54 protein-coding genes, 2 tRNA genes and 1 other RNA gene (1 of these 57 running past the window's edge) are annotated in these 57,671 nt (G+C 60.6%); 16 read left to right on the top strand and 41 right to left on the bottom strand.

The annotated features are described in order from the left end of the window. Window positions 1-709 carry the 3' portion of a hypothetical protein gene (locus tag P8K07_00925; protein MDG1957082.1) on the top strand. It extends 146 nt beyond the left edge of the window, so the window shows 709 of its 855 coding nt (coding positions 147-855); the start codon falls outside the window, past its left edge; the stop codon is at window positions 707-709. Here the strand turns inward: P8K07_00925 and mtaB are convergent. From mtaB to P8K07_00845, 16 genes are all read right to left on the bottom strand, one after another. Continuing rightward, complete coding sequence (gene mtaB / locus P8K07_00920) at window positions 697-2,067, bottom strand: tRNA (N(6)-L-threonylcarbamoyladenosine(37)-C(2))-methylthiotransferase MtaB (GenBank protein MDG1957081.1); 1,371 nt, start codon at window positions 2,065-2,067, stop codon at window positions 697-699. The genes P8K07_00925 and mtaB overlap by 13 nt on opposite strands. Further along, window positions 2,033-2,359, bottom strand: a complete 327-nt coding sequence (gene hspQ, locus P8K07_00915) for a heat shock protein HspQ (protein MDG1957080.1) — start codon at window positions 2,357-2,359, stop codon at window positions 2,033-2,035. The genes mtaB and hspQ overlap by 35 nt, the downstream gene beginning before the upstream one ends. 57 nt (window positions 2,360-2,416) lie before the next feature. Beyond that, on the bottom strand, window positions 2,417-3,262 hold the full coding sequence (rsmI, locus tag P8K07_00910; protein MDG1957079.1) for a 16S rRNA (cytidine(1402)-2'-O)-methyltransferase: 846 nt from the start codon (window positions 3,260-3,262) through the stop codon (window positions 2,417-2,419). Then, window positions 3,262-4,110, bottom strand: a complete 849-nt coding sequence (locus P8K07_00905; GenBank protein MDG1957078.1) for an NAD+ synthase — start codon at window positions 4,108-4,110, stop codon at window positions 3,262-3,264. Before P8K07_00905 ends, rsmI begins: the two co-directional genes overlap by 1 nt. Then, window positions 4,107-4,964, bottom strand: coding sequence for a nitrilase-related carbon-nitrogen hydrolase (locus P8K07_00900; protein ID MDG1957077.1), 858 nt, complete (start codon window positions 4,962-4,964; stop codon window positions 4,107-4,109). The genes P8K07_00905 and P8K07_00900 overlap by 4 nt, the downstream gene beginning before the upstream one ends. Before the next feature lie 73 nt (window positions 4,965-5,037). Continuing rightward, a complete protein-coding gene (locus P8K07_00895; GenBank protein MDG1957076.1) occupies window positions 5,038-6,528 on the bottom strand; it encodes an NADH-quinone oxidoreductase subunit N in 1,491 nt (496 codons plus the stop codon). A gap of 30 nt (window positions 6,529-6,558) precedes the next feature. Next, window positions 6,559-8,082: an NADH-quinone oxidoreductase subunit M gene (locus P8K07_00890; protein MDG1957075.1), complete on the bottom strand. Its 1,524-nt coding sequence runs from the start codon at window positions 8,080-8,082 to the stop codon at window positions 6,559-6,561. 15 nt (window positions 8,083-8,097) lie between these two features. Beyond that, window positions 8,098-10,278 (bottom strand): NADH-quinone oxidoreductase subunit L, encoded by a 2,181-nt coding sequence (gene nuoL / locus P8K07_00885; protein ID MDG1957074.1) that lies wholly within the window; start codon window positions 10,276-10,278, stop codon window positions 8,098-8,100. A gap of 14 nt (window positions 10,279-10,292) precedes the next feature. Beyond that, on the bottom strand, window positions 10,293-10,622 hold the full coding sequence (gene nuoK, locus P8K07_00880) for an NADH-quinone oxidoreductase subunit NuoK (GenBank protein MDG1957073.1): 330 nt from the start codon (window positions 10,620-10,622) through the stop codon (window positions 10,293-10,295). Further along, complete coding sequence (locus P8K07_00875; protein ID MDG1957072.1) at window positions 10,622-11,119, bottom strand: NADH-quinone oxidoreductase subunit J; 498 nt, start codon at window positions 11,117-11,119, stop codon at window positions 10,622-10,624. The genes nuoK and P8K07_00875 overlap by 1 nt, the downstream gene beginning before the upstream one ends. A gap of 59 nt (window positions 11,120-11,178) precedes the next feature. Beyond that, entirely contained in the window at window positions 11,179-11,712 is a 534-nt protein-coding gene (locus P8K07_00870) for an NADH-quinone oxidoreductase subunit I (protein ID MDG1957071.1), read from the bottom strand. Window positions 11,713-11,721: 9 nt separating this feature from the next. Further along, window positions 11,722-12,906, bottom strand: coding sequence for an NADH-quinone oxidoreductase subunit NuoH (gene nuoH / locus P8K07_00865; protein ID MDG1957070.1), 1,185 nt, complete (start codon window positions 12,904-12,906; stop codon window positions 11,722-11,724). 32 nt (window positions 12,907-12,938) lie between these two features. Next, window positions 12,939-14,099: an NADH-quinone oxidoreductase subunit D gene (locus tag P8K07_00860; GenBank protein MDG1957069.1), complete on the bottom strand. Its 1,161-nt coding sequence runs from the start codon at window positions 14,097-14,099 to the stop codon at window positions 12,939-12,941. Continuing rightward, window positions 14,096-14,593, bottom strand: coding sequence for an NADH-quinone oxidoreductase subunit C (locus P8K07_00855; protein ID MDG1957068.1), 498 nt, complete (start codon window positions 14,591-14,593; stop codon window positions 14,096-14,098). Before P8K07_00855 ends, P8K07_00860 begins: the two co-directional genes overlap by 4 nt. A 1-nt stretch (window position 14,594) precedes the next feature. Continuing rightward, a complete protein-coding gene (gene nuoB, locus P8K07_00850; GenBank protein ID MDG1957067.1) occupies window positions 14,595-15,098 on the bottom strand; it encodes an NADH-quinone oxidoreductase subunit NuoB in 504 nt (167 codons plus the stop codon). 11 nt (window positions 15,099-15,109) lie between these two features. After that, the gene (locus tag P8K07_00845) at window positions 15,110-15,487 is read right to left on the bottom strand and encodes an NADH-quinone oxidoreductase subunit A (protein ID MDG1957066.1); all 378 of its coding nucleotides are present in this window, start codon (window positions 15,485-15,487) and stop codon (window positions 15,110-15,112) included. Between the two features lie 342 nt (window positions 15,488-15,829). Here P8K07_00845 and P8K07_00840 point away from each other — a divergent pair, with 342 nt between their 5' ends. Genes P8K07_00840 through P8K07_00830 form a run of 3 tightly spaced genes read left to right on the top strand, consistent with a single transcriptional unit; the run spans window position 15,830 to window position 19,240 of the window. Beyond that, window positions 15,830-17,116, top strand: a complete 1,287-nt coding sequence (locus P8K07_00840; GenBank protein ID MDG1957065.1) for an outer membrane beta-barrel protein — start codon at window positions 15,830-15,832, stop codon at window positions 17,114-17,116. A gap of 50 nt (window positions 17,117-17,166) precedes the next feature. After that, window positions 17,167-18,084: an ArsA-related P-loop ATPase gene (locus P8K07_00835; protein ID MDG1957064.1), complete on the top strand. Its 918-nt coding sequence runs from the start codon at window positions 17,167-17,169 to the stop codon at window positions 18,082-18,084. Then, the gene (locus P8K07_00830) at window positions 18,077-19,240 is read left to right on the top strand and encodes an ArsA-related P-loop ATPase (protein MDG1957063.1); all 1,164 of its coding nucleotides are present in this window, start codon (window positions 18,077-18,079) and stop codon (window positions 19,238-19,240) included. Before P8K07_00835 ends, P8K07_00830 begins: the two co-directional genes overlap by 8 nt. Here P8K07_00830 and P8K07_00825 read toward each other — a convergent pair. Then, window positions 19,237-19,614: a hypothetical protein gene (locus P8K07_00825; protein ID MDG1957062.1), complete on the bottom strand. Its 378-nt coding sequence runs from the start codon at window positions 19,612-19,614 to the stop codon at window positions 19,237-19,239. The genes P8K07_00830 and P8K07_00825 overlap by 4 nt on opposite strands. 94 nt (window positions 19,615-19,708) lie before the next feature. Between P8K07_00825 and P8K07_00820 the strand changes: the two genes are divergently transcribed. After that, window positions 19,709-19,927: a hypothetical protein gene (locus P8K07_00820; protein MDG1957061.1), complete on the top strand. Its 219-nt coding sequence runs from the start codon at window positions 19,709-19,711 to the stop codon at window positions 19,925-19,927. Window positions 19,928-19,936: 9 nt separating this feature from the next. Here the strand turns inward: P8K07_00820 and acpS are convergent, their stop codons facing one another. The 21 genes from acpS to rpsU form a co-directional block, all read right to left on the bottom strand. Next, window positions 19,937-20,335, bottom strand: a complete 399-nt coding sequence (acpS, locus tag P8K07_00815; protein MDG1957060.1) for a holo-ACP synthase — start codon at window positions 20,333-20,335, stop codon at window positions 19,937-19,939. A gap of 4 nt (window positions 20,336-20,339) precedes the next feature. Further along, complete coding sequence (locus tag P8K07_00810; protein ID MDG1957059.1) at window positions 20,340-22,025, bottom strand: radical SAM protein; 1,686 nt, start codon at window positions 22,023-22,025, stop codon at window positions 20,340-20,342. A 115-nt stretch (window positions 22,026-22,140) separates the two neighbouring features. After that, on the bottom strand, window positions 22,141-23,400 hold the full coding sequence (ftsZ, locus tag P8K07_00805) for a cell division protein FtsZ (GenBank protein ID MDG1957058.1): 1,260 nt from the start codon (window positions 23,398-23,400) through the stop codon (window positions 22,141-22,143). A gap of 58 nt (window positions 23,401-23,458) precedes the next feature. Further along, window positions 23,459-24,688 (bottom strand): cell division protein FtsA, encoded by a 1,230-nt coding sequence (gene ftsA, locus P8K07_00800; GenBank protein ID MDG1957057.1) that lies wholly within the window; start codon window positions 24,686-24,688, stop codon window positions 23,459-23,461. Window position 24,689: 1 nt separating this feature from the next. Continuing rightward, window positions 24,690-25,571 (bottom strand): FtsQ-type POTRA domain-containing protein, encoded by an 882-nt coding sequence (locus tag P8K07_00795; protein MDG1957056.1) that lies wholly within the window; start codon window positions 25,569-25,571, stop codon window positions 24,690-24,692. Then, window positions 25,568-26,509, bottom strand: a complete 942-nt coding sequence (locus P8K07_00790) for a D-alanine--D-alanine ligase (protein MDG1957055.1) — start codon at window positions 26,507-26,509, stop codon at window positions 25,568-25,570. The genes P8K07_00795 and P8K07_00790 overlap by 4 nt, the downstream gene beginning before the upstream one ends. Then, window positions 26,509-27,903 carry a UDP-N-acetylmuramate--L-alanine ligase gene (murC, locus tag P8K07_00785; GenBank protein MDG1957054.1) on the bottom strand — a complete coding sequence of 465 codons (1,395 nt, stop codon included), beginning with the start codon at window positions 27,901-27,903 and terminating at the stop codon, window positions 26,509-26,511. The genes P8K07_00790 and murC overlap by 1 nt, the downstream gene beginning before the upstream one ends. A gap of 9 nt (window positions 27,904-27,912) precedes the next feature. Then, window positions 27,913-29,007, bottom strand: coding sequence for an undecaprenyldiphospho-muramoylpentapeptide beta-N-acetylglucosaminyltransferase (gene murG, locus P8K07_00780; protein ID MDG1957053.1), 1,095 nt, complete (start codon window positions 29,005-29,007; stop codon window positions 27,913-27,915). Beyond that, a complete protein-coding gene (ftsW, locus tag P8K07_00775; GenBank protein ID MDG1957052.1) occupies window positions 28,994-30,124 on the bottom strand; it encodes a putative lipid II flippase FtsW in 1,131 nt (376 codons plus the stop codon). The genes murG and ftsW overlap by 14 nt, the downstream gene beginning before the upstream one ends. Before the next feature lie 17 nt (window positions 30,125-30,141). Then, entirely contained in the window at window positions 30,142-31,485 is a 1,344-nt protein-coding gene (gene murD / locus P8K07_00770; GenBank protein ID MDG1957051.1) for a UDP-N-acetylmuramoyl-L-alanine--D-glutamate ligase, read from the bottom strand. Beyond that, a complete protein-coding gene (mraY, locus tag P8K07_00765) occupies window positions 31,482-32,558 on the bottom strand; it encodes a phospho-N-acetylmuramoyl-pentapeptide-transferase (protein ID MDG1957050.1) in 1,077 nt (358 codons plus the stop codon). The genes murD and mraY overlap by 4 nt, the downstream gene beginning before the upstream one ends. A 414-nt stretch (window positions 32,559-32,972) precedes the next feature. Continuing rightward, a complete protein-coding gene (locus P8K07_00760; GenBank protein MDG1957049.1) occupies window positions 32,973-34,520 on the bottom strand; it encodes a UDP-N-acetylmuramoyl-L-alanyl-D-glutamate--2,6-diaminopimelate ligase in 1,548 nt (515 codons plus the stop codon). Continuing rightward, window positions 34,517-36,490: a penicillin-binding protein gene (locus P8K07_00755; protein MDG1957048.1), complete on the bottom strand. Its 1,974-nt coding sequence runs from the start codon at window positions 36,488-36,490 to the stop codon at window positions 34,517-34,519. The genes P8K07_00760 and P8K07_00755 overlap by 4 nt, the downstream gene beginning before the upstream one ends. Next, window positions 36,487-36,927, bottom strand: coding sequence for a hypothetical protein (locus P8K07_00750; GenBank protein ID MDG1957047.1), 441 nt, complete (start codon window positions 36,925-36,927; stop codon window positions 36,487-36,489). The genes P8K07_00755 and P8K07_00750 overlap by 4 nt, the downstream gene beginning before the upstream one ends. Further along, complete coding sequence (gene rsmH, locus P8K07_00745; protein MDG1957046.1) at window positions 36,914-37,942, bottom strand: 16S rRNA (cytosine(1402)-N(4))-methyltransferase RsmH; 1,029 nt, start codon at window positions 37,940-37,942, stop codon at window positions 36,914-36,916. The genes P8K07_00750 and rsmH overlap by 14 nt, the downstream gene beginning before the upstream one ends. Continuing rightward, a complete protein-coding gene (locus P8K07_00740) occupies window positions 37,926-38,381 on the bottom strand; it encodes a division/cell wall cluster transcriptional repressor MraZ (protein ID MDG1957045.1) in 456 nt (151 codons plus the stop codon). The genes rsmH and P8K07_00740 overlap by 17 nt, the downstream gene beginning before the upstream one ends. A 301-nt stretch (window positions 38,382-38,682) precedes the next feature. After that, window positions 38,683-39,034: RNase P RNA component class A (gene rnpB, locus P8K07_00735), an RNA gene on the bottom strand. A gap of 56 nt (window positions 39,035-39,090) precedes the next feature. Then, window positions 39,091-39,840 carry a C4-type zinc ribbon domain-containing protein gene (locus P8K07_00730; protein MDG1957044.1) on the bottom strand — a complete coding sequence of 250 codons (750 nt, stop codon included), beginning with the start codon at window positions 39,838-39,840 and terminating at the stop codon, window positions 39,091-39,093. A 131-nt stretch (window positions 39,841-39,971) separates the two neighbouring features. Next, window positions 39,972-40,045, bottom strand: a tRNA-Ile gene (locus P8K07_00725). Between the two features lie 11 nt (window positions 40,046-40,056). After that, window positions 40,057-41,865 (bottom strand): DNA primase, encoded by a 1,809-nt coding sequence (gene dnaG, locus P8K07_00720; protein ID MDG1957043.1) that lies wholly within the window; start codon window positions 41,863-41,865, stop codon window positions 40,057-40,059. A 117-nt stretch (window positions 41,866-41,982) separates the two neighbouring features. Further along, window positions 41,983-42,180, bottom strand: a complete 198-nt coding sequence (gene rpsU / locus P8K07_00715) for a 30S ribosomal protein S21 (protein MDG1957042.1) — start codon at window positions 42,178-42,180, stop codon at window positions 41,983-41,985. Window positions 42,181-42,335: 155 nt separating this feature from the next. On the opposite strand from rpsU, the gene P8K07_00710 reads away from it, so the two are divergent. Beyond that, window positions 42,336-43,064 (top strand): hypothetical protein, encoded by a 729-nt coding sequence (locus tag P8K07_00710; GenBank protein ID MDG1957041.1) that lies wholly within the window; start codon window positions 42,336-42,338, stop codon window positions 43,062-43,064. A gap of 1 nt (window position 43,065) precedes the next feature. On the opposite strand, the gene P8K07_00705 is transcribed toward P8K07_00710, so the two are convergent. Then, complete coding sequence (locus P8K07_00705; protein MDG1957040.1) at window positions 43,066-43,707, bottom strand: hypothetical protein; 642 nt, start codon at window positions 43,705-43,707, stop codon at window positions 43,066-43,068. Between the two features lie 197 nt (window positions 43,708-43,904). After that, entirely contained in the window at window positions 43,905-44,675 is a 771-nt protein-coding gene (locus P8K07_00700; GenBank protein MDG1957039.1) for a glycerophosphodiester phosphodiesterase family protein, read from the bottom strand. Window positions 44,676-44,773: 98 nt separating this feature from the next. On the opposite strand from P8K07_00700, the gene P8K07_00695 reads away from it, so the two are divergent. The 9 genes from P8K07_00695 to P8K07_00655 all read left to right on the top strand — a co-directional run bounded on the left by P8K07_00695 (window position 44,774) and on the right by P8K07_00655 (window position 54,934). Continuing rightward, on the top strand, window positions 44,774-45,721 hold the full coding sequence (locus P8K07_00695) for a 50S ribosomal protein L11 methyltransferase (protein MDG1957038.1): 948 nt from the start codon (window positions 44,774-44,776) through the stop codon (window positions 45,719-45,721). Beyond that, window positions 45,718-46,413: an RsmE family RNA methyltransferase gene (locus P8K07_00690; protein MDG1957037.1), complete on the top strand. Its 696-nt coding sequence runs from the start codon at window positions 45,718-45,720 to the stop codon at window positions 46,411-46,413. The genes P8K07_00695 and P8K07_00690 overlap by 4 nt, the downstream gene beginning before the upstream one ends. 90 nt (window positions 46,414-46,503) lie before the next feature. Then, entirely contained in the window at window positions 46,504-47,880 is a 1,377-nt protein-coding gene (locus P8K07_00685; GenBank protein MDG1957036.1) for a carotenoid oxygenase family protein, read from the top strand. A 230-nt stretch (window positions 47,881-48,110) separates the two neighbouring features. Next, entirely contained in the window at window positions 48,111-49,064 is a 954-nt protein-coding gene (gene gshB, locus P8K07_00680) for a glutathione synthase (protein MDG1957035.1), read from the top strand. A gap of 48 nt (window positions 49,065-49,112) precedes the next feature. Further along, window positions 49,113-49,185, top strand: a tRNA-Phe gene (locus P8K07_00675). Window positions 49,186-49,242: 57 nt separating this feature from the next. Continuing rightward, the gene (locus tag P8K07_00670) at window positions 49,243-49,644 is read left to right on the top strand and encodes a GNAT family N-acetyltransferase (GenBank protein ID MDG1957034.1); all 402 of its coding nucleotides are present in this window, start codon (window positions 49,243-49,245) and stop codon (window positions 49,642-49,644) included. A 282-nt stretch (window positions 49,645-49,926) separates the two neighbouring features. Continuing rightward, window positions 49,927-50,583, top strand: coding sequence for a TetR family transcriptional regulator (locus P8K07_00665; protein MDG1957033.1), 657 nt, complete (start codon window positions 49,927-49,929; stop codon window positions 50,581-50,583). Continuing rightward, window positions 50,583-51,731: an efflux RND transporter periplasmic adaptor subunit gene (locus P8K07_00660; protein ID MDG1957032.1), complete on the top strand. Its 1,149-nt coding sequence runs from the start codon at window positions 50,583-50,585 to the stop codon at window positions 51,729-51,731. Before P8K07_00665 ends, P8K07_00660 begins: the two co-directional genes overlap by 1 nt. Further along, window positions 51,728-54,934 (top strand): efflux RND transporter permease subunit, encoded by a 3,207-nt coding sequence (locus P8K07_00655; GenBank protein ID MDG1957031.1) that lies wholly within the window; start codon window positions 51,728-51,730, stop codon window positions 54,932-54,934. The genes P8K07_00660 and P8K07_00655 overlap by 4 nt, the downstream gene beginning before the upstream one ends. A gap of 61 nt (window positions 54,935-54,995) precedes the next feature. Here the strand turns inward: P8K07_00655 and P8K07_00650 are convergent, their stop codons facing one another. Beyond that, window positions 54,996-56,657, bottom strand: coding sequence for a glutamine--tRNA ligase/YqeY domain fusion protein (locus P8K07_00650; protein ID MDG1957030.1), 1,662 nt, complete (start codon window positions 56,655-56,657; stop codon window positions 54,996-54,998). A gap of 223 nt (window positions 56,658-56,880) precedes the next feature. On the opposite strand from P8K07_00650, the gene P8K07_00645 reads away from it, so the two are divergent. Then, window positions 56,881-57,671: crotonase/enoyl-CoA hydratase family protein (locus P8K07_00645; GenBank protein MDG1957029.1), on the top strand; the 791-nt coding region annotated here is incomplete at its 3' end.

Raw genomic sequence — 57,671 nt, 5'->3', positions numbered from 1 at the left:
GGAACTCTCCGGTTCTCGCCTTCGCATGGATGTCCAGAACCCCGGACAAGGTCGGCCGGCTATCTCGATGATTTTCGACGGCAAAAAGCAGGTCCTGCTGATCGTCAACCACGCAGACAAATCCGTCACGAGACTCGATGCCTCAACCGGAAATGCGATCCGCGAACGCCAGAAGGCAGCGCGAGCGGAGGTTCTGGCGAGACTCGAAAAGCTGCCACCTGAACAACGCGAGATGGCTGAAAAAATGATGGCCGGCCATAGCGGCGTCGGCGGCTTTCAGGACCCCGAACCCGCTCCCCCCGCCAGTCCGCTGCAGGTGCGAGCCACCGGTCGCGAGGACAGCGTCGCCGGACGTCCCTGTCGACTCTTCGAAGTCGACCAGGCAGGCTCCGAGACCGCAGAGATCTGCGCACAAACCTGGCAGGACGCAGGCGTCACCGAAGAAGATCTCCAGGCGCTCGAGCAACTGGGCGAGTTCCAAACCCGTATGATCGATGAGGTCGGGGGAAGTCCGATGGCCTCGATGCACCATCCCTTCGACCTCTTTCGGCAGGTCAAGGGCATTCCCTTGCGCACACGGCAAAAGGACGCCGGCGGTGCCGTTCGAGAAACGATCTTCACCAGTATCGAGCAGGTGCAAGTCGATCCCGGCAGATTTCAACCGCCAGCAACATACGCCGCAAGAGCTCTGATCCCTCAGGGGCCCTGAACGAACTCGGCGAGAAGCGCCTGGTCTACGACATCCACGATCCGGGCCTGCCGGAAGCTACCTGCCGGCGCCGGGGGAGTTCCTTGCGGAAAAACAACTCGGGAAAAATCCGGGGCCAAGCCGCGGCCGTCCGATTCGATATGGACTTCTTCGATGCGCCCCAACTTCGCGGCCAAATGATTGACCAATGCCTTTTCTCCTGCCGCTCGCAGGGCCGCCGCCCTCGCCTTCCGCACTGATTTAGGCATCGACGGCATTCGGGCCGCCGGAGTTCCCGAGCGCTCCGAATAAGGGAAGACGTGCAAATGGACCAGTCCGCAGTCGCCTATGAGCTCGAGCGAATTCCGGAACATTTCCTCTGTTTCCGTAGGGAAGCCCGCGATCAGGTCCGCACCGATGGCTGCCCCCGGGCGAAGTCTCCGCAGTCGTTGCGCAACTTCGACGGACTGCGCCCGGCTGTGACGACGCTTCATGCGCTTGAGGATCATATCGTCACCTGATTGCAGGGAAAGATGAAAATGAGGCATCAGGCGCTCCTCCTCTGCAACAGCCCGCCAGAGATCTTCGTCAATTTCGCACGGGTCGACCGAAGAAATCCGCAACCGTCGCAAGCCGGGGACCTCGTGAAGCACCCGTCGCACGAGCCCGCCCAGCGTGACATCCACGCCCAGGTCCTGACCGTAGGAAGTCAGATCCACCCCGGAGAACACAACCTCTCCTACGCCGGCCAAAATCAACTCTTGCACCTGAGCGACAACCTGTGCCACCGGCACGGATCGCGCCGGCCCCCGCGCGTAGGGAATGATGCAGAAGGTGCATCGGTGGTCGCAACCATTCTGGACCTGCAAAAACGCCCGCGTCCGACTCTCGAATCCAGGCAACAAATGGCCGGCGGTCTCCCGCACTTGCTGGATATCCGCCACCGATACTCTCGGCTGATCGGGTCGCGGCAACCAGCTAGCGGGAGCCATCTTTTCGGCATTTCCCAGAACCCGAGTCACCTCGGGCATGGCTGCGAATTTTTCAGCGGCGAGCTGCGCCGCGCATCCGGTCACCACGATCGAGGCCGACGGATTCTCTCGGCGCGCCCGACGAATGGCCTGTCGCACTTGACGCTCTGCTTCAGCAGTGACCGCGCAGCTATTCACAATCACCACGTCCGAGAGTCCCGCATCGAGCGCATGGCGACGCATGACTTCGCTTTCGTAGGCGTTCAAACGACAGCCAAAGGTGAGAACCTCGACAGAGCTTCCCGAGGAATCCTCCGGAGCACCAACGGACGATGTCGCCGGCAACTCGCAAACCGGCGAAGGACTCGTCGCCTCAGTGCTCGATATGGAGCGGTTCGTACCGGCCATCTTCCAGATCTCCGAAGATATCATCCACTTCCGGATGCGTGACCGGATCGCCGGACTCGTCCATCAAAAGATTCTGCTCGGAAACGTAGGCGGTGTAATGGGTCTTCTCGTTCTCCGCGAGGAGATGGTAGTAGGGCTGATCCTTCTTCGGGCGAATCTTCTCCGGAATCGCCTCCCACCATTCATCGGTATGATCAAAGGTCGGATCGACATCGAAAATCACACCACGGAAGGAAAGGAATCGGTGGCGAACAACCTCTCCGATTCGAAATTTGGCCTCGCGCGCAAGCATCCTCCCGTGATGTTAGATACCGGAAGCGTCCTCTTCAACGCGCCGAGACCACTTATCTCAGGAGTTTTCCTTGCGGTGGGCGAGGCCATAGACCTCCCGGCGGGATAATCCCAGCTCCTCCGCCACGGCACGGGCGGCTCGTGATGGGCTTTCCCCTTCCGCCAGACGCTTTGCCAGTCGCTCCTCCGCCTCCACGAGCCGGCTGGCGGAGTCGTCATCCGTCGCGGCCCGCCCGATCCCCAGAACGATCTCGCCACGGATCGTGGGCGCCTCGCGGAAGTGCTGCTCCAACGAGGCCAGCGTACCACGGCGGATTTCCTCATATTTCTTGGTCAACTCCCGACCAACTACCGCTGGACGGTCACCGAGAATATCGGCGAGATCCTGCAATGCCCCAGGAAGACGACGAGCGGTCTCGAAAAGAACCAGGGTATCCTTTTCCATCTTCATTTCGGCAATTGCATCCCGACGGGCTTTGGCACGCGCGGGCAGGAAGCCGACAAAACGGAACCGATCGGTCGGCAGACCGGAAGCGGCCAACAGAGCCAATGGCGCCGATGCCCCGGGGACCGGGACCACCTGGAGCCCTTCGGCGGCGGCCACCGAGACGAGCCGAAACCCAGGATCGGCGACCAGAGGAGTACCCGCATCACTGACCAATGCCATGGATTCGCCAGCAACGACCCGCGCCACCAGTTCGGGAGCTCGCCTGCGCTCGGTCGCGTCATGATAGGAGACCATCCGAGTCTTCAGTCCGAGGTGCGAAAGAAGTTTCCCCGTTCTTCGGGTATCTTCCGCCGCAATGAAATCGACCTCGCCCAAAATCCTTACGGCGCGCAGAGTGATATCTTCCAGGTTCCCGATCGGGGTGGCGACAATAAAAATCACCCCCGGATCGGGCATTACAGGCCCCAGTCCCGCGCGTAGCGGAAATCACGATCGATCGTTCGTGCCGAGATCTTGGCAATCACCGGCAGACGGCGCTTGAACTGCGACCGCTGCACCCGACGGGCTACCTTGTCGACAAAATCAGCGGCAAATCCTGCTTGCAGCAGTTCGTCGCGAGCGTAGCGTTGATCGACCATCGCGTAGAGCAATCGGTCGACCTCCGCGTAGGAGAATCCCAGGTCATCCTCGTCGGTCTGGCCCGGCGTCAAATCGGCCGAGGGCGCCTTGTCGATAATCGAATCGGGAACGCCGAGTGCTCGCGAAAGCTTCCAGACCTGCGTCTTGTAGAGGTCTCCGATTGGATTGATGGCCGAAGCCATATCCCCGTGCAGAGTCCCGTAACCCAAAAGCAACTCGGTCTTGTTACTCGTACCCAGAACCAATCCACCTTGGCGTGCCGAGTGGTCATAGAGAATCGTCATCCTCTCGCGCGCCATCTTGTTTCCGCGACGCATCACATCTGCTTCCGGAAACTGACTGAAATATGCATCGATCTGCTCGGAGATTTCGATGGTGCTCGTTTCGATGCCCGTGGCCGTCGCCAGCGCGGCCGCATCCGAGAGGCTCTCCTTGCTGGAGAGTTTGTAGGGCATCAAAATTCCCAGAACGTTTTCGGGTCCAAGCGCCCGTGCCGCCAGCGCCGCCGAGAGCGCGGAATCCACGCCACCCGAAAGACCGACCACCACCTTCTCGCAACCTGTCTTGCCCACCTCGTCGGCGAGGAACTTCACCAGAACGGTCTCGAGAAGTGATAAATTCGAGGGCAATTCAAATTGCGGATTCACTTCCGGGGATTGCGTCATTGCCGCCCCCGCAGAATTCGATCGAGCTCACGAGCCGTGAGATCGAGATCTTCATCTCGAAGCACCGGTGCCACGATTCTCCGGCGTCGCGCCGCTGCCAGGTCGACCTCGGCACAGACCATCGCGGCTTCATAATATGGCGCCTTTACCAAAACCTCGCCATCGGGCCCGACAATCTCGGAGCCGCCCCAAAAGCCGACACCATCCTCGAAACCGACCCGGTTCGCATAGAAGACAAACAAACCATAGACCTGAGCCGTTGCTCGCGTGAAGAGCTCCCAGGTGCGAGCATTTTTGTCGCAGTCCTCATCCTCGGCCATTCCCTGCGCCGGGCTCGACGACGGGCAGACCAGAGCAAGAGCGCCGTCCAGCGCGGCCAGATAGCTGGTCGAAGGATGCCAGAAATCCTCGCAGACCAAGGTTGCGACACGGGCAACCGCGGCATCGTGCGCGACAATCCGGCGGCCTCTTGCGAAGTAGCGATTCTCGTCAAACATCCCGTAAGTCGGCAGGTAGACCTTCCGGTGGACGTGGCTGATCTCACCGTCCTCGAACCAGACCGCGCTATTATAGAATTGGAAGTCGGGCGACTCCTCCACAAGGCCGGCAACGAACGCCGTCCCCTTGGACATCTCGCGGAGCTTGCGAGCAATCGGACCATCAAGGCGAGTCGCCACCTCCGAGACATCGTCCTTGAGATGGTAGCCGGTCAGGCTGAGTTCAGGAAAAACCAGCAGATCCGCGCCGAGACCGGAGGCCTCGCGAATTTGTTCTGCATAGGTCTCGAGGTTCGTCTCAACGTCGGCAAGGCGCGGACTGACCTGAGCTAGGGCAACGGTGAATCGATCGGCCATACCCTACCCTACCACAGGAAAACACGGCGCTCGATAACCCGTACGAGGTCCTGATCCCGACCGGCCGAAGCCCTCACCCGATAAAGAAATGGGCGGAGCGGTCAGCGAGATCAGCCAGCGGCGCCCAGTAAACCCCCAACACAAGAGTCGCCACGGCCAGCACCCCGAGGAGCACTCCGTTGTGACGGTCCAGCACGACGGGGCCTTCCCCACCTTCGGGTTCCACAAGGAACATCGTCCGAACGATCTTCACATAATAGAAGAGCGACAAGACGCTGTTGAGAACGCCCGCAATTGCCAGAAGGTAGAGTTCGCGCTGGATGACGGCGGCAAAGAGGTAGAACTTGCCGATAAATCCGGCAAAGGGCGGCAGTCCGGTGAGCGAGAAAAGGAAGATCGCCATCGCCGTCGCCGGCAGAATACCGCCGCGCCAGGCAAGCCCGCGGAAACTGTCCAAGTCATCACGACCGGACTGATTGGCTACGATCATCACGACCAGGAACGCGCCCAGATTCATGATGTAGTAGATGGCGAGATAGAACAGCATCGCGCTCAATCCGTCTCCGGTGAGCACCACGAGTCCCATCAGAAGATAGCCCGCGTGAGCGACACTCGAATAAGCCAACAGGCGCTTGACGCTTTTAGTTTGATTGAGAGCGGCGAGATTCCCGAAGGTCATTGTGACGATCGAAATCGCGAGCAACAAATTCGTCCAATCGACACCGCCGACCAATTCATACACCCCACCACCGCTCGGAATCGCCACAGCGGTAAAGAAGAAGCGAATCATCAGGGCGAAGCCCGCAGACTTGGAGCCCACGGCCAGAAATGTCGCCACCGGAATCGGTGCACCCTGATAGATATCTGGCGCCCACATATGGAAGGGAAACGCCGAAACCTTGTAGCCAAAACCGGCAAGCGTGAGGACCAGCCCTACAAAAAGGGGCAACGACGAACCATCAGACGCGGCCAATGTATTTTGGATTGTGGCGAAATCCAGGCTCCCGGTGAGCCCGTAGATCCAGCTCATGCCGTAGATCATCGTCCCCGAAGCCACCCCACCGTAGATGAGATATTTCAGAGACGCTTCACTCGCCCGACGACTATGCAGCGCGTAACCGCACAAGACGTAAGAGGCCAGACTCACAAACTCCAGCGCGAGATAGCCCATCAGCAAATTGGTCGCCGATGCCATAAAAAGCATGCCCAGCGTCGCTGCCAGAAGAATGGCGAAATACTCACCCTGGTTCACCCGACGGACCTCAACCGAGCCCAGAGACATCCAGACAGCCGCAAACCCGCAGAGAGCGAGCAGAATTTTGAAGAACTGACCGTACTCGTCGTAGACCACCTGACGATGGAATAGAGAGTGGATATCTCCTGCTTCCGGCATCGAAAAAGCCAGCATTGCGACCACAACGCCAATAGCCACCAATGCCAACCGGCCGACGACCTGCTTGTTCACAACAACGAGATCGACGATGAAGAGTGCTACCACCGACAAGGCGAGCACTATTTCAGGCACGCTGTAGGCGAAACTCGCGATATTCCCTAAATCTGCCATGGAGTCTTCCCGACCGTCCAGTTTCACACCCTAAGGGTGTGCGACAGTGGCGGTCGATGCGATCGCCGCCCCTCCCTGTTTCGCAGCGACGAGCACGCCGTTGAGGTGGGTCAAGGAAACATCGATCAACTCGAGAATGGGTTGGGGATAGACACCGAGAACGATGACAATCACCGCGAGGGGAGCCAGTGTGGCCACTTCACGCAGACTGATATCGGGCAGATCCAGATATTTCTCGTTCGGAGGACCCAGATACACTCGCTGCAGCGCCCAGAGCATATAGCCGGCGGTCAAAACGACCGCGCTTGCCGCAACAATGGTCAGCTTGGGATAGTTCTGCCAACCACCAATCAGGACGAGGACCTCGGAAACAAAAGCCGACAACCCGGGGAGGCCCATTGCTGCGAAAAACGCCAACGCGGTCCAACCCGTATAGAAGGGCATGATTTGCGCGATGCCGCCGAAACCATTGATTTCGCGGTGATGCGCGCGGTCATAGATCACACCCACCAGAAGGAAGAGCATCGCGGTCACGGTGCCGTGGTTGAACATCTGCAGAACGGCGCCGTCGATGCCCTGCTGGGTCAGCGTGGCCATCCCGAACATCACGTAACCCATATGACTGATGGAAGAGTATGCGATCAGCTTTTTGAGATCCGTCTGCGCCATGGCGCACAGGGCCCCGTAGACAATATTCCAAACCCCCAGAGCGACCAGGCAATAGAAAGCAAATTCGACTGTCGCCTCGGGGAATAGCGGGTAATTGATACGCAGGATCCCGTAGGTGCCCATTTTCAGGAGCACGCCGGCCAGAATGACCGAGACGGCGGTTGGTGCTTCCACGTGCGCATCCGGCAGCCAGGTATGGAAGGGAAATGCCGGCACCTTGATCGCGAAGCCGATGAACAAAGCCACCCAGGCAAGCCGCTGGAAGGTAATGGAATAAGTCGGCGCTCGCTCAGCGAGGACCAGAAGGTCAAAAGTGTAGGGCTCGCTGTAGAAATATAGAGCCAGCATCGCGACCATCATCAGGACCGAGCCGACCATCGTGTAGATGAAGAATTTGATCGCTGCGTATTCGCGTCTGGGTCCGCCCCAGATGCCGATCAGGAAGTACATCGGCAGCAGCATCACTTCCCAAAAAACAAAGAAGAGGAAGAAATCGAGTGCGCAGAAGACACCCATCATTGCCGTATCGAGCAAGAGGAAGAGCGCAAAATATGCCTTGACTGCCTTGTCGATATTCCAGGAAGCCAGCAGGCAGATGGGGCAAAGCAGCGCCGAGAGCAGCACCATGGTGATGGAGACACCGTCGATGCCCACAAAGTATTGGATATTGAAGGACGGGATCCACTCCGCGCGCTGCACGAACTGCATCGCGATCGTGGTTCGATCAAACTCCTGAAAAATACCCACCGCGAGCAGGAGCGGCGGTATGGTGAAGCCGATGGCTACCGTTTTGATGAGCTTGTCGGCCTTTGAAGGCAGAAAGAGCAGCACCACCGCACCCAGCAGGGGGGTAAAGATCATCCAGGTCAGAACGTTATCCGGCATTTTTCGTAATCCCGATCACATCAAGCGGACGAACATGACGACAACCACGCCGATCACGATCGCATAGAGATAAGAGTAGATGTGCCCTGTCTGGACAACGCGAACGCGCTCTCCAATCCAGAGGGAAACAGCTCCTACGCCGTTCACCGCACCATCCACGATGTATTTGTCGAAAGCGCTCTCAACAAGCGCCGCTTGCCGCACGACCCAAGCCGCGCCATTCACGATTCCATCGACCACCACGCGATCGAATGCTGCAAGGATTCCGGCGATCGCCACCGTTCCTCGAATAACCGTCGCTTCGTAAATCTCGTCGACGTAATATTTGTTGAACAGGACCCGGTGGGGGACACCCGCCAGAATCTCGCTGAAGCGCTCCGGCGCAATCGCCTTTCTTTCGTACATCATCCAGGCGAGGAAGATCCCGAAGAACGCCACCGCGACCGACAATCCCATCAGGATATATTCGAAAGGATCATGCGCCACATGATGCGCCACCTCGGCAACATCATGGGCCAGATGGCCGGCAACAGCCGCTACCCCGTGACCGGTACCGTGAGCAGCGGCGGCCGCGCCGTGCCCTCCGCCCGCATCGAGGACGGGAGCCAGCCAGGTCGAAAAGACATGCGAGCCACCGAGTGCACCGGGCACGTTGAGGAAACCTGTGAGCAAGGCGCCGGCAGCGAGGATCAACAAGGGCACGGTCATCCAGAGCGCTGATTCATGCGGGACATGGGCACCATGGTGTCCATGCTCGTGATCTTCGCCGTGCTCGTCTATTTCTTCGTGGTCCTGGTGGTGTCCGCCGCGATATTCTCCGAAAAAGACCATGAAGACCTGTCGGAACATATAGAAAGCGGTGAACCCCGCCGCGATGCTGCCCAACGCCCAGAAGATCGGGGACCCATGCGGGCTCGACCAGGCTTTCCAGAGAATTTCATCCTTGGAGAAGAACCCGGCGAACGGCGGGATCCCCGAGAGAGCCAAGGTCGAGACAAGGAAGGTCAGGTAAGTCAGCGGCATATACTTCTTCAGGCCGCCCATATTTCGCATATCCTGCTCGTGATGCAGGGCATGGATAATGCTCCCGGAACCAAGAAAGAGACAGGCTTTGAAGAAAGCGTGTGTGAAGAGGTGAAAGACACCTGCATCGTAGGCGCCGACACCCATGGCGATAAACATGAACCCGAGCTGGGACACCGTCGAGTAGGCCAGAACTTTCTTGATATCCCACTGCGCGACGCCGATCGTGGCGGCAAAGAGAGCGGTCGCTGTCCCGATCGACGCAATGACCGTCAACGTGTCCGGGGCCATATCAAAGAGAAAGTTCAGCCGGGCGATCATATAGACGCCCGCGGTCACCATCGTCGCAGCATGGATCAGGGCCGACACCGGGGTCGGGCCCGCCATCGCGTCGGGAAGCCATACGTACAGGGGAATCTGGGCTGACTTGCCGCTCGCGCCAACAAAGAGCATCAGCGTGATGAAAGTTGCCGCGCCAAAGCCGAGAATCGTCTCGCCTTGGAGATGCTGGACGGATCCCTGCAACTCGCGAAAGACGAGAGTCCCTGCCCCATGCGCATCCAGAACCCAGAAGAGGCCGAACATCCCCAGAACGAAACCAAAGTCACCGATACGGTTGACGACAAAGGCCTTCATCGCGGCAGAGGCGTTGGCCTTCTCCTTGTACCAGAAGCCGATCAGTGCGTAGGAGCAGAGCCCTACACCTTCCCAACCGACAAAGAGCGTCAACAAGCTGTCGCCGAGAACCAGAGTCAGCATCGCCCCCATGAAAAGGTTCAGGTAGGCGTAAAATCTCCAGAGGCTTGGTTCGTCATCCATATAGCCCCACGAGAAGAAGTGAATGAGACCGCCGATGCCGGTGATCACGAGCAGCATTACGGATGAAAGTGGGTCGACCCACCAGGCCAGATTGACCTTCAAGCTGCCGACGTGAATCCAACGCGACATATCGTCGAGAAGGAATCTCTGGTCGGGTTCAAGTCCGAGCAGTTGCGTGAAAGCCATGACAGCGAGCGCGAAGCTCGCGACCACGGGCAGGCAGGCAATAAAACCTACGGCAGGTCTGCCGAAGCGCTTCTGGATATGAAATCCGAGCAACCCGTTGATGGAAGCACCGATCAACGGAATCAGAATGATCCAGCGGAGATAGTCGACATGTATCGGGTCTGTCACGATCGTCTCCGTTCCTAGCCCCGAAGGGTATCCGTGGCCTCGAGATCAATTGTCTCGAATTTGCGATAGATCCCGAGAACAATCGCCAGACCGATAGCCGCTTCGGCCGCCGCGAGCATGATCACGAAGACAGAAAAGATCTGGCCATCAATCGTGCCCCCGCCGAAGCGGGCAAAAGCGATATAGTTGATATTGGCTGCATTCAGAATCAGCTCGATGCCCATCAGGACACCGATCGCATTCCGGCGCGTCAAAACAGTAAACAACCCGCATAGAAAAATCGCGAGGCTGGTCAGCAGGTAGTGATGGAGACCGATCTCCAGAACGAAGGCAGGAAGCTGCATCAGTCTCTCAGCTCTTTGCGGGACAAAACAACCGCCCCGATCAAGGCGGTCAAAAGGACGACTGACGCAAGTTCGAAGGGCAGGAGATAGTCGGTAAGGAAGGCCTCACCGATCCGATAAGTCGTCGGCAGAGCCTCGGGCACGGCAGCTGTAAACCAATTCCCCTGCACGACCGCGTAGGACATTGCCGCGCCGGTCGCGAGCACCAGAAGGCTGGCCGGGAGCCAGCCCACCGAGCGGTTGGAGACGTTGATGTCGGAAATTTGGTGGGTGAGCATGATGGCGAAGAGCGTCAGAACCAGAATCCCGCCGACGTAAACGAGAACCTGTACGACAGCGACAAAATCGGCAGCCAGGAACGCATAGATCCCGGCGGCGCCGATGAGTGTGCCCATCAAGGCAAATGCCGCGTACACCACATTCTGTGAGAGGGCGACACCCAGGGCACACAGGATAGTCAGCCCGGCGATGAGGTAAAATAGTGCCGCGTAGATCAACGCAAGATCTCCTGCCGAATGGGAACGTCTTGATTCAAGGCTAAGTCTCCCAATGTCCTTCAGTTGTCCTTCGGAGTCGCGAACTCATCGAGATACCTCAGGCCACGCTTGAGGATCGGAGCGACTTCGGGGTCCGTTTCGGGTTCCTTGGAAACCTTGTAAGCCGAAACGGGAGCCTTGACGTAACGCCGAATCAAGCTCTCGAGGGAATAATCCGACCCCTCGAACTCAGGCGTATGGTGGATGGACCCGGTCGGACATGGCTCCGAGCACAGCCCGCAGTACATGCATTTGGCGATATCGATATCGAATCGCTCCAGTACCATTTCCTTGGTTTGCTTGTTCTTCTTGGCCTCGATCACGATGCAATCGATCGGGCAGGCCCTCTCGCAAGCCAGGCAGCCAGTGCAGATCTCGAGGTCCACATCGAGAATGCCGCGGTAGCGGAAAGGAAGTTGGTCCTGAATCGGGATATCGATCCGATCCGGATATTGAATCGTGAAAGGCTTTCGCACGAAATGGGAGGCCGTGATGGTCATCCCCTCGAAAATCGTCGCGATAGTCTCGCGGATATTTGCAAAATAACCGGCCATGAAATGATCCTAAATAAATGGGCTGAGGTGAATTTCGGGCTTGGCGCGACGCAAATGAAACGCCACCCGTCGAAAGAAGTAAACAACCACACCCACGCCGAGTCCGAAAAGCGTCAGACTCACCAGCAGGTTCCCCTGAGGGAAAAGCACAAAGTAGAGCATCGCGCAGATCAGGTTCACAAAGGTCATTGGCACGAGATATTTCCAGCACAGGGTCATCAACTGATCCACACGAACGCGCGGCAACGTGCCGCGGATCCACATGCAGAGAAATACGAGGAAATACGTCTTGATAAAAAAGCTGAGACATTGAGCGATGCCCAGCAATACTGCGTTCTCGGTGAATGCGGGCACCTGCCAGCCGCCCAGGAATAGCGTCGCGCAAATCGCGCCGATCACGTAGAGGTTGCCCCACTCCACGAGGAAAAAGAGCAGATTCCGGAGGCCGCTATATTCGGTAAAGGCACCAGCCACCAGCTCGGACTCAGCCTCCGGCAAATCAAAGGGAGTGCGGTTTCCTTCAGCGAGAAGAGAAACAAAGAAGATAAAGAACGCGATCATCAGGAAGGGATTGGAGAACATATACCAATTCCACGGCGCCCAGCCCTGCTGCTCGATGATTCCCTGCATGCTGAGGGTGCCCGAGTAGATCACGACCGTGACCACCGCCAAGCCCGCCGGGATCTCGTAGGAGATGATCTGAGCTGCGGAACGAATGCCACCGAGCAACGCCCATTTGTTGTTCGAAGACCAGCCGGCCATCAGAATCCCGACAACCACCAGAGCCGTCACCGCCGTAATATAGAGGATGCCGACATTGAGGTCCGCGACAATCACGCCCTGCGCGAACGGAAGCGCGGCAAACGCCGCAAAGAAGCCCATCATGGCGAGGTAGGGAGCAGCCTTGAACAAGGGCGCGTCGGCCTCCTCGGGAATGAGGTCCTCTTTCATGATATTTTTCAGGCCATCGGCCAGCCACTGCAGGAAGCCCTGAGGTCCAACTCGGTTGGGTCCCACGCGCGACTGGATTCGCGCCCAGATTCGCCGCTCGGCCCAGCTGAAGATGCCCGCGTTGAGCATGATGAAGTTGAGCACGAGGAAGGCAAATAGCGCCACCACGAGCGCATATCCCAGCTCGACCGGCATCCCCGTGAGTAGCCCCCCGTGGAGCAAGCTGTCAGCAAATCCCTGCATCGTTCCTTTGACCTTTGCCAGACCGACCGCGCCTAGCGGTCGACCTCCGGCGCCACGATATCAAAACTGGCGATGACTGCGACCAAATCGGCAATCATCAATCCCTGCGACACTTCCTCGATGATCGCCATGGCGGAATAGGATCCGGTGCGGATATGTGTGCGCAGCGGGAAGGCCGAGCCATCACTGGCCACAAACCATCCCATATCGCCCCGCGATCCCTCGACACGAGCGTACACCTGACCCGCAGGCGGCCTGAAGGTTCTGGCGACTTTGGCAACAACCCCACCTTCGGGCATTCCTTCCAAAGCCTGGCGAACAATCCGGCAGCTCTGCTTGATCTCCTGCATCCGCACGAAATATCGGTCCCAGCAATCGCCCACGACACCTTTTTGCCCCGAACCAACAGGAACTTCGAAGTCGAATTCCGGATAGACGGAATAAGGGGCATCCTTTCGGACGTCATAGCAAACCCCCGACCCGCGCAAATTGGGTCCGACGAGGTTGTAGGAAATCGCGAGTTCCGCCGGGATAATGGCCACATTGGCCAAGCGCTCGACGTAAATCTTGTTGAACGAGATCAGTTCGTTGAACTCGTCGATCAGAGGCTCGAATCCATCAAGGAAGCCGAGAACCCGGCCGGCGAATCCTGAGGGAAGATCCCAGCAAACCCCGCCGATGCGCATATAATTGAAGGTCAGACGGGCGCCGCATAACTCTTCGAGAAGGTCGTTGATCTTCTCGCGTTCGCGAATGCCGTGCGTAAACGGAGTGATCGCTCCGATATCCATCGCCGTCGCTCCGACCGAGAGCAAATGGCTGGCGATCCGCCCCAGCTCTGACGCGATCACGCGGCAATATTCGCCGCGCCGCGGCACCTCAACACCACCGAGGGATTCACAGGCCATGGCCCACCCCTGGTTGCATTGCATCGCCGAGACGTAATCGACCCTGTCGGTATAGGGCATGAAGCCGTGATAGCCGACTTTTTCGGAGATTTTTTCAATCGAGCGGTGCAGATAACCAATATCCGGAATGGCTCGCCGCATGATCTCGCCGTCCGCCTTGACGACAAATCGAAGCACGCCGTGGGTAGAAGGATGCTGCGGCCCCATGTTCAGGGTCATCTCCTCGGTCTCAAGCCCCGCCGGGGTCTCGCGTTCGAGGTCGAGTTCAATCGAGGGAAGGCTCATAGCTTCAGAAGACTTTCTCGTCGGGTCGAAATTCCGTGGTACTCATCGGGCTCGACAAAATCCTTGCGCAACGGATGGCCAACCCAGTCTTCGGGCATCAGAATCCGGCGCAGATCCGGGTGCCCGACAAAGCGAACCCCCAAAAGATCAAAACATTCCCGCTCCAACCAATTGGCCGCTGGCCACACCCCGCAAGTTGTCGGCAAGGAGGGGTCGAGGCGAATCGTTCCGGCGCAAAGCGTCAGTTGGTGGCGAAATTTGTAGGAAAAAATATTGTAGTGGACCTGAATCTGATTCTCGTCCGGCAGATCGACGCCGGTCAGGTTCGACAGACAGTCCATCTGCAGGGATTCGTGGTCCCGCAAAAAGGTGCAAACCTCGGCGATCCGAGCGCCCTCAACCGGCAGCACCGGCCACTCTTCGGCTCCCAGTTCCTCACCGATTGCGTGGTCGAATTCGGCCCGCAGAGCATTGTGGATTTCAGCGGCTTCCATTTTAGGCGACGGCCTCGGCGGTGTCAGGCTTCTTGACCAGCCAGCGCTCCTGCTGGATCTTGTCCTGCAGCTTCAGGAGCCCTTCGGTCAAGGCCTCCGGCCGGGGGGGACATCCGGGAACGTAGACGTCGATCGGAATCACTTTGTCCACGCCGTCGCACACGGAGTAGGCGAGTTGAAAGAGGCCTCCGCAGTTAGCACAACTGCCCATGGAAACGGCGTATTTCGGATCGGGCATCTGCTCATAGAGCAGCTTGGTACGAAGTGCCATTTTCAGCGTCAGGGTGCCGGAGACGATCATCAGATCCGAGACGCGCGGCGTCGCTCGGGGAACCATACCAAACCGGTCGAGGTCCGAGCGGGGTCCACCGGTCTGCATCATCTCGATTCCGCAGCAGGCGAGTCCGAAGAGCATATACCAAACCGACGATTTGCGGGTCCAGTTCAAAAGGTCGTCCACCTTGGTGGTCACGACGGATTCGGGAAGCGTGTTGATCAACGACATGATCGATTTCCTCAGGCCTTGAGACTTGGTTCTTCTTTGATGACTGGCTTGAGCCATTCCAGATCCCGCTTGACCCAGACATAGACCAGTCCGAGAAACAGAATCCCCACGAAAACCAGGATTTCAGTAAAGACAAGCAGCCCCTGACCGTTCTCGACGAAAGGTCGAAAGGCCGTGGCTACCGGGTAGACGAACGCGACTTCCACATCGAAGATGACGAAGATCAGCGCGATTAGATAGAAACGGATATTGAAATTGATCCAGGCGCTGCCGGTGGGTGGCTCCCCGCACTCGTACGTGCTGAGCTTTTGACGCTCCGGGTTTGACGGCCGAAGCACGGAGCCGAGGGTCAGCATCAAGGCAGCTGTTACAGCCCCCAGCAGAAGCATCACGAGAACATTGGCAAAATCGAAGTTCACAAGCGCACCTTTTTCAGAATGGCGGTTGTAGTTATCACTCGGCTTCCCGTTACGTCAACGACGGGCACAACTGCCCCGAATGAGTCTTCCTAATAGTTTTCAGACAATCGACATGTACAGCCGACGGACCCTCTCTAACGCAGTCCCCCGAAGGTCGCCACGAAACGAGCCCCCCGACAGTCCGTACTCCGATGTCTAGCGAACAAATTCCTCTGATGCTTCCCCGAAGCCAACCTTTCTGGGAGGAAAATGTGCGAATCCCCGCTGAGGACTCGGAAAAGACGTTCGGAAGGGCTAAACCCAACCTTCATCATGGCAAAGTTTCCGTGGAATCTGGTTTTGGCAGTTATCGCCGCCACGCTTTTGGTGGCGGCAGCGCCCGCCTCGGCTGCCGTTCTCGGTGGCGTTGCCGAACCCTACGCCCGAAGCTTGCAGGCAAAAGACCCTGACTTCGCGGCGATTCCGCCCCTGGACTGGGTCGACAACCGGACCGCAGAAATGCAGGAGTGGCTGGCCAATCGCCAAATACACCTCGGTTTGGGTTTCTCGGCGGCCTATATCTGGAACGCCAACGACCCCTTCAACGGCAAAAATACTCTGCGACCATTGGCCGACAATGCAAATTCCGTCGCCTTTGAGCTTTTCCAGCTCGAATTGGGCCTGAATCCGAATCCTGACTTCGGCGAACTGGGCTTGAACGTCAAATTGGATGCCGGACGATTCGCCCGCCGGATCAAGGCCGATTGGAATGGCACGGGCCTGATTCCCGATACCACCTGGGAATATAATGACGTGGAGTTTCAGGAAGCGTGGCTCGCCTTCAACATCAAACTGGGGAAGGGACTGCTCGTAAAAGCGGGCCGACTGACCACGCTGCTCGGGGCCGAGGTCCTGGAACCTTGGAAAAACGTCAACTTTTCCCGCTCCTTCCTGTTCGGCTACGCCATCCCGCGAACCCACACGGGTGCGTATGCGACCTATCAGGTGACCGATATGATCGCCCTGACGGGCGGCGCGGTGGTGGGCTGGGACAACGTCGAGGACAACAACCATAGCGCCAGCGGAATCGGCCAATTGGCCATCCGCCCAAATGAAAAGTTCCAGCTCTATATGAGCGGGATCATCGGTCCTGAACAGACCTGCCTGCCCAACCCCGGGGCCGTGCCACCTCTTTCTGGCCGGTATTGCAATTCCAATAACCGCGGCGTCGTCGATGTCGTCATCGGGATGACCCCTCTGCCCGGCCTGAACTTCACCCTGAACTACGACTTCGGGAGCGAGAGTGGCGCCAGTGTGAGGAAGCCCGGCAAGCACGCCAGCTGGTCCGGATTCTCGGGAATTGCCAGCTACACATACAATCGATGGCAGGCCGGCTTGCGCGGGGAATGGTTCCAGGACGGCCAGGGCGCTCGAACCGGGGTTCCGCAAACCCTTTGGGCGGTTTCACTCGATGCACGGGTCTTCCTCTCGGATGGGCTCTATCTGCGCAGCGAGTACCGCCACGATGAGTCCGATCGCGCGGTATTCACGGGCAATACACCCAACAAACTCTTCAGCGGGCAGGATACAATCGCGATCGAAATCGGATATTCTCTCTAATTTAAGCTGCCCGCATTGAAAGCGGATCGGGCCGGAGGTACCCCAGCGCCATGTCGACCGGTCGTCTCGTCATCGTTACCGGGAAAGGTGGCGTCGGAAAAACCACAGTCGCTGCCGCCCTCGCCGCAGCCGCGGCGGAAGAGGGACAACGAGCGCTGCTCCTCGAGATCGCACGACCAGGCCGCCTCGCCTCCGTGCTGGGCACATCGCCCCTCGAGTCGGAACCACGCGAAATCCGATCCAACTTGTCGGCCGCGGAACTCGACGAAGAACTCTGCATTCGGTCCCTGATCCAAAAATTGGTCCCGATCCGAATGCTCTCCGAGCGATTGCTCTCAAGCCGAAGCTTTCAGGTTCTCTGCGCCGCGATCCCGGGAATTCTCGAGGCCGCCCTTCTCAATCGCGTGCGCCAGTACGTCGAGCGCACAACGGCGGGGGTCTCCGACTTTGACCTCGTCGTCCTCGATGCCCCCGCCAGCGGACACTCCGTGCCGCTGCTCGCGGCACCTCGCAGCCTTGCGAATCTGAGCCTGCTCGGCCCTCTGGCCGAAACGCTGCGCCGCACGGATCAATTGATGAACGACCCGGCCCGCACCGCAGTGGCCGTCGTCGCCATTCCGGAGGACTGGGCCGTAGCAGAGGCCCGCGAACTCCGCGGCGCATTGGCGGCACTGCAAATCCCTCTACTCCCGCCCATCCTGAACCGCGTCTGGCCGCGCCGCTTCACCCAGAACGAAGAACGCGCACTGAATGCAGCCCGCGAGGACGACAGCATCGACCCAAGCCTCCTTCTCGCAGGCGATCTATTCCGCTTCCACCGACTTCAGGCGCAAGAGGCGGCACGACAACTCAAACAGGATGCTGGCGAGCGCCCGCTGGAACTGCCCCTTCTTTTTGGCGAAGGGATGGCCCTGAGCGATCTCGTCCCCTTGCAGGTTCTCCTGCGCTCGCTGGTGATCCATGCTTGACGATCTCCTTGACGGCACTCGCGTCGTTGTCCTGCTCGGCGCCGGAGGGGTCGGCAAGACGACAACCGCCTCCGCGTTGGCTGTCGCCGCGGCACAACGAGGACTTCGCGTGGTTGTGCTCACAGTCGACCCGGCCGCCCGCCTCAAGGATGCTCTCGAACTTCCGGACGAACCCGGCACCCTGCACAGAGTCCCCCTTCCGGACGACGCAACCGGAACACTCGACGCGATCTTGCTCGACGCCAAGGGGCTGTTCGACAATCTCGTCCGACGACTTTCCGGTGGCAGCACCCTCGCGACCGCTATCCTGGAAAACCCGATTTATCGCAATGTTGCCGGGGCTTTTGCCGGTTCGGATTCATATATGGCTCTGGAGCAACTTCTGGAGATCGCCGAAGATGATCGGTTTGATCTGGTGGTCGTCGACACCCCTCCAGCAACGCACGCGCTCGAACTCTTCGATGCGCCCGACCGGATCCTCGCCCTTCTCGAATCCAATGCGTTGGACTACCTCAGCGAACCGCTCCGCCTTGTCGGGGCCGCCACCGGCAGAATCGCGCAAGGGATTCTGACCACGCTGGTTGTCGCTCTCGAGCGGATGACCGGGATGCATTTGATGCGGGACATCTCTCAATTGGCCACCGACTTCGCCACCATCGCTCCGGCGTTTCGTCAACGCGCCGAGGCGATTCGAGATCTTCTGCACGGCGAGGAAACCCGCTTTGTTCTGGTATCAGCACCCGAGCCTCATATCGCGCCCGAGCTGCTCACCTTTGCCCATCAGGTCGACCAGGCCGGCATCCCGATCGACAGCGTGATTCTCAATCGCGTCTTCGATCTGGCCTACCTCGGCAGTGCGGGAGATTTACCTCTCGATCCGGAGACGAAAACGAATCGCAAGCCGGCGGGATGGAGCGCTGGCCTCGCGCGTAAACTGGTTCAATGCAACCGTGATCTGGAAATGGTCGAGGACGAACAACGCCGGTGGATCAGCGAACTCCGCGATGGCATGCAGGCCGTTGGCACTCACCCCGAGGCCAGACTCTGGATGGAACTACCTACGCTGACGCCCGCACCAACGACGCTGCGTGGCGTACAGGCGATCGCCGCGCGGCTCGGGCACTCCGATCCGCAAAATCAGGAACCGAGCCTCTAGTCGGAGGAAGCCACCGAGCTGCCGGGACGCGGTCGTTGGGTGCGCCGCGGCGCCGGTCGTTTTTTCGGCGCCCGATCGGCGAGAAGGCGGTCCACCTTGATATTCAGGTTCACCAAACTCCCCTGCAGGCTCTCGATCTGTGATTCAAGGTTCGCAATATCGGCCCGGGAAGGCAGGTTCAAAGCGGCGAGGATGCTCTGCAGATTTTTGTCGAATTGCCCGCGGGTCTGCATGGCTCGACGCAAGGCGACAGACAGGGCTTCCCCGATCTTCGGGTTCTGCAAAATTTCTTCGACCAGGCGGAGCACCTGCCCTTCCCCGGCCCCGAAAAGCCACTGCAAGATGCTCTCCGGTTCCTTTTCTCGGTCTGCCATACCCAACCTTCCCTTCGGCGCTCGCCAGACGCGGCGTCTTCCCCTACAGTGATTCCGACTGCGGGGTCAAGTTTTGGATACCTTAGCCTACACCATGAGCCTACCCACATTATTGTTTCTGATCATGCCCGGACTGCCGCCGGAGACCATGATCGGCACCGGGATCAGCATGCTCATCACTTTTGCATGCCTCTGTCTCGCACTGGCGCGCGCCAATGGTCGGTCCGGGATGCTGTGGACGATCGGGGGGCTTTTTTTTGGCGCCTTCGCTCTGGGTGCGCTCTGCTTGCAGATCGATCGCCAAAGCGACTGAAAAGAACGCTCAACTTCCGGCCGGCACCGCCTCGGCCACGGCAAAAGCCATCGCGATACCCTCTCCATGCGAGAGCGAAAGGTGGATTGCGGTGATCCCTCGCCGCTCGGCCGTCACGGCAGCGGCCCCTCGCAATCGGACATCCGGCTGACCGGTTTCTTGCCGAAACACCTCGATATCCTGCCAACCGGCGTCCTTGCCCCACCCCACGCCCAGAGCCTTCATCACCGCCTCCTTGGCAGCGAAGCGCGCCGCGTAACTCTGACCACGCACCCTGCCGCGGGACTCGCAATAAGCGATTTCAGCCGGAGAGAAGACCCGCTCGCAGAATCGATGGCCCCTCGGGCCGTCGACCGCCAGCATTGTGCGATCGATGCCGGCCAGATCGACACCTGTTCCGATAATCATCGACTCAACAAGCCCCGCAACTCACGCAGGATGCGACATCGCATGGCGCGGTCTCGCGCTCGAGCAGAGCCTTGCGCCACTCGGTCAGCAAATATTTCTTCGACACATTATGGTCGATGAAATCCCAGGGGAGGTCTTCATCTGCCGAGAATCGCCGCTCCACGAATTCCGATGGTGGCGGACAATCCCCTAAACCGCCGTCCAGATTAGCCTCACGGATGACCGGCCAGAACTTGCCCCCCCGCTCGTGTACCGCTTCCAGAATCAGGCCAACTCGTCGGTCTCCTCGCGAAAGCAGAGCCTGCCAATAGGCCTCCCGCGGCGACTCCAGATCCACAGTTGCGCCGGGTATGGTCGCTGCTTGACGTTGCAGGAGCTTCGCACGGTGGCGCACCTCCTTCAGCGGCGCCATCGGCTCCCATTGGAGCGGCGTCCAGGGCTTGGGCACGAACGGGTTGATCGAAAGGGTGATCCGCCCGACCCCACTGAGACGCTCGCGAATCTTCCGTGCCAATTCGATGAGAGAGAGAACATCCTCATCGGTTTCTGTGGGAAGCCCGATCATCGAATAGAGCTTCATGGCAGGCACCCCGCCTTCCGCCAGCAACCCTGCGGCGCGAAGGATTTCTTCTTCCGTGAGATTCTTGTTGATCAGTCGGCGCAGGCGCTCGCTGCCCGCCTCTGGAGCGACTGTCACTGACCGCGTCGCACCCTGCCCCAGCGCGGAGGCCAGCTCGGGACTGATCATATCGGCCTTCAAAGATGAGGGCGATGCTCGACCGCCGCGTTCGGCGACCTCATGGCAGAGCGCGGCAATTCCGGGCTGACTGGCCATTTCGGCACCCACCAGGCCAACAGACGAGGATCGGGGCAAGGCCTCCTCGATTACCTGCTGACGCAGGGACGACTCGCTTCGATGCCGAACGGGCCGATACATATAGCCCGCGGCACAAAAGCGGCAGCCCCATTCGCAACCGCGACTGGCCTCCACCAAAAACATATCGCCGAACACCGCATCCGGAGCGACCACCCGCGTCGAGGTCGGAAAGGCATCCAGGTTGGCGAGATAGCGTCGCTCGACCCGCGGGGCATCCTCTCTGGAGCCATGCGGAAAGCCTGCCCAGTTGGCGGGCAGGTAGGCACCTGTGACGGTTTCGCTCGCTTGTGCCCAGGCATCTCGACCGCGATGGCGAGAGCTGCGTAGGGCCTCGATCCACTCCGGCAGCATCTCCTCGGCTTCGCCGATCAGGAACACATCCACAAAATCGGCCAATGGCTCGGGGTTCAGAAAAGTCGCGGGACCGCCGGCTACCACCAGAGGGTCGTGTTTCGTTCGATCCTCGCGCCGCAGAGGCAGACCCGCCCCGGCCAGAATATCGAGGACGTGCACATAATCGGTCTCGAACGAAATCGAGAACGCGAGAACATCAAATTCCGAGAGAGCGCGATCGGATTCCAGCGTCCGCACGCGGCCATAGGGGCGTGCATCCGGGAGGAAGGCGCGTTCGACCCCCATCCCCTGCTGACCGAGGAGCCCGTACACCGCCTGAAAGCCGAGGTTCGCCATGCCGACGGGATAGGTATTCGGATAGGTCAGACAGAAGGAAAACTCGCCCCGAGCCGCGGGCTTTGGGCCCAGATGTTGTTCGTCCCGCAAACGCTTGCGGGCGACTTCTTCAGCACGAATCACTCTCTGCAGGATAGCCTGCACACGCGCAAAAGAAACGCCCCCCGAGGAATCTTCTCGAGAGGCGTTTTCAGGCCGGGAAGTCCCCGGGGAGAGCAGGCCCCCGGAAACCGTTCAATTACTGCGACTGTTTTCGCAAAAACGTCGGGATATCGTACTCGGACTCGTCATCCACCGCATCCATCGTCGACGGAGCGTGACTGGCCTCCTCGTGCTGACGAAGCACCGGATCGGCACCATCTTCGATCATTCCCATCCGGACAACTCGACGACCGTCCTGTCCCGTGCCGGCAGCCCCGATCGGGGTCGCGGCCGGGATTGGCGGCGGTGCCGCGGGGGTGGTCAGATCCGGACGCCCTCGATTGCCAAAGCCTTCGCGGTGTCCCAACACCTCGTCTGCCGTCGGCAGAGCCAAACTGCCCGACTCGCCAAATCCGGTCGCAATCACGGTAATTCTCAGCTTGCCGGCCATTTCTTCATCGATCACTGCACCGAAGATGATGTTGGCATCTTCGTGCGCTTCTTCCTCGATCAGAGTTGCCGCTTCATTGACCTCATGGAGCGAGAGATCCGGGCCGCCCGTGATATTGATCAACACACCGCGCGCCCCCTGAATGGAAACATCGTCGAGAAGCGGCGAGGAAATCGCGCGCTGCGCGGCCTCGACAGCTCTATTCTCGCCTTCGGCAAGACCAGCACCCATCATCGCCATCCCCATCTCGCTCATGATCGCGCGCACATCCGCGAAGTCGAGGTTGATAAGCCCGTGCACGGTAATCAAATCCGAAATTCCGCGCACCGCCTGCAAGAGGACATCGTCAGCTTTCTGGAAGCTCTCCGTGATCGGCATATTCCGACTGGAGACCGAGAGCAGACGCTGGTTCGGGATCGTGATCAGCGCATCGACATTCTTTTTGAGATCTTCGACGCCCTGCTCGGCTTGCCGCATCCGTCGCCGTCCCTCGAAGATGAAGGGCTTTGTGACCACTCCGACGGTCAGTGCCCCGGCCTCCTTGGCCACAGCAGCCACGACGGGCGCCGCACCCGTTCCGGTGCCTCCGCCCATGCCGGCTGTCACAAAGACCATATCCGAACCGGTCAGGATATCCCGCAACATCTCGGTGTCTTCCAGCGCAGCGTTACGCCCCTTTTCGGGATCAGCGCCTGCCCCGAGGCCTTTGGTGACCTCACCCCCAAGGTGAACCTTGACCGGTGCCAGGCTGTGCACCAAAGCCTGTGCGTCGGTGTTGCCGACGACGAATTCGACGCCCGGCATCCCGGCCTGAATCATGGTGTTGACCGCATTGCCACCGCCGCCACCAATTCCGACGACCTTGATTTTCGCGCCTTCTTGATTGTCTGCCATTTGCTCTTTCATCCCCAGCCTCCTCAACATCCCATCACAACGCGCTGCCTGCCCAGGCCTCGAGTGACGTTTAAAAGAAATCTCGCAACCAATCGCCCATTCGAGAACGAAAACGCGTCAAGACACCCGCAGGAACGTCTTCTTCCTGTCGAGACAACAACTCTTCACTATCCGCGAGCAACAACAGCCCCACCCCGGTCGCCCAGGAGGAATCGCCCACCATTTCTCCGAGACCTGTAACCTCTCGGGGCGCTCCGCGGCGCACCGGCAAACCCAGCACCCGCTCCGCCAACTCTACAATGCCCGGCAGCTCCGCGGTTCCACCGACAAGAACAACTCCCGAACTCAGAAAACCCTCAACCCGTGCTTGCGACGCATCCTGAGCTACCAACGAAAGAATCTCTTCGGTCCGCGGTTCGATGATTTCAGCAAGAACCTGGCGTGAGACTTGCCGGGATTCCCGTCCCCCCACACCCGGAACCTCGATATGATCATTGGCCGGCACCCGACTCGCGAGCGCACAACCGAAATGCTGCTTCAATCGCTCCGCTTCCGACGCCGGCGTGCGCAATCCGGCGGCAATATCGTTGGTCAGATGCGAACCACCCAGCCCCAGAACCGAGGCGTGCTGGACCACACCGCCATGAAAGACGAGAAAGTCCGTCGTGCCGCCACCGATATCGATGACACCCACGCCCAACTCGCGCTCCTCCTCACCCAAAACAGCGGCGGCCGAAGCCAGAGGCGCGAGAACCACATGCGAAACAACGAGGCCCGCCCGATTGCAACATTTCTGAATATTCTGGACGATCGGGGTCGAGGCCGTGAGAACGTAGACCCGCGACTCCAGACGAACGCCAGCCATTCCCTCGGGATCCCGGATGCCCGCCTGATCGTCGACCGTATAGCCCTGGCTGAGAACATGAAGGACTTCTCGATCCAGAGGCAGCTTGATCGTGCGTGCTGCTTCGAGGACCAGATCCACATCCTCTCGTGAGACTTCCCGACTCTTCATCGGAACCATCCCGTGGCTGCTCACTCCCTGAATATGGCTGCCGCTCAGGCTGACAACCACAGTGTGGATCTCGCAATCCGCCATCATCTCGGCTTCGCGGACGGCCCGCTGGATCGCCTGAACCGTGGCCTCGATATCCACCACGACGCCCCGACGCAGCCCCCGTGAGGGCGATGTTCCGACACCGATAATTCGTGGCGCAGCCTCTTCGACAGACGCAACGAGCACCGAAACCTGATGAGTTCCGATATCGAGAGCGACGTGAATGGGCTGCTTCCGAGACATGCTAGGCCGCCCCTCCGCGCGTACGCCACCTGGCGACGACGGTTTGCGAATCGATCACCTCGACGGTGCCCGTGAGGTGAGCGGTGTCGACAAAACCGGCCTCCGCCCGTGGACCGGAAACATCGGCTACCACGCGGGCAAGAGCTGCCAGTCTCCCGGACCAATCACCCCATCCCAGCCGGACGGTCAACCGCCCGCTGGAGGCATGCGCAACCAGAACACGACGATCGTCGGTACGATCAATCTCCACTTCGGAGACCGCGATGCCGCCCTGACCTTCCTCGAAGAGAGAAACGACAGCGAGCGCCTCGCGCAGTTCTTTCGGTGTCGGTAATTTTTCGGAGTCCAGAGAGACAATCGGCAGGAGCGCGCTGGGTCGCGCGACGGGCCCGATGATCTCGGCCTGCGCACTGACGTGGTAGAAATCACTGCCGGCTCGGAGCAAGGCGCGCGGTACGGCCTCCTCGATCGTCACATGGAGCCTGTCGGGCAGAAGGCGGCGCACCTCGGCCCCGGCAATCGCCGGTTGCCGCGCCAACTCTGTCTCCAGCGTTCGCGGCGAAGCGCTCCAGATGCTCCTACCCTCCAACAATCCCATCCACCTCTGCACCTGCGACTCGTCGAGTCGCTCCGTTCCAACGACCACTACCTCGCTCAGAGCGAAATAATGGTGGTTTCCTATGTAGCGCAGCAGGAAGGGAAAAGTAAAGCAAAACGTGGCAAAAATCAGAAAATAAACGATGTTTTGCGGACGCATCAGGCGAGCCCGGACCCAAGCCGAAAGGTTTGCGCCAAGAGCGAAGCGGGCATGACTCCCGTGGCGCCCGCGAGTAGCGGCCCCGGCGCGACTGCGAACCTTTTTTCTGGTTCCGGATGATTTCATTTCCCCTCCTCGCGAACGGTCTCGACAACGCCCAGATCCGCTCGATCCAGCAATCCCTCGATCAGATCGTCAAATTCGATCCCCGCAAAGGCCGCCATCCGCGGAAACCATCCCAACTCGTGCAGGCCCGGCAAGGTGTTGCACTCGAGAACAAAGGGGTTCCCGGCTTCATCGATCCGCAAATCCACGCGACTGTAGACAGACGCCTGGACCGCTTCATGCGTTGCCGCCGCGACGGCCATCGCCTCCTCGTAGCGCTCCCCCAGCGGCGCGGGGAGAATAAACTCCTCGCGACCCGCCGTATATTTCACCTCCCAGCTATGAAACTCGTCGCCGAGGGCGATGACCTCCATGGCTGCCAGCGGCTTTCCTTCGAGGACGGCCACTGTCACCTCCCGACCGGCGATAAAATCCTCAGCCAGAACATCTCCCGGAAACGCACGTGCGCCGGCAAGGACTGCGGGCAATTCCTCGGGCCCGTGCGCGATCCCCACGCCGTTGCTGGACCCCTCGGACCTCGGCTTGAGAACCATCGGATACGACCGATCGGGGCGATCGTGGGCGGCAAGAAGATCGGCCGCAGGTGTCGGAATCCCGGCGGACTCGATGACTTTTTTGGTCAGCCATTTATCCATCGCGAGGGAACTCGCCTGAACCCCACTGCCCGTGTAGGGAATCCGCAACACCTCGAGGAGCCCCTGCACGCATCCGTCTTCGCCGTAGCGACCGTGCAAGGCGTTAAACACCACCTCGACCCCCGAAGAGCTAAGCCCGGCGGCCACCGACCGATCCCCCTCGACCAGTTCGACCTCGTAGCCTCGCCTCTCCAGCGCGCCGTAAACGGCCGCCGCACTGCGGCGCGAAATCTCGCGTTCTGCGGAAAGTCCACCCGTCAGGATGCCGACTTTCCGGTCACGGTACCGCCCCGCGATCTCCATCAGGAAGACCCCCGCAGATTTCGTGATCCGGAAAGGGCCGCAACAACGCCATCCCCGTCCCGAATGATATCGCCCGCCCCCATCAAAAGCACCACATCGTCAGGACGTGCTATCTCGGTCACCGCAGCCCCCAGAGTGCTTCGATCAGCCACATAGCGAACATCCGCATGGCCCCGCCGGGCGAGCGCCCTTGCAAGAGATTCTGCATCAACGCCGTCGATCGGCTCTTCCCCCGCGGCGTGGATATCGATCAGCAACAGGTGGTCTGCATCATCGAAGGCTCCGAGAAAATCCTCGAAAAGATCTCGTGTCCGCGAGTATCGATGGGGTTGAAAGACCACGATCCGTCGGCCGCCCAGCCCCTCGCGTGCCGCCCGCAGGGTTGCCCGCACCTCCTCGGGGTGATGTCCGTAATCATCGACCACCGTCACTCCGTTGGCACGTCCGCGAATCTCGAAGCGCCGATGGATTCCCGTAAACGCCGCCAGTCCCGCAGCTACAGCGGGAAAGGGAACTCCGATCTCGAGACAAACAGCGATTGTGGCCAACGCATTCATGGCGATATGACGGCCCGGCGATGCCACCCGGACCTCGCCGAGATCCTCCCCGGCGCGGGTGGCCACAAAGCGGGTTTCCAAACCTTCAATGCGCAGATCACGCGCACTGAACTCGGCGTCCCGGGTCAACCCATAGGTCAGAAAGCGCTTGCGAAGCCGAGGCACCAGCGCCGCGACACGGGGACTGTCCACGCCCAGAATGGCGGTTCCGTAAAAGGGAACCCGATTGGCAAATTCCAGGAAGGCATCGGCAGCCCTCTCCACACTCCCCCAATGCTCCAAATGCTCCGGGTCGATATTGGTAATTACCGCGATCGTAGGCGAGAGCAGGAGAAACGTCCCGTCGCTCTCGTCGGCCTCGGCAACCAGATACTCGCCTTCTCCGAGGCGCGCATTGGAGCCGAGAGAGTGCACCTTGCCACCGATCACGGTGGTCGGATCCATCCCGGCCTCCGAGAGGATCTGCGCGAGAAGCGAGGTGGTTGTGGTCTTCCCGTGGGTCCCCGCAACGGCGATCCCGCTCTTCATCCGCATCAGCTCGGCCAACATCTCGGCTCGCGGGATCACGGGGATCTGGAGATCGCGGGCGCGCGCCACTTCCGGGTTGGAGAACTTCACTGCGGAGGAAATGACGACCGCATCAACCGCCTTGTCCACATGATCAGGATCGTGGCCGAAGACCACGTGCGCCCCAAGCGAAATCAGTCGCTCGGTCGTATCGCTTTCCGACAGATCCGAGCCACTCACGGAATAGCCCAGATTCAGCAAAACTTCGGCGATCCCGCTCATGCCAATCCCGCCGATGCCGACAAAATGTATCCGGTGCCCCTGACTCATACCCTCTGCCTACACTCCCGCGGTGCTCGCGGCCACGCAGACCTCGACCACCGCCTCGAGGGCACCGGGGCGTCCAAGCTGTCGGGACGCCTGAGCCGCCGAGGCCAAACGATCCGGCGATGCCTGCAACGACTCGATCTGTGCCCGCAGACTGTCAGCCTGCAACTGCGCATCCGGGACAAGCCAACCAGCACCGGCGGCATCAAGCGGCCGCGCATTCTCCGTCTGGTGGTCACCGGTCGCATATGGATATGGCACCAGAATCGCCGGGCACCCCAGCACAGTCAGCTCCGCAATCGTCGAAGCACCGGCCCGACAAATGACCAGATCCGCCCAATCATAAGCCGCACCCATATCCTCGATAAAGGTCTCCACTTCCGCATCAACGTCGCACGCTCGATACGCAGCCCGGACGGCCTCCGCCTCGGAGGCTCCGGCCTGATGACGTACCTGAACCGGAAGGGTCATCCCCCCGACCGCCTCGGGTACCACCTGATTCAGCTTGCGTGCGCCCGCACTGCCGCCAAAGACCAGCAAACGAAACGCCCCTTCCTCCCGAGCGGGCGCCGAAGAACCGGGAGAAGAAAATCGAATCGGGTTGCCCGTGAAAATCGCCCGTGGCCCGAGCGCCTCCGCCGTTTCGGCGAAGCTCACACAGATTCGCTGCGCCAATCGGCTGAGAATCCGATTCGTCAAACCAACGGCAGCATTCTGCTCGAGAAGAACGATCGGCACGCCTTGCCGCCAGGCGGCCGCAATCGCCGGGAAAGCCGCGTAGCCGCCCACCCCGATCGCCAGATCGGGTGCGAAAGCAGCGACCAACTGACGCGCACGCCATAAGCTCACCGCAAGATCGCGCACGGCAGCAAAGGAGTCCGTCAGACTCTTGCCACGAAAGCCTCGCACCGGCAGCAGGTCGACCGGGTAGCCGTTCTGCGGCACCAATTTTCGCTCGATCCCACGTTCGCTGCCCATAAAGCGGACCTCGGCACCTTGAGTCTCACGCAGGGCGTCGGCCACCGCGATTCCGGGGAAGAGGTGCCCCCCCGTGCCGCCGCCAGCGACAATCACACGCACCAGATCGCCTTTCTCATCGCGTCTCACGTGAGAGGGATAAAAGAATTCCTACGAGGAGTCCGGTGGTGAGCATCGAAGAGCCGCCATAGCTGAGCAGGGGCAAGGGCATCCCCTTGGTCGGCACGACTCCCAGAACCACCGCGATATTCAGGACCGCTTGCGCGACCAGAAGGAACGTCACACCAAAAGCGAGCAGGCTGGAGAAGCGATCCAGCGATCGCGCCGCAACGGCGAACCCGCGGAAGGCAATCATCCCGAAACAGCAGAGAACAAAGACCGCGCCCAACAAACCCAGGGACTCGCCCAGAAGAGCGAAGATGAAATCGGTATGGCCCTCCGGGATCCAGAAGAGCTTCTGCTTGCCCGCACCCAGCCCAACCCCGGTCACCCCACCGTTCCCGAATGCGAGAAAGGACTGAACCAGCTGAAAACCGTTCCCCCGAGGATCCGCAAAGGGGTCGAGGAACCCGACCACGCGATTCCATCGATAGGTGGACGACCAGACCAGCCAGAAAGCCGGCGGTACGACCAACAGGACCAATCCGGCCAGGTGACTGAGGCGAGCCCCGCCCACAAAGAGCATCGCGAATACCAGAGCCACAAGAAGTCCCGCTGTGCCGAAGTCGGGCTCCAGCAAGAGCAACCCTGCGGGAAAAGCGGCCACGATCAGATGCGGCGCCACTCCGTAGCTGAAGCTTCCCATACGCTTCTCTTTCCGTGCCAGAGAGTGTGCCAGGTAAAGCACCATCGCCACCTTCGCCAACTCCGATGGCTGGAAGGCCATGGAACCAACCGCGATCCAACGTCGTGCTCCGTTGCGCACCTGTCCGATCTCGGGAATCAGCACGACAGCGAGGAGCAAGAGCACCAGAATCAACGAGGGATACGCCAGTTTACGAAAAACATCCGAGCGGACGCGGGTCAGTAGAGCCGCCTCGGCGATAGCCACCATGGCAAATCCCAGTTGCCGGCGTGCGATCGCGTAAGGATCGCCATACATCTCCGCCCCAACAAAAAAACTGGCATCGAGGACGAGCAAAAGACCCAATGCGACCAACAGCCCCAGCGCTCCCAACAACCAGCGATCCACGCGGTGGGTCGCCAGAACGGCGGGACGCTGGCCGAGATCATAGCTCGGTCGCATCGGTGCGGACCGGGCGATCAACTGTCCAGTCCCTGCGCGAGCGCGGCAAACGCCTGCCCGCGCTCCTGATAGTTGATAAATTGATCCTGACTCGCACAGGCCGGCGAGAGCAGCAGCGTGTCGCCCGCCACCGAAAGCTCCCATGCCGCCGTAAATGCATCCGAAAATTTGGCTTCCTTCTGCACCGGAACCACACTCGACCAAGCGTCACCGATCGCATCGGCCGCTTCGCCATACGCGACGACCGCCCGAGCATGCTCGGCTACCAACTCGCGAGCCGGCAAGAACGAAGCACCTTTCGCACGGCCGCCCGCGAGCAGAATCACGCGCCCTTGCGGGAAGCCGGTCAAGGATTTGCAAAGAGCGCCGACGTTGGTTCCCTTGGAGTCATCGATAAAGGTGACGCCGGCCACCTCGGCCACTCGCTCCATCCGATGCGGCAGCCCGACAAACCCGTCGAGGACCGAAACAGCCGCCGCTTGCGGAACCCCGAGCGCGAGCGCCAGCAGCAGGGCCGCCGCCATATTCTCCTCATTATGGGCACCATCAAGTGCCGCAGATACGAGAGGAACCGCGAAAGTCTCCGATGCCCCAACGACCTCGATCCGATCGTCGTGGATCCGCGCCCCCCTGCCGAGCAGGGGCGATCGGCCAAACGAATGAACCTCACCGCTCGCCGTGTCCGCGAGACGGCGAACCTCCGCATCGTCCCGGTTGATGATCAACACATCGTCTGGAGTCTGACGCTGAAAGATCCGCGCCTTGATCTCGCCGTAGGATTCCATATCGCCATGTCGATCGAGGTGATCTCGGGTCAGATTCAAAATGGCAGCGACACGGGGATGGAAGTCCTCGACCCACTCCAATTGAAAACTGGAGATCTCGGCGACCACCGTATCGACGTCATTCTCCAGCGCGAGAAGCAACGGCGTCCCCAGGTTGCCCCCGACAAAAGGCCTCCGACCGGCGGCTCGCAACATCGCGCCCACCAGTTCGGTTGTTGTACTCTTGCCATTGGTCCCGGTAATCGCGAGAAGCGGGACCTTCAGAGCGGTTGCTGCCAATTCGATCTCCGAGAGCACAGGAACACCCAGGTCCCGGGCCCGAAGCAGCACGGGTGCCGTCGCCGGTACGCCCGGGCTTGGCACAACCAGCGACTTGCCAGCGACAAGTCCGGCACCCTCATTGCCTGCGTGGAACTTCACCTGCGTCGCAAGGTCGGGCGCACAAACCGCTTGCGGTGATTGATCGCAGAGGACAACTTCGCTGCCGCAACCGAGAAGATATTTCGCAACCGAATTGCCGGTTCGACCATTCCCGATGACGAGCACCTCGGCTCCCTGCAGCGCCGCTTCCTTCATCGCAATTTCAATGTCGCCAACGATAGCAAGGCGCAGATCACCGCAATGATCCAGAAGCGCACAATAATAAGGGGCTCTGGCCAACCTTTGAGCTCGAAGTGGTGATGAATGGGCGCCATACGAAAGATGCGCTTGCCACGCAGCTTGAATGATCCTACCTGCAGAATCACCGAGAGTGCCTCGACAAAAAATACACCGCCGAGCAATGGCAGGATCAGCGCTTGCTTGCTCACCAATGCCAGCAAACCAATCGCGGCACCGAGGGGTAGCGACCCCACATCGCCCATGAACATTTGCGCTGGGTAGGCATTGAACCAAAGGAAGCCCAGGCTCGCGGCGACCAGTGCGCCACAGAAGATCATCAATTCGCCAGCACCCGGCACGTACTCGACCTGCAGATAATTCGCCATCACTGCATTGCCGGCGATATAGGTAAACAACCCCGAAGTTGCCGCAGCGATCGCCACCGGGCCGATCGCCAGGCCATCGAGTCCATCCGTCAGGTTCACGGCATTCGATGTGCCTACAAGAACAAAAGCCGCGAAGGGAACGTACCACCAGCCCAGGTCCGGGTTGAATTCCTTGAGCAAAGGAAAATTGAGTGTCGTCGAGAACTCTGGACGCGTTGCCAGAAAGAGTCCCGCCGCGAGGCCCAAAATCCCCTGCAGGAGCAGTTTTCCGCGCGCCGAAAGTCCATCGGAGCTCTGCCCGCGCAGCTTGCGGTAGTCGTCCACAAAACCGATGGCGCCAAATCCAAGTGTGACCAAAAGCGCGAGCCATACGAACGAATTTCGAAGATCAGCGAGCAAGAACGTCGCCAGCAGACCGGAGAAAAGAATCAGAGTGCCGCCCATCGTGGGCGTCCCGGCCTTGGCCAGGTGGCTTTCCGGGCCATCATTGCGGACGTTCTGGCCGACTTTCATCGAACCCAGCCAGCGAATCAACAGAGGTCCCAGACAAAGCGAAATGATCAGCGCCGCCAAACCGGCGAGAAGTGTGCGAAACGTAATATATCGAAAAACATTGAAGGCCGAGTAGGTCGTATGCAGTGGGTAGAGGAGTTCAAAAAGCATCGTGACTTGTCCCCGAACCTGAAAGCCGACCTTTCGTCGGGGCGGACTGCGGATGCCGCTTCCTTGCAGAAGACAACATCCAACAGCCCTCCCCCCGAAGGACCGTGCGCGAACCACAACCACTCACCACATCCACCACATCACGCGCACGGTACATCTTGCTCCGGACCCATCCTGGAAAAGGACTACGAGTCGGGGGGCACGCACCCTCCTGCCCCCCGACCCGCGTCCGTTCCTCCAGATGCGCCACACCACAACCCACATCCACCACTTGCATCTGGAATCCGGAAATTAACTGTTTCTCTTGAGTGAACCAGCGTCGGAGTACGAGCCCGTGCTCACACTCCGACGCTTCACTCCTCCTCCACCCCACCCCACAACAAAAATACCGCCGGTCAGAATGCTCTCGTGTGCTCATACGCACTCCCCGAGAGCCCGACGGACCTCTTCCCGATCGTCCAAATGGAACTTTTCCGTCCCGACGATCTGGTAATCTTCATGACCTTTGCCGGCGATCAGAACGACGTCATCAGCCCGAGCTGTTGCCACCGCCAAACGAATCGCCGACCGACGTTCGGGAAGCACCACATACTCCCCCACAACCCCACTCTTCCCGAACGTCGTCGGTTCGACCTTTATGCCGCCCTCACGCTGCACTCCGGTCTCGATTTCCTGTAAAATAGCTTCTGGATCTTCCGTTCGCGGATTATCCGAAGTGAGCACGACCAAGTCGGCCAAACGTGCCGCCAGGGCGCCCATCTCGCCGCGCTTGCCGCGATCGCGATCGCCACCGCAGCCGAATGAGACAATCAGCCGGCCCGTGGTCAGTTCCCGCAGGGTCTCCAAAGTCCGCGCCAGAGCATCGGGCTTGTGAGCATAGTCGACAAGAACGGGGAATTTCTGGCCCTCATCGACCTTCTCCAGGCGACCCGGAACGCCGGCGCAGGCAGCGATTCCGCGGGCGATCGCATCGGGAGAGACCCCAATCTTCCAGGCCGCCGCGGCGGCCCCCATCAGATTCTCCAAATGCGCCTGCCCCACCAGAGGCGAGTGCAGTTCGCAGGATTCCGAACCCAACCAGAGCGTCCCCCGAATCCCGCCAAGATCGGTGCTTATATTCTCGCAGCGAACCTCCGCATCCGGGCCAAAAAAGCAGGTCGGCACCGCAAGGCTGGCACCGAGCGCAGCAACCGCTTCGTCGGCGGCATTCAAGACGGCGAGTGAACCCTCGGCCGAAGCGGGCAGGATCACTTCGAACAGGCGTGCCTTGGCAGCCGCGTAGCTCTCCGCATCGCCGTGATAGTCGAGGTGGTCTCGCGTCAGGTTGGTGTAAATGGCCGCTGCGACGGACGTCCCGTCCACGCGCCCCTGCTCGAGGGCATGCGACGAAGCTTCGAGGGCCACATGCGTGACACCCGCATCACACATCTCGCGCAAGAGCCCCTGCAAAACTACCGCGTCCGGCGTCGTTAGTGCCGACGGAATCTTCCTGTCGGCAAATCGATATTCGATCGTACCCAGAACGCCGCTTGGATAGCCCGCAGCCGCAAAGATTGATTCCAGAATATAGGTGGTCGTCGTCTTTCCACTGGTCCCGGTCACCGCAACGATCGTCAGGCTTTCCGATGGTCGCCCGGCAACCTCCGCAGCCGCATGGGCCGCGGTAAAACGGGGGTCTTCGCAAGCCACGACCGGCGCGCCCCCGACCAAACGGCAGGCCTCCGCGACCGCATCCTCGGCAACCGCTACGGCGACTGCACCAAACGAAATCGCCTCGGTCACGAAATCCATACCGTCGGCCGCACTTCCCGAAAGAGCCACAAAAAGAGCCCCCGGGTGCACAGTTCGGGAATCGAGCGCGACCGAGGAAACTTCAACTTCGTCCCCGCCGGACACGAGTCGAGTCTCCGGCAGTCGCTTTAGCAGAGCCTTCAAAGGCATCGATGAACTCAGACTGTTCATGCCGAAGGCTCCAGGCGAAGCTGCAAGGCAATCGAAGGATCGGACAGACTCGAGCCCGCCAGCGGCAATTGCTCGACAACAAATCCACTCCCTTCAAACTCCACGGGGAAGCCGAAGGCATTGGCTTGAGCAAGAGCGCGACGCAAACTCATGCCGACAAAGGAAGGCAAGGAACCCTCGGGAAGATCGACCTCGTCCGATTCCTGCTCCAGCGGCAACACGGCAGGCCAAACCCCCATCCGCGACGGAGGCGCGAGACGAGGGCGCAGCCCCACCTGATCCAGAGCCCGCTGCATGACCTCGCGAAAGATCGGCGCGGCCACGGTGCCACCATAGGTCGCCTTTCGAGGATTATCCACCATCACCAGGGTGACCAAAGCCGGTTCATCGGCCGGGGCAAATCCAACAAAGGAAGCGATTCTCTCACTGGAGTAGCCACGGCCATCGAGACGCGCCTTCTGGGCGGTGCCTGTTTTCCCAGCGACACGAACCCCGGCAATACGAGCATTCTTGCCTGTACCGCCATCTCCATCCACGACGCTCTCCAGCATCAAGCCCACTTCGCGGGCCGTCTCCTCACGAATGACCCGGCGCGATTTGGCGGCCGTGGGTTCCCAAGCATAGAGCAGTCGGCCCTCCTCGGACGTCGCGCGAGCCAGCACATGCGGCTGGTGCCAAATGCCGCCGTTCGCAATCGCGGCGAAACCTGCAGCCAACTGCAGTGGCGTGACCGCAATTCCCTGACCAAAACTCGTCGTGGCCAATTCGATCGGCCCCCATCCAGCTACCGGGTTCATGATCCCGCGGACTTCACCCGGCAAATCCACTGCTGTGCGCGCGCCGAATCCGAAACCGGTGAGGTAGGTGGCAAAGGTGTCCCTTCCCATGCGCTCGGCGACCTTCGTCGTCCCGATATTGCTCGAGTATTGAATCACCTCGGGCAGGGTGAGCATGCTGTAGGAATGGGTATCGTGGATCGTACGCCGGCCAATTCGGTAGGCGCCTTCTTCGCAATCGAATTCTTCGTCGAGGGTAATCACACCGGCATCGACGGCGGCGGAGGCGAGAAATGCCTTGAAGGTTGAGCCCGGTTCAAAAACGTCAGTGATCGCGCGATTCCGGCGCTCGGCACCGGTGAATGAACCGGCCTGATTCGGATCGAAGGTCGGGAAATTCGCAAGCGCCACGATCGCACCCGTGGAGGGGTCCAGCACCACGACGCTTCCGGCATCAGCCTCAAACTTCTCGATGCCAGCTGCGAGCTCCCTCTCGACAATTGCCTGAATTCGAGGGTCGATCGTCAGTTCGAGTTCGGCACCCGGTGCCAGGGAGCGATCTCCCTCCTGGGGATCTACCCCGCCGACGAAGCGAATCCGGCCCTTCCCGTCCCTCTCGACGTCATAGACCAGCTCCGGTGCTCGCAACCAGCGATCGTAGCGAAGCTCGAGACCTTCGGCTCCAAGCATTTCCGAGTTGGCAAAGCCCAGGACATGAGCGGCGAGTTCCCCGTGAGGGTAGCTGCGCCGGCTTTCTTCAATAATTCCGACACCATTCAGTCGCAGAGCCATCACCGATTCGGCGGCCGGCCGCGAAACCCGCCTGGCAAGGTTCACAAATCCTTTGCCCGAATCCAGACGGCGCTCGATGATCGCCAGATCCACACCCAAGCTCGCCGCAATTTGCGGACGCAGCTCCGCGGGAATCGGATGATAACGAGGGCTGGCATAAACCGTCGCTACCGAAACCGTTTCCGCCAAAATCTCTCCAGTGCTGGCAAAGATAGCGCCGCGCGGAGCCGGCAAGCGAATCTGCTTGGCGTATTGATCAGCCGAGCGGGCGGCCAGACCTTCGCCATCGACGATCGAGAGTTGAGCAACCCGCCCCGCGAGAAAGCCGAGGGCGAGGAGAATCCCGATCGCAACAACTGCGATTCGCTGGCTACGTTCCGTGTGGGCGCCATGGGCAATCATGGGAGGATCACCACCTGACCTGCCAAAGGCGGCTTCAAACCGAGCCGATCGCCAGCCATTGCCTCGAGTCGATCGGGGGCCGTCGCTGTCGCGAACGCCACCTTGAGATCCTGCAGTTCTCGCTCCAACCGCCCCTGCACTTCGTGGGCGTGAGTCAGTTCGTAGCTGAGCCCGCTGACCCAGAGCCCCGAATACACATTCACCAAACCGACGAGTGCAAGGAGGCTTCCGGCGAAAAGATTACGCCGGGTGAGCTGGGCACGTGCCGCGATGCCGAGCTCGACCACCCGCGCCTGTCCGGAGCGCCGTGGGGATCGGCCAATACCCGCCACGCCCACCGAAGTCCGCTTTCGCTTCGTCGCCGCTTGATTGCGACGACGCGAGGGAGAAGCCGCTCGACGCGCAACGCGTCCTCGGGGAACACTAGCCGCGGCCATCGGAGCCTCCCCAGCGGATCGCCCGCATCCGAGCGCTTCGCGCTCGCGGATTGCGACCCACTTCATCTGCAGAAGGTTTCATCGCACCACGTACGACCGCGAAGGCTCGCGGCTCACCGCCACACTGACAGACCAAAAGCTCGCGCGGACAGACACAGGCGCGCATCCATTCGCGGAACGCACGTTTCACACGGCGATCTTCGAGCGAGTGGTACGCCAGAAATACCGCACGACCATCGCTCGCGAGAATTTCCGGCAACATGGCCAGCACGGACTCGAGCTCTTCCAGTTCCCGATTCACACAAATGCGCAAGGCCTGAAACGTCAGGGTTGCCGGGTCGATTCGCCGTCGATGATGACGAGGACCACCGGCGACTCGACCGACGAGTGCGCGTAGCTCCGCGGTTGTCGTGGGGCGCGGCTCTTCCTGGCAAATCGCTCGAGCAATTCGGCGTGCCGCAGGCTCTTCGCCCAGCTCGCGAATCACCTTGGTGAGAGCCATCTCGTCGATTTCCGCCAGAAGATCAGCCGCTGTCTCGCCGTGGCTGGCGTCCATCCGCATATCGAGAGCGGCATCCGTGCGAAAGGAGAAGCCGCGGTCGGGCGAATCCAACTGCAACGAGGAGACCCCAAGGTCACCGAAAACCCCATCGACACTTGGCCAGTTCAGCTTCGCAAGCTGCTCGGGCAATTCGGAAAAACAGGCGTGGACGGCGTGCACACGAACCCCGAATGGCGCCAGAGTTTCGCGGGCGATCGACAAGGCTTCGGGGTCGCGATCCAGAGAAAGAATCTCGCTGCCGGCCGGAGCTGCCTCAAGGAGTGCTCGTGAATGGCCGCCGAGGCCGAAGGTCAGATCGACCAGCCGCAAGGGGCCCGGACGTGCACCACCGAGCATCGCGTCCACGACTTCGGTCGACATCACGGGCACATGCAACGGCTCTTCCATCATCCCCTCGTCACGCGCCATCGCGGTCTGGCGCCAGTTCCCCACTGGATCAGATCCCCAAGTCACGGAACGCATCCGGATTGTTGGCCACAATCGAGTGGAACGCCTGTTCCACCTTCTCGTAGGCAGAAGATTCGAACATGCGGAATTTCTGGCCAACGCCGAGAAAAATGATTTCCTGCTCGAGCGAGGCTCGTTTCCGCAAATCCTGGGGAATCAGCACGCGGCCCTGCTTGTCCGGCTGGCAGGTCTGGACCCCGCCGACGTAAACCGTCTCAAAAAGCATTCGCGACTGCGAGAATTGGCCCATCCCCTCGGTCAGGCTTTCGACCAGCTGCTGCCAGGCGCGAGGCGCGTAGGCTTCGAGACATGGCACGCCGGCAACCTCGAAATGGGTCACCATCAGGCGGTCCTCCTCGACCGCACCGAGGGCTTCCCTGAATCGAGCCGGGATCGCAATGCGTCCCTTGCCATCTAGCGTATTTCGAAAGCTTCCCTGAAACATGATGGTCGGAGGGAACAAAACCCACTATTCCCCACCTTTCCCCACCATCTATGTCTTGGAATTGCCGCTCTCTGTCAATAGGCTTTACGAGCGGTTTCCGTGCCGATCGCAAGAATTGAATATATTACTATGTTTTTTCTCATATTTTTCTCGAAATCTCGAGAGGCGAGCCATCGAAAAAAGAGGACCAGCACCAGTGGGGGTAAATCCCTGCATCAGAGGGAGTCCGGGCCACAGGTCGGCCGTTTCGGCTGATCAAGCGCATGAGGGGCCGCTCCGGGGATGGCCGGGGGGAAAAGTGGAGCCGGAGGGGCCTATAAGCCGGATTCTGTCACCGCCGAAGCGGTTGATGACCATTCCTCTGGGAATATCGTTGCCGATACCCTCAAGCGATCTACCTGGGTTTCGGGCGGGTCACCCTCCCCATGTCGACCTTGCACCAGACGGGGTTTACCAAGCGCCGCGGCTCTCGCGCGCGGCCGGTGGGCTCTTACCCCACCTTTTCAACCTGACCCTGACCTTCCAGGGCCGACTCGTTTTCTGTGGCACTTTCCCCCGGTTACCCGAGGCCGCCGTTAACGGCCGTCTTGCCCTATGGTGTCCGGACTTTCCTACCCGAAGCGAACTTCAGATCGATCATCCGACCCGCTCCGACTCCACCTCAACTGTGCAGAATCCGAGTCGCCACTGCAAGCTGGCGAGAAAAAGCTCAGGTTTCTTCGAGTTCGTCCGCTTCGCGATCGGCTTCGGTATCTTCGCGCCAATACAGGATCCGCTGACAGTCCGGACAGGTCTGGATGGACTCCCGGCGCAGAACTTCGTTGTAGAGTTGCGGCCGCACCTTCATATTACAGCCGAGACAATTCCCGTTCCGGACTCGCACCACGGCCAGACCGGCTCGGCGCTTGAAGACCTGCTCATAGCGCCGGCGCAGATTTTCGGGCAATTGGGCCGCGATCCGCTCGCGCTCGGCAGCCTCGGCCTCGTTCTCGGCATTCAGGGTCGTAATCCGCTTTGCGGCCGAGTCCTCATGCGCCCGGGCTGCCTCGGACTGCTCCTGCAGCCCGGATTCGGCCTCCGCCATTTCGACATCCGTCGTCTCGGCTTCTTCCATCAACTCGAGAAGTTCCTCCTCATGGCGGGCTTTCGCCTCGCGGAGGCTGGAAATCTCGTTTTGGGCGGCCTCGAGTTCTCGGTCGTTGCGGATGCGACCGATGCGCATCCGGCGCTCCATCACCCGTTTTTCCTGCTCTGCCAGAAGGGCTTCGAGTTCTCGACGACGCACTGCGGCTAAGCCGACGACCTCACGCTGTGCGGCGACAATGGCCGTCGTTCCATCAAGGGCCGCGCGCAAGGTTGCCGTGGTCTCCTCCAGAGCCTCGATCTCGAGAGTGCGCTCACGCCGGCGTTGGTCGATGGCCTGAAGTGATGCGAGAATATCGATTGCGCTATCGTTCAAGTTCACCTCTGTTGCTCCACACTCGACCGGAGGAGAAACCTACCAGTCAAAAAACTGTACGCAAGTCCGGGGGGTTTTTGCTCTTCTTGCGAAGCGCATGCCCCGAACGCTCGGGGCATGCGCCACAACCATGGGCCCGCCAGGGCTCGAACCTGGGACCGATCGGTTATGAGCCGACTGCTCTGACCAACTGAGCTACGGGCCCCCATGGACGGACTATCCTTCTCCATCTCTCGTCACAGGTGCCAGAGCATTGCGCAAGGCCTCCAGCGCGGCCGCGACTCCGGCCTGATCCCCTCGGGTCTCGGCAGCTCGAAGCTGAGCGATCAACTCCTGACGGTCCACCTTCGCGGCTTCGACCACCCGACGCGAGAACCAGGCATCTACCTCGGAGTCGAGATCACCCTCCCCGCCATCCGCACTCAAGCGGCGATGCACCCGTTCCGCCATTCCTGACGGAAGCTCGTTGAAAAATTCCGCGGGCTCAAACCGCTCTCCCGCTCGCCGCCTCTCGACGATCCGCGCCAGAAGCCCGGCGAGACCCGCGTTGCCGAAGTTGGCCCATACGCGACCTTCCTCTGCGCGATGTGCCGCATCCGCACTGCATAGAACCAACTCGACCAGCAAAGCCTCCGAGGAATATCCCCGAGGGGCATTCGGCCGTGGCACGGACTCGGTCTCCTCCCCGTCTTGCCCGGGTTCGCGCTCCCGCTCGAACCGGTTCTGCTGTCGACGTCGTTGCCACGCCTGTCGAGCGGCCTCGAGAAGCGCCTCCTCCGAGATCCCCAATCGCCCCGCAGCGCCGCGCACCAATTTATCGCGGACGATCGGATCGGTAACGCCAGCCAGGACCTCGGCCATCGTTCTCGCCGCGCGCGCGGTTGCGGCCATACGGTCGCCTCCGTCGGCCGAGCCGGAGGCGACCAGATCGTCGAGATAGAAGTCGATCAAGGTGCCGCTCTTGTCGACGAGAGCCTGCATCGCCTCGGTACCGCCGGTGCGCACCAGACTGTCGGGATCCTCCCCATCCGGAAGAAAAACCGCCTTGGGCCAGAGATCGACTTCGTCGACGCAGATCGGGAACACCCGCAGCGCCGCGCGCCTCCCGGCGGTATCCCCATCGAAACAGACGACGATTTCGTCAGCGAACCGACGCGCGAGCCGCAGCTGGTCCGTGGTCAATGCGGTACCCAAAACCCCCGCAGCATTGCGCAATCCCGCCTGCGATAGCGCGATGGCATCCATATAACCCTCGACCAGCAGCACCCGCCCGGTCTCCCGGATGGTGTCACGGGCCGCGTCCAAGCCGTAGAGGTGTCGACCTTTGTGATAGAGAGGCGATTCAGGGGAATTGATGTATTTCGGGCCCTCGGCATCCCCCATCAGGCGGCCGCCGAAGGCGATCACCCGACCACTTAAGTCGCGGATCGGGAACATCAATCGATTTCGGAAGAGCGGATATAATCCGCTGCCATGCCTCGAGGAACTCGCAAGGCCCAGCTTGCGGAGATCTGCCTCTCCAACGCCACGCCGAACCAACGCATCCGCCCATCCATCCCCCGGAGCATATCCGAGCAGAAAGCGTTCGCTGGTCTCCTCATCAATCCCGCGGGCGGCAAGATACTCTCGAGCGGCCGCGCCGCGCTTTTCGTCCAGCAGGGCCGCGCGAAAAAACTCGGCGACGGTCGTATTCACTTCGCCAAGACGCTCTATGCCTTCGTCTCGGCGCTTCTCCGGAACCTCGACCCCGACCCGGCGCCCCAGAGCCCGCAATGCTTCCGGGAACGTCTGCCCGGTGACCTTCATCAGGAAGGTAAAGCCGTCGCCGCCCTCCTGGCATCCGAAACAATGGAAAAAACCCTTGTCGGCATCCACGTGAAAGGAAGGCGATTTCTCCTGGTGGAACGGACAGAGCCCGGTGAACCCGCGGCCACTGCGCTTGAGGGAAACGTGCTCCCCGATGAGCTCGGCGAGATTCAGCCTTTGCTTGATCTCGTCAACAATCGGATCGCGGGAAGCGGACATCTGGCTGCAGTTTTCTCCTGAGCGGTTGGTCGGGAAGTCTCGGGGACGCGAAACTACCTCGAAATGAAGCTGGCGGGAACGAAAAAGGCCACCCCAAATTTCGGGGTGGCCTTTATTTTACATAGGTTTGCGTACGGTCCGTCGCACTGCGCGTTTGCGCGCCGCGAGGGCCTTTTTCTTGCGACGTACACTAGGCTTTTCGTAGTGTTCGCGCTTTCTGAGCTCGCTGAGAATGCCGGCCTTTTCGCATTGCTTCTTGAAACGGCGGATGGCGCTCTCGATGGGCTCGCCTTCTTTTACTCTGACTCCTGGCATGGAGGAAAATCACCCCCCCTCAGTGGGAAGGATAGACTGTCGGCATTGAGGGCCCCTTTTTCAACCCCCCCTCCCTCTCTCTTCCTACGGAGTAGGAAGAAGAGAGAGGGAGGGGGGGCGATACGCCATTCCACCTCGCAGCCAGAGGAGTCCGGATGAAAACGACGAAAGTACTCGCAGCAAGCAGCATTTGTCTCTGGAGGTCCGCGATCGACATGGGGCTCCGGCTTCGCAAAAAGGCCATCAACCGCGCGATCGTGATCGATTTCGAGGGGGCGGGACGGTCTCATGACGGCACGGCTCCACCACCCATCTTGCTGGGCGTGCTCAGCGGTGGAGCCTACCGCGCCTACTTCCTTCACGATCGCTTCACCCGGCGATGGGTCCGGGCGGCCAGAACCGCTGGACCCGAGCGCATGGCGACAGCGTCCCTCCATTCGGTGGTGAGTTCGCTGGTCGAGCAGGCCGAGCGGGAGAACCGCGTCATCCTGCATTTCAGCCGCCACGAGCCTGGTATGCTGGAGACATATATTCAGGACAAGGCTCTGGTCGTTCGGCTTCGTGCCGTGCTCGCCGATGGCAAACCCCTGATGGTCAGAGCTGCTGCAAAGAGGCAGTGCAAGCCGCCCGCAGCAAAAGACCTCAAAACACTTGCGGGGATTCTTGTTCCCGACATTCAGGCCCAACAGACCAAAGTCGATGTGGGGGGCATTACTCGATCATTGGAGAAATCAGCGGCCCGGGGCGATTGGAAAGACGCCGAGTTGTTGAAGCTATCCAAATTGCTCGAGTATAACCGCCTCGACTTGGAGATTTTGCAGCAGGGCGCCCGAGAGGCCCGCCGGATCCGCGGCCCCCGGAAAGCTCGCGGTCATGAGGCCTGACTCAGCGAAACATGACTTCAACAGAGCTGCTGTTGATCCCGATCCCTGACGCCGAAGTCGTCTGGCCATTGTGAAGACGCGAGATGGACCCAACCGCAGTCCCGGGAATGCTGAAAAAACTGAAAAGATCGGTCGAAATCCCCTCGAAAATCTGGGTCTGCCATACGAAGGCCTCCCCGACGGCAGCGCAAACCAGACTGCCGGCGAAAGGATCGGCACCCGATGTGATATTCCCCTCATACAGCGAGCACATCGCACCCGAGGTCACAGCGGCTTCGAAAGTGGCGCCTGTCAATCTTCGAAAGTCCTCAAAACGAGCGAGCACGCGCCCACCGACGGTATCGCCCTGGAGCAAGCCACCCAACTGGTTGCAGGTCTCGGCATTGGTCAGGTCGATGGTGAAGGTGCCCACGCATTCGTCAGGCACCTGCAGCCCCTTGCGGCCGTTGGGGGGCACGTTCAGATCAGCCGTACCGCGAACGGATTTCGGCACCACGAATGTGACTGAAGACGGCGATGGGTTGGCGATTCCGGCGCGAAAATCGGTTGTGATCGTGCCACGCAAACGAGTCGGTCTGGCCTCGGCGGCGGTCACACTCGCGAAGGCGAGCACGAGGGTGAAAAAGGAGATTATTTTCTTCATGGTGATACTCCGTGAGCCTGATCGCACCAGCTGGGGTGCATGCGCGGATCGGTGAAAAAAGTCGTGTTGCGGTGTTTGCTCAACGGAACTCGGACCAAACTTTGCCCTCAACGCCATCTGTCATCGCAAACTCTATCGGGAATTTTCCGAGGCGCCAGAAATATTGAAAAAAATAACAGGGAGGCTTTCCTCCCGTTTCATGTGGCGGCCAGCAGCCGTCCGCGTGCTTCGAGAAGACGGCCTGGATAGTCACTGATGATCCCGTCGCAGCCCATTCGGGCCAGCGCCTGAATCCGTTCCGGATCGTTCTCCGTCCAGGTGAACACCCGCAGGCCTCGGCCATGCGCCTCGGCCACCAGCGCGGGCGTCACATGTCCCGCATAGGGGTGCAGACTCACAGCACCCAGCTGGGCTGCTGCATCGAAAGCCAACGTATAATCCTCATGATGCCAAAGCACCCCGATCCGGGCTTCCGGGGCGACTTCGCGGAGCTCGATCAAAGCTTCGGGATTGAATGAAGAAAAAATGACCCGCGACCAGACGTCTCGATCGCGCACGGCAGCCGCAGCCGCCAAAGCGAGGCGTCGGGAATCCTCCCGGGTCCCGCGGCTTTTCAGCTCGAGATTCAGTTCGGCGGTGGGCAGAACCTGATCCAGAGTCTCCTCGAGAGTGGGCACTTTTTCCCCCGCAAAGGCTGCGTCCTTCCAGGCACCGGCATCGAGAGCGCGCAAATCGTCGAGAGTCTGATCCGCGATCGCCCCGGAGCCGCTCGTGGTGCGGTCCGCGGTATAGTCGTGGATGATGACGACATGGCCGTCGGCCGTCAGCTGCAGATCGCATTCGATCATATCCGCTGCGGCCTCCAACGCGCGCGCGAAAGCGGCATGGGTATTTTCCGGACGTTCGGCCGCGGCGCCTCGGTGGCCCACACGCACAAAGTCCGCCGGTTGGATGGCAAAGGCACTCATGCCCCGCCCTCTACCACCGTGTGGCCCAGCCCGCCAAGACCGGCCGCCCCCCGAACCTCTTTGCGTGTTCGCCGAGACTCGCTAGGCTCTAGCCCTCAATGGCTTCCTCCGGAAAAAAAGATCCTGACCTTTGGACACACGCTCGGATCCCGGCCCCGGAAGAGGCCGAGGACGCGATCGCGGCCCTATGCCTGGAACTCGGTGCCCCCGGGGTCCAGACCGGGGCCAGAGACTTTCGACGCGCAGCCAAAGGCAGCCGGAGAGCACCGAGAATCCGGATCGAAGCCTGGTTCCCTCCGGCCGTCTCTCGCGACAAGCTCGAGAAGGCTCTGCAAAACGGACTCGCTCGAATCCGCGCTTCGTTTCCGGGGCTGAACCCCAAAAGCCTCCGCGTCGCGGATTTCACCGTCGGCGACTACGGCGCCTCATGGCGCGAGAATTTCCCCCCGCTCAAGATCGGCAAGACCTTTTTGATCAGCCCGTCCTGGCACAAGCTGCCACCATCGCGGCGCCATACCGTGGTGATTGACCCCGGGCAGGCCTTCGGGACGGGCCATCATTCGACCACGCGCGGCTGCTTGCTGGCGCTGGAGGAGGAATTTGCGCGCACCGAGGTCTGCCGCGGACTCGACGTCGGAACCGGATCGGGCGTTCTCGCGATCGCCATGCGCAAACTGGGCGCGACTCGCGTGGTCGCCATCGATAATGATCCGCTCTCTCTGGCCGCGACCGAAGATGCGGTGGAGGTCAACGAGTGTGCGCCGCTGCGCGTCGGCGCCAACCTCAGTGCGGCCCGAGGCGAATTCGATATCGTCATCGCCAACCTCTACTCGCGCCTGCTTGTCCGTATGGCAGCCAGCCTCGCCAATCGCGTCAAACCCGGCGGCAGCCTGATCGTCTCGGGCCTTCTCGAAAAACAGGAGGCCGAGGTCAAAAAAGCTCTTCAGGCACAGGGACTTCGCGTGCGCGAGCGCCGATCGCTGGCGACATGGGTCACGCTCACCCTGCGCCGACCGAAACCGCGCGCCAGCCGGAACCCGACATGAGCGCCCGACTCTTTGCCGAACGCGACGCCGAAGACAGGCATGCGGCGCGGCTGAGCCCGGCCAGCACCCGGCACCTGCGCTCACTGCGCCTCGAGACAGGCGATATGCTCGAAGCCGTTCTCGGACCGGGCGACCTCTGGCGCGCCATGATCACCAGCAGCGAGGCCGGAGGTGCCAAGCTCTCCCTGGAGGAGAAACTACCCGCGCCTCCCGAGGACCCGATCGCTCCCATCTGGCTCCTGGTCGCCATCGCCGACCTCGGCCGCAGTGAAACGCTGGTGGAAAAAGTCACCGAATTGGGCGCGACCGATATCTTGTTTTTCCGCGCCGCCCGCAGCCAGGCGCGCGAGATCTCGGACTCTCGCCTGCAACGCCTGCGGCGAATTGCCCTCGCCGCCTGCGAGCAATGTCGGCGGACATGGCCGCCCCGCCTGGCTCAGGCAAACAGCCTCGAAGCCGCACTCCAATCACTACCCGACGACGTGCAAGCGATCGCATTCGACCCGACGGCAGACGAGAACCTCGCTCCCCGTTCCGAGAGCATCGCCTTTTTGATCGGCCCCGAGGGAGGTTTTGATGCGGCCGAGTTGTCCTGGCTCGAACAGCAAAAGATCCCCCGCTGCTCGCTGGGGCCCCGCACCCTTCGATTCGAAACCGCCGCGATCGCGGCTCTTGCCGCCCTCCGAAAGTAACCCGGGTTCCTCGAATCACCCGTTTCCCGCGCCCCCGCCGTGAATCGATGCTGTCTTCACAGCTCCGGGGGAAATGGTATGGAGGGAACCATGAGTAGCGACGCGACAGCAGATCTTCTGAACAAAGACGACGCCCCGGCCCACCTCACGGGCAACTTTGCCCCCGTGATGGAGGAATGCACCTCATTTGACCTGCCAGTCGAGGGGCAGATTCCGACGAGCCTCCGCGGCAGCTATGTGCGCAACGGCCCCAACCCACAGAGCGGAACCTCGAAGCATTGGTTCACGGGCGACGGCATGCTGCATGGCATCCAGCTCGAGGGCGGCCGGGCCAGCGCCTTCCGCAACCGATGGGTACGCACCAGGACCTTCGCGGACCCGGAGACCTCTTTTATCGGAGAAGACTTTGCCGTCGACCGCTCCATCGCGGTGGCCAACACAAATATCGTGCAACACGCCGGGCGCATGCTTGCTCTGGTCGAGACCAGTTTCCCTACCGAGGTGACGTCCGAACTCGAGACGGTCGGCACCCACGATTTTGCCGGCAAACTGCAATCCGGCATGACAGCTCACCCCAAGTTCTGCCCCAAAACCGGCGAAATGCATTTCTTCGGCTATGGATTCCTCCCGCCCCTGCTCTCCTACCACCGGGTCGACGCCAAGGGCGTGCTGGTACAGACCGAAGAGATCGACGTGACCGGCCCGACCATGGTTCACGATTTCGCGATCACCGAGCACTACGTCGTCTTCATGGACCTGCCTGTCGTCTTCGATTTCGAACAAGCGATGGGTGTCACGGAAAATGAAAGCGGATTTCCCTACCATTGGAGTGACGACTACCCGGCTCGACTGGGCGTCATGCCGCGCAGCCAACCCGGCGCACCGGTGCGCTGGTTCGCCATCGAGCCTTGTTACTCATTCCACCCCTTCAATGCATTCGAACGGGACGGCGAGATCATCCTTGACCTCTGTCGCTACCCCGAACTTTGGCGAGAATCCTCGAGCGTCTTCCAGATCCCGTCCCCGCACCGGTTTGTCATCAATCTAAAGGCAGGCAGCGTTTCGGAAACGCCACTCGCGGCGGGGTTTGCTGAATTCCCGCGGATCGACGATCGACTCACGGGCCTACCCAATCGCTTCGGTTACGCGGCCCGTTCCAATGCTCTGCCGACCGACGAGCATACCCCGCCTGCGATCCTCAAATACGATCTTGAAAAAGGCACCGAGGAGGAATGGAACGCCCCGGACGGATGTGTTCCGGGCGAAGCCGTCTTCGTGCCCGACAGCGAGACCGCCGGCGAAGACGAAGGCTGGCTGCTGTTCTACGCCTACGACGAGAACCGCGACACCTCCGACCTGATCATCCTGAACGCTCAGGAACCTGCCAAGGGACCCGTGGCGCGGGTCACCCTGCCGCAAAGGGTGCCGTTCGGTTTTCACGGCAATTGGTTCCCCGAGCAAGCGTAGGAAACCTTCGAAAGCCTGGATCGCGGGGGACCTGTCCCGGTCTGCGGGTCGGACGGACTCGTGCCGAAAATCAACGCACTCGCGCGGCTGATCCCGATGATCCCGCAGCGCATCCTGAAGCTCGCGCAGGGCATCCCCATGCTCCCGCCGGGCCCGCTTGCAGTCCGATCGAGGGCGGGCGAAGGTAGGGTCGTGAGCAGACGAGAGCATAACCCCGCGAGGGATTTCTGATGGCCCGGTCTCTCAGGATTGCCTACTTGATGGACCCCCTTGGCGGGATCGATATCGACAAGGACACCACCTTTGCCTTTCTGCTCGAATCAGAGTCACGTGGGCATCGCAATTTCGTGATGGGTCCGGCTGATCTCGCGATCCGGAGGGGCATCCCGGAAGCACGCGTCCAGGAAGTTCAAGTTCAGCGCGTTGCCGGGGACCACTACAGCCTCGCGGCACCTACCCGCGAAACTCTCGAAAGCTTTGATGTGGTCATGCTTCGCAAGGATCCGCCTTTCGATATGAGTTTCTTTTTCGACACCCATGTCGCCTCGTTGATCGACGCGAAAAAAACTCTGGTGCTCAACCGCCCGTCCGGCCTGCGCGATGCCAACGAAAAACTCTATGCCTTGCGCTTCCCGGAGATTACCCCGGAAAGTCTGGTTACCGGCGACGCCGATCTGCTCAAGGAATTCCTGCACGAACTCGGCGGCGAGATGATCATCAAGCCGCTCGATGGCTGCGGTGGGGCCGGAATTTTCCACCTGCAGGAACAGGACCGGAACCTCAATGCCATCCTTGAGACGGCGACCGACGAGGGGCGGACCCGAGTGATGGCACAGCGCTACCTGCCCGAAGTCCGCGAAGGAGATAAACGGATTATCGTGATCGATGGAGAGCCTCTTGGCGCTGTTCTGCGGGTTCCCAATGACGGCGACCACCGGTCGAATTTCCATGTCGGCGGCAGCGCGGTTCGTAGCGACCTCACCGATCGAGACCGGGAGATCTGCGCGCGTATGGCAGACGACCTTCGGCGCGACGGGCTGATTTTCGTCGGACTGGACGTAATCGGGGGCTATTTGACCGAGGTCAACGTGACCAGCCCCACCGGGATTCAGGAAATCGACCAGCTCTGCGGGACCAATCTGGCTGCCAATATGATCGATTGGATCGAAGAACACACCGGGTAAATTGACCTTCGAGAGGGCGTGGGTTAATCGCAGAAGCGACGCACGGCGGGCCAGGTAGCTCAGTTGGTAGAGCAGCGGACTGAAAATCCGCGTGTCGGCGGTTCAATTCCGTCCCTGGCCATTTTCACCGCCCCACCGAGACTGGTCCACAACCATGACCATCAGCGAAGCAAAACGGATGGACGACACCATTCTGGAGGCTTTCCAGCGCCTGATGCCGCAACTCTCGGTAAACCACCCTCCCCCGGAAGCGTCCGACCTCGCCGCGCTGATCGATTCGCCTTCGCGCCTGCTTCTCGCCCGAGACAGGGCCGACCAGATTGTCGGAACAGCCACGCTGAGCGTTTTTCGAATTCCCTCGGGACTCCGCTGCCGCATTGAGGATGTCATCGTCGACAAGAGCGCACGCGGCGCGGGCGTAGGCGCCGAACTGACAAAGGCCGCGCTGATTCTGGCCCGAGAATTGGGCGCTCCCGGCGTCGACCTGACGTCCAATCCCCAGCGCGAAGCAGCCAATCGGCTGTACCTGCGACTCGGCTTTCAACCCCGCAAGACCAATCTTTATCGCTACGATTTCTAGGAAGCCCACAGGTTTTCCACAGATCCCGGCCCAAACGAGGCCCCGCCCGCCGGGCCGACCGATCCGACACCGCTTGCGCCCGTCTGGGCCCGCAGTCAAACCGCTCAGCAGCAGGAAACGCTGTCCCGCGAACCCCATGGTCGCTCGATATCTCTGAAGTTTTCCACACGGCAAACCGGCCGGTCCAAGAAAAAAACTTGACTCAGTGCGTTACTAAACGTATGTTTCAAACATGCGTTTGAACCACAGGAGTCTCCCATGAGCGCCACGGGTACACGGCAAATGCAGGTCGATACCCGGGAGCGGCTGCTCGATGCAGCCGAGAATCTCTTCGCTCGGGAAGGCTTGTCGCGCCCAAGCGTTCGCCAGATCACGTCCGAAGCCGGCGTGAACGTCGCGGCTGTCAACTATCACTTCGGCTCCCGCGAAGGGCTGGTCGAGGCCGTTTTCGAGCGCCATGCAACCGCCGTCAATGCCGAACGAGTCGAGAAGCTTGACGCGATCCTGCGTGACGCCGGCAGCAAACGCCCCTCGCTTTCAGCGATCTTGGAGGCATATCTCGAGGTCCGCCTGCGCCATCGCAAGGAGCGCGATCCAGGAGGCCCTGGTCTGAAACAGCTCTTCGGCCATCTGCTGGCCGAGCCGCCCGAGGTGGTCGAGCCCTTGATGCAAAAACACTTTCAACCAACCACCAACAGGTTCCTCGACGCGCTGGCGCAGGCGTTACCCGAACTGCCTGGCCACGAACTCGAGTTTCGTTTCCAGCTCGTCATGGCCAGTCTGGCCACGACGGCCACCGCAGCGCCAAAAACACTGAATGCCCCCACATCGGGACAACACAAAAAGATGGACACAGAAACCATGAACGACAAACAAACCATTCAAAAACTTGTAACGTTCCTCGCGGCAGGCCTGCGGGCCCCCTCGGCGGTGCAGTGATGAAACGATTTCCGCTGAAACTCGTTTTGCCGCTCGCAATCGTCCTGACCAGCGGCGTGGTTGCCGTCTTTCTGGTGACGGCCGGAGCGCGGGTCCAGACCCGCCCTGCGGAAGACTTCGCCCGACTCGTCCGTGCCACTGCTGTCCAACCCCAACCCCGTCGGCTCGCTGTGCGGGCGCAAGGCAGTGTCGAGCCTCGCACCCAGACCGATCTGGTTGCGGAAACGGCGGGCCGCATCCTCGAGGTCTCGCCTTCGTTTGCCGCAGGCGGATTCTTCAATCAGGGAGATTTGCTGATCCGACTGGACGCGACCGACCAGGAAATTGCTGTCCGCCGGGCCGAAGCCAATTACACAGCGGCGCAAAGCCGCCTGTCTCTGGCCGAGAAAATGTTCTCTCGCAGCGAGGCATTGCGCGAAAGCGGCGCACTTAGCGATCGCGAATTCGACGACGCGACCAATAGTGTCGCTCTTGCCAAGGCTGCATTTATCGAGTCAGATGCTTCGCGCAGTCAGGCCATGTCGGACCTGGCCCGCACCGAGATCCGGGCGCCTTATGAAGGTCGGATCCGGACGGCCAAAGCCGACGTCGGCCAGTTTGTGAGCCGCGGCACTCCGCTGGGCCGCATCTATGCGACCGACTATGCCGAGGTGCCCTTGCCGATCCCCGATACCGATCTGGCCTTTCTCGATCTCGATCTCGGCGATAGCGGCGGGCCTCCGGTAGAACTGCGTTCCGGGTTCGCCGGGCAGGACCATGTCTGGACAGGGAAAATTGTACGCACCGAGGGCGAGATTGACCCCCGGACTCGAATGGTCACGGTCATCGCCCGCGTTGAGGATCCTTATGGGCGACGGACCGACCAGCCGATGGCTCCGCTCGCAGTCGGAATGTTTGTCGATGCAACCATCCAGGGACGCGTCATCCCCGAAGCCGTCGAGATCCCGCGCCGCGCCTTGCGTGACGGCGACCGCGTGCTCGTCATCAATGACGACCTCGAAATTCATTACCGCGACGTGGATGTCATCAAACGAACACGGGACGGCTTCCTGGTCGGCGGCGGCCTGGAGAACGGTGAACGCATTTGCATCTCGCCGATCGAGGCCGTCACCAACGGCATGAAGGTTCGGGTCGCTCCCCTCTCATGAAACGCGCAATCGCCTGGTTTGCGGAGAACTCGGTCGCGGCAAACCTCCTGATGGCCCTGATCGTGGTGGGCGGAGTCCTCGCCCTTCCCGTCGTGAAGCTCGAAATCTTCCCCGAGATGCGCGTGGATTCGGTCAGCATCTCGGTCCCTTATCCCGGGGCCTCGCCTGAAGAGGTCGAGCAGGCCATCTGCGTCCGCATCGAAGAGCGCATTCAGGGAGTCGATGGCGTCAAGGAGATCAACTGCACCGCTGTGGAAGGCATGGGTGCGGTTCTGGTCCACGTTGCGGACTGGGCCAACGTCGAGACAGCGCTGGATGATATCAAGGCGGAGATCGATTCGATCAACACCTTCCCCGCAGAGGCCGAGGTGCCGACCGTAAAACAGGCACAACTGCAGGGCAAGGTCGTGAGCCTGATGGTCTCGGGGAACGCGGACGAGAGAACCCTCCGAGCGCTTGGCGAAGAGATCCGCGACGAGATCGTCGCGCTCGAGAATGTCAGCATGGCGAGCCTTACCGGCGTACGCCCCTTCGAGATTTCCGTCGAAGTCTCGGAAAACGACCTCCGTCGCTTCGGGTTGCGGTTCGACGATATCGTCGATGCGATCCGCAAATCATCTCTCGATCTGCCGGCCGGATCGATCAAGACGCGCGACGGGGAAGTCGTACTCCGCACCCGCGGACAGGCATATTTGGGGAACGATTTCGAAGATATTGTCGTGGTTTCGCAATTGGACGGAACACGCGTGCTCCTCGGTGATATCGCCACCGTCGTCGACGGCTTTGCCGAGACCACCAAAAGTTCCAGGTTCGATGGGGACCCGGCGGTCATGATCAAGGTGATGCGCGCCGGCACGCAAGATGCGCTCTCGGTAGCCGATGCCGTCAAAACCTATGTTGCTGAAAAATCACCCCAAATGCCCGCCGGAACCTATCTGACCATCGGCGAGGACGAATCCGAGCACCTTCGCGCCCGACTCGACACCATGATCAGCAATGCACGCCTGGGCTTCCTTCTAGTGCTTTGCGTCCTGGCTCTTTTCCTGCGCTTGCGTCTGGCCTTCTGGGTCGGACTCGGAGTCCCGATTGCAATGCTGGGCGCGATCGCCTCGCTGCCGTGGTTCGGGGTCTCGATCAACCTCCTTTCGCTGACGGCCTTTATCGTCGTGCTGGGCATCCTCGTAGACGATGCGATTGTCGTGGGCGAAAACGTCCACACGCATCAGGAACGCGGCGGGGACCCGCTGCAGGCTGCCATCAGCGGCACTCAGGAAGTCGCCGTGCCAGTGACTTTCGGCATCCTGACGACCATCGCGGCCTTCTCGCCGCTGCTCTTCTTGCCGGGCTCATCGGGCGAAATGTCCAAAATGGTCCCGATCGTCGTGATCAGCTCCCTGGTTTTTTCGATGATCGAATCCAAGCTGATTCTCCCCGCCCACCTCGGACATGCACGCAGTCGAGCGGAGAAGAAACCCGGGAAAAAGTGGAAAGCTTGGGAGAATCTGCAAACAACCATCGCCGGCGGTCTGGAGAATTTCCTCGAGAATCGCTTCACGCCTTTTTTGGAGAAGGCTCTCGAGTGGCGCTACACGACTCTCGCAACTGGTGTGGCCATCCTCACCGTCACGCTGGGGCTGATGACCGGCGGTTGGGTACGTTTCGACTTCATGCCCTCGATCGAGGCCGACGCAGTGGTCGCCTCCATCACACTTCCGGAGGGAACGCCCGCGACAGTGACAGCGCGCGCCGTCCAGCAACTTGAGGACGCGGCGAGCCAACTGCGAGAAGAGATCGACAGCGAGAGAACCGAAAAACAGGGCAGCGCCTTCAAGCACGTCTTCACCTCGATCGGGTCACAGCCCAATACCGCGCGATCGGACAGCGACCGAGGACGCAGCAGTATCTCTTTGGGCTCGCCCAACAAGGGGGAGGTGCAGCTGGAACTGGTCCCATCAAAACAGCGGAGTCAGACGAGCCTGGAAGTCGGCAATCGCTGGCGTGAAATCACTGGCGAGATCCCGGACGTAGTCGCCCTCACTTACACCTCCTCGATGTTCTCGAGCGGCGCCCCGATCGAGGTGGAATTGCGCGGCAACGATGGCGATGCTCTGGCGGCCGGGGCCGAGATGCTCAAAGAAGAGCTCCGGCGCTTTCCCGGCATTTTCGATCTCTCGGATTCTCTACGGATCGGAAAACAGGAACTGAACTTGGACATCCTGCCGTCTGCCGAGGTGCTTGGTCTGTCCCGGGCGGACCTCGCGCGTCAGGTCCGACAGGCATTCTACGGCGATGAAGCCCAGCGAATCCAGCGCGGCCGCGATGATGTGCGCGTGATGGTGCGCTACCCTGAAGAGGAACGTCGCTCTATTGGGGACGTCGAATCCATGAGAATCCGACTCCCCGACGGCACCGCGGTGCCCTTGTCGGCCGTCGCTACGATCGAGTCCGGGCGTGGTTTCTCGACCATTCAAAGATCCGACCGCGAACGCACCGCCCACGTGACCGCCGACCTCGACACCGGCGTCAACAGCGCCACCAATATCGTGGCCGAGATTCGCGGCCGCATTCTGCCCATGATTCTCGATCAATACCCGTCCCTGAGCTACCGGCTTCAGGGTGAGCAGAAAGAACAAGCCGAATTTCTGACCTTTCTCGCGCGTGGCTTCGGCGTGGCCCTGCTGGTGATCTTCGGGCTTCTGGCGATTCCCTTGCGCTCGTATCTGCAACCGCTGATCATCATGTCCGCTATCCCCTTCGGGATGACCGGAGGCGTATTGGGTCATGTGATGATGAACGTCACCATGAGCATGTTCTCGGTGATCGGCCTGGTCGCGGTCGCGGGCGTTGTGGTCAACGACAGTCTGGTTCTGGTGGACTACATCAACCGGGAGCGCCTGCAGGGAACGCCGCTCTCGGTGGCAGTCCGCGAGGCGGGGCGAAAACGTTTCCGCCCGATTCTGCTGACTTCGCTCACGACCTTTGCCGGATTGTCACCGCTCCTGGCCGAAACCAGTGTCCAGGCGCAATTCCTGATACCGATGGCCATTTCGCTGGCGTTCGGAGTGCTTTTCGCCACACCCGTCACCCTGCTGCTGGTCCCCAGCCTGTATCTGGCGATGACCGACGTAAAACAGGCTACGAGCGAGTTGCCCTCGCGGCTATGGCGCCACGCGGACGAGGAAGCTCCGGCCAACCAGGAATAGTCCGCACAACGCGATCACCAATGCAGGAGGCGAGGTGGTCCTGCGCCGCGATCGCGAGCCCTTATTTGCGCCCGGCAACCTTGGCCCAGCTATCGCGCAAGCCAACGGTGCGCAGCCAGCCGATACCGGAGGCCTTCACAAAATACCCGTTGCGCTCGAACTGGACAGTTTGCCCCTCGGGGATTTCGGCCACCGAGGCTTCAAGTTGGCAGTCGGGCAGCACCTCCAGCGAATTCGCGTTGAGGTTCTCACGCCACTCACCTTGCTCGGGGGCCTCATCCGCAAAGAGTCGATCAAAAAGAGAGACCGGTGCGGCCACCGCATGATCGGCCGACACCCAGTGGATCGTCCCTTTAACCTTGCGGCCGTCCGGCGCGTCCCCACCACGGGTGGCCGGGTCGTAAGTGCACCGGACACGCACCACCGCGCCCGTATCCGGGTCGGTATCAAAGCCCGTACAGGTCACGAAATACGCCCACCGCAACCGCACCTCGCGTCCCGGCGTCAGGCGGAAGTATTTCCGCGGCGCCTCGGCCCGAAAATCATCCTGTTCGATCCACAAACGTCCCGAGAACGGAATCTGTCGGGTCCCGGCCGACGGATTCTCGGGGTTATTGACCGCCTCTAGATATTCCACCTGGCCTTCGGGCCAATTCTCGACCACCAACTCAATCGGGCGCAGCACCGCAAGCCGGCGTTCGGCTTGCCGGTTCAGATTCTCGCGCACGCACGCCTCGAGCATGCCCATATCCACCGTGCTGACGGCCTTGGCAACCCCGATCCGCTCGCAGAAGTCGCGCACGGCCGCGGCCGGATAGCCACGCCGTCGCATGCCGGACAACGTCGGCATGCGCGGGTCATCCCAACCGTCGACCACGCCGTCTTCGACCAGGACGCGCAATTTGCGCTTGCTCATCACGGTGTAGGCCAGATTCAGCCGGGCAAATTCGATCTGCCGCGGGATCGCCGGTGTGCTCACGTTGGCCACCACCCAATCATAAAGCGGCCGGTGGTCCTGGAATTCCAGAGAGCACAGGGAATGGGTGATCTCCTCGAACGCATCCTCGAGGGGATGGGCGAAATCATACATCGGATAGATGCACCAATCGTCCCCGGTGCGATGGTGGCTTGCCTTGCGGATGCGGTAGAGCGAGGGGTCACGCAGATTGAAATTCCCCGACGCCATATCGATCTTGGCGCGCAGGATGCAGGTGCCTTCCTCGAATTCACCGGCCCGCATGCGGGCAAAGAGGTCGAGGTTCTCCTCCGGCGTGCGGTCGCGATAGGGAGAGTTCACGCCAGGTTCGGTCATCGTCCCGCGATTGGCCCGGATCTCCTCGGCTGTCTGGTGGTCCACGTAGGCCAGACCTTTTTCGATCAACTCGCAGGCCGCCGCATAGAAGCGCTCGAAATAGTCGGAGGCGAAATAGAGGTTTTCGCCCCAATCGTAGCCCAGCCATTGCACATCGCGCTGGATGGCCTCTACGAATTCGGTGCCTTCCTTTTCGGGGTTGGTGTCATCAAACCGAAGATGGCAGACACCCGGCGGATGGTCTTCGGCCATGCCGAAATTGATCACGATCGCCTTGGCATGACCGATATGGAGGTAGCCGTTGGGCTCGGGCGGAAAACGGGTCACCACCCGAGCATGCTTGCCCGAGGCCAGATCCTCCTCGACGATCGTCCGGATAAAATTGCCGACCGTCTTTTCGTTCTCGCTCATCCGCGCTGCGCCTCCCGCGCCAGGGGTAGTGCCTCCACGGCCAGACCCCGAGTCTCGATCTTACGCGTACCGGATCGAGAAAGCCACGGGCCCCTCATGCGCCCCTTGAACCGACAGTCGAGCGGGTTCTCCTCCAGATCCCGAAAACTTTCGAGCTGCGAAAACCCCTGACCCTACGCCGCATCTTGCCATGCCCGGGAATTAAGCGTTAAGTTCACAGCCTATGGCTGACTCTGCATTGCTCAAAGAACGCGACGGACACCTTCTGATTCTCACCCTCAACCGGCCCGAGAAAAAGAATCCGTTCAACCCCGAAATTCTCTGCAAGCTCTGTGATGCTTACGACGAGATCGATGCCGACGATGATATTCGTTGCGCCATCCTGACCGGTGCGGGCGGAAACTTCTCGGCCGGCGCCGATCTGGACCAACTCGTCGGACGCATGATGAGCGGCGAGCCTGCCGAAAATGAATTCGAGCAACGTTGTCGCGACAACCCGGCGATCATGATGAGCGGCTTTCTGAAAGACCGCTATCCCACCAAGCCGCTGATCGCGGCCATCGAGGGTGCCTGCTACGCCGGGGGCACCGAGATCCTGCAGGGCATCGATATCCGGATCGCCGGCGAAAGTGCCAAAATCGCCATCTCGGAGGTCAAACGCGGCCTGTTCCCGATGGCCGGATCCACAGTCCGCCTGCGCCGCCAGATCAGCTTCACCCATGCGGCCGAATTGCTACTGGTCGGCGAGCCTCTAACGGCAGCCAAGGCACTCGAGATCGGCCTGATCGGCCACGTCGTGCCCGACGGCCAGGCTCTGGCCAAGGCGCGCGAGATCGCTGCCAAGATCTGCGAGAACGGCCCGCTGGCGGTCAAGAACATCAAACGCTCGATCATCGAGACCGAGTTCCTGCCCGAGGCCGAGGCCTACAAGCGCGAGATGGAACTCGGCATGGAAGTCATGTCGAGCAAGGATGCTCGCGAAGGTCCGCGGGCTTTCCTCGAAAAACGCAAGCC

The sequence above is a fragment of the Candidatus Binatia bacterium genome (genome assembly GCA_029248525.1).
In the GTDB taxonomy this organism is placed as follows: Bacteria; Desulfobacterota; Binatia; order UBA12015; family UBA12015; genus UBA12015.
Note: the sequence above shows the minus strand (reverse complement) of the source record. Positions and strands in the feature narration are given on the sequence as shown.

Bases quoted from the DNA above. Each gene is read 5' to 3' on its own strand.
- mtaB (MDG1957081.1), bottom strand. From the start codon at position 2,067: ATGGCCGGTACGAACCGCTCCATATCGAGCACTGAGGCGACGAGTCCT.
- hspQ (MDG1957080.1), bottom strand. From the start codon at position 2,359: ATGCTTGCGCGCGAGGCCAAATTTCGAATCGGAGAGGTTGTTCGCCAC.
- rsmI (MDG1957079.1), bottom strand. From the start codon at position 3,262: ATGCCCGATCCGGGGGTGATTTTTATTGTCGCCACCCCGATCGGGAAC.
- P8K07_00905 (MDG1957078.1), bottom strand. From the start codon at position 4,110: ATGACGCAATCCCCGGAAGTGAATCCGCAATTTGAATTGCCCTCGAAT.
- P8K07_00900 (MDG1957077.1), bottom strand. From the start codon at position 4,964: ATGGCCGATCGATTCACCGTTGCCCTAGCTCAGGTCAGTCCGCGCCTT.
- P8K07_00895 (MDG1957076.1), bottom strand. From the start codon at position 6,528: ATGGCAGATTTAGGGAATATCGCGAGTTTCGCCTACAGCGTGCCTGAA.
- P8K07_00890 (MDG1957075.1), bottom strand. From the start codon at position 8,082: ATGCCGGATAACGTTCTGACCTGGATGATCTTTACCCCCCTGCTGGGT.
- nuoK (MDG1957073.1), bottom strand. From the start codon at position 10,622: ATGCAGCTTCCTGCCTTCGTTCTGGAGATCGGTCTCCATCACTACCTG.
- P8K07_00870 (MDG1957071.1), bottom strand. From the start codon at position 11,712: ATGGCCGGTTATTTTGCAAATATCCGCGAGACTATCGCGACGATTTTC.
- nuoH (MDG1957070.1), bottom strand. From the start codon at position 12,906: ATGCAGGGATTTGCTGACAGCTTGCTCCACGGGGGGCTACTCACGGGG.
- P8K07_00860 (MDG1957069.1), bottom strand. From the start codon at position 14,099: ATGAGCCTTCCCTCGATTGAACTCGACCTCGAACGCGAGACCCCGGCG.
- P8K07_00855 (MDG1957068.1), bottom strand. From the start codon at position 14,593: ATGGAAGCCGCTGAAATCCACAATGCTCTGCGGGCCGAATTCGACCAC.
- nuoB (MDG1957067.1), bottom strand. From the start codon at position 15,098: ATGTCGTTGATCAACACGCTTCCCGAATCCGTCGTGACCACCAAGGTG.
- P8K07_00845 (MDG1957066.1), bottom strand. From the start codon at position 15,487: ATGCTTCTGCTGGGGGCTGTAACAGCTGCCTTGATGCTGACCCTCGGC.
- P8K07_00840 (MDG1957065.1), top strand. From the start codon at position 15,830: ATGGCAAAGTTTCCGTGGAATCTGGTTTTGGCAGTTATCGCCGCCACG.
- P8K07_00835 (MDG1957064.1), top strand. From the start codon at position 17,167: ATGTCGACCGGTCGTCTCGTCATCGTTACCGGGAAAGGTGGCGTCGGA.
- P8K07_00830 (MDG1957063.1), top strand. From the start codon at position 18,077: ATGCTTGACGATCTCCTTGACGGCACTCGCGTCGTTGTCCTGCTCGGC.
- P8K07_00825 (MDG1957062.1), bottom strand. From the start codon at position 19,614: ATGGCAGACCGAGAAAAGGAACCGGAGAGCATCTTGCAGTGGCTTTTC.
- P8K07_00820 (MDG1957061.1), top strand. From the start codon at position 19,709: ATGAGCCTACCCACATTATTGTTTCTGATCATGCCCGGACTGCCGCCG.
- acpS (MDG1957060.1), bottom strand. From the start codon at position 20,335: ATGATTATCGGAACAGGTGTCGATCTGGCCGGCATCGATCGCACAATG.
- ftsZ (MDG1957058.1), bottom strand. From the start codon at position 23,400: ATGAAAGAGCAAATGGCAGACAATCAAGAAGGCGCGAAAATCAAGGTC.
- ftsA (MDG1957057.1), bottom strand. From the start codon at position 24,688: ATGTCTCGGAAGCAGCCCATTCACGTCGCTCTCGATATCGGAACTCAT.
- P8K07_00795 (MDG1957056.1), bottom strand. From the start codon at position 25,571: ATGAAATCATCCGGAACCAGAAAAAAGGTTCGCAGTCGCGCCGGGGCC.
- P8K07_00790 (MDG1957055.1), bottom strand. From the start codon at position 26,509: ATGGAGATCGCGGGGCGGTACCGTGACCGGAAAGTCGGCATCCTGACG.
- murC (MDG1957054.1), bottom strand. From the start codon at position 27,903: ATGAGTCAGGGGCACCGGATACATTTTGTCGGCATCGGCGGGATTGGC.
- ftsW (MDG1957052.1), bottom strand. From the start codon at position 30,124: ATGCGACCGAGCTATGATCTCGGCCAGCGTCCCGCCGTTCTGGCGACC.
- murD (MDG1957051.1), bottom strand. From the start codon at position 31,485: ATGAAGGAAGCGGCGCTGCAGGGAGCCGAGGTGCTCGTCATCGGGAAT.
- mraY (MDG1957050.1), bottom strand. From the start codon at position 32,558: ATGCTTTTTGAACTCCTCTACCCACTGCATACGACCTACTCGGCCTTC.
- P8K07_00760 (MDG1957049.1), bottom strand. From the start codon at position 34,520: ATGAACAGTCTGAGTTCATCGATGCCTTTGAAGGCTCTGCTAAAGCGA.
- P8K07_00755 (MDG1957048.1), bottom strand. From the start codon at position 36,490: ATGATTGCCCATGGCGCCCACACGGAACGTAGCCAGCGAATCGCAGTT.
- P8K07_00750 (MDG1957047.1), bottom strand. From the start codon at position 36,927: ATGGCCGCGGCTAGTGTTCCCCGAGGACGCGTTGCGCGTCGAGCGGCT.
- P8K07_00740 (MDG1957045.1), bottom strand. From the start codon at position 38,381: ATGTTTCAGGGAAGCTTTCGAAATACGCTAGATGGCAAGGGACGCATT.
- dnaG (MDG1957043.1), bottom strand. From the start codon at position 41,865: ATGTCCGCTTCCCGCGATCCGATTGTTGACGAGATCAAGCAAAGGCTG.
- rpsU (MDG1957042.1), bottom strand. From the start codon at position 42,180: ATGCCAGGAGTCAGAGTAAAAGAAGGCGAGCCCATCGAGAGCGCCATC.
- P8K07_00710 (MDG1957041.1), top strand. From the start codon at position 42,336: ATGAAAACGACGAAAGTACTCGCAGCAAGCAGCATTTGTCTCTGGAGG.
- P8K07_00705 (MDG1957040.1), bottom strand. From the start codon at position 43,707: ATGAAGAAAATAATCTCCTTTTTCACCCTCGTGCTCGCCTTCGCGAGT.
- P8K07_00700 (MDG1957039.1), bottom strand. From the start codon at position 44,675: ATGAGTGCCTTTGCCATCCAACCGGCGGACTTTGTGCGTGTGGGCCAC.
- P8K07_00695 (MDG1957038.1), top strand. From the start codon at position 44,774: ATGGCTTCCTCCGGAAAAAAAGATCCTGACCTTTGGACACACGCTCGG.
- P8K07_00690 (MDG1957037.1), top strand. From the start codon at position 45,718: ATGAGCGCCCGACTCTTTGCCGAACGCGACGCCGAAGACAGGCATGCG.
- P8K07_00685 (MDG1957036.1), top strand. From the start codon at position 46,504: ATGAGTAGCGACGCGACAGCAGATCTTCTGAACAAAGACGACGCCCCG.
- gshB (MDG1957035.1), top strand. From the start codon at position 48,111: ATGGCCCGGTCTCTCAGGATTGCCTACTTGATGGACCCCCTTGGCGGG.
- P8K07_00670 (MDG1957034.1), top strand. From the start codon at position 49,243: ATGGACGACACCATTCTGGAGGCTTTCCAGCGCCTGATGCCGCAACTC.
- P8K07_00665 (MDG1957033.1), top strand. From the start codon at position 49,927: ATGCAGGTCGATACCCGGGAGCGGCTGCTCGATGCAGCCGAGAATCTC.
- P8K07_00660 (MDG1957032.1), top strand. From the start codon at position 50,583: ATGAAACGATTTCCGCTGAAACTCGTTTTGCCGCTCGCAATCGTCCTG.
- P8K07_00655 (MDG1957031.1), top strand. From the start codon at position 51,728: ATGAAACGCGCAATCGCCTGGTTTGCGGAGAACTCGGTCGCGGCAAAC.
- P8K07_00650 (MDG1957030.1), bottom strand. From the start codon at position 56,657: ATGAGCGAGAACGAAAAGACGGTCGGCAATTTTATCCGGACGATCGTC.